Source organism: Pseudomonas faucium, from assembly GCF_021602585.1.
Taxonomy (GTDB): domain Bacteria; phylum Pseudomonadota; class Gammaproteobacteria; order Pseudomonadales; family Pseudomonadaceae; genus Aquipseudomonas; species Aquipseudomonas faucium.
Map to the genome: position 1 here is coordinate 57,672 of NZ_BQIP01000019.1, position 56,648 is coordinate 114,319.

Sequence of the window (56,648 nt, forward strand, 5' to 3'; positions counted from 1 at the left end):
CTCGATTGCCGTGCTGATCCTCGGCTCGATCCAGACCGGCCTGATGAAGCTGTTCGGCGCGGTCGCCCTGCCGGCGTTCAGCGAGGCCACCCGCGATGGCGACAAGGCGCGCCTGCGCACCCTGTACGACCGCTTCAAGCTGCTGGTCGATCTGGTCATGCTGTTCGTCTGCGGCCTGTTCCTGACCGGCAGCCCGCTGCTGATCGGCTGGATGTACGACGCACGGTATGCCGACGCCGGGCCGATGCTGGCGATCCTGTCGCTGTCGTTCTTCACCCTGCGCTACACCTTGACCCACCAGATCTGGATCGCCCTGGGCCACACCAAGTACCAGGCCATGGACAACATCATCCGCCTGGTTTCGCTGTGGCTGCTGTTGCCGCTGCTGCTGGCCATCGGCGGGCCGCGCCTGGCGATCTGGGGGGTGGCGCTGCACGCTTTGCCGACGCTGGTGCTGATCGTCTACGTCAACCGCAAGCTGGACATTCTCAACATCAAACGTGAACTCATCGTGCTGCCAATGGTGCTGGTCGGGGCACTCTGTGGCGAGCTGGCGGTACGCATCTTCAACTGGTTCTGACCGATACGACAACAGCGGTGCCCGAGCGATGGGCAGGGTAGCGCATCGCGGATAAGTGACTAGGATTCTTAAAAAAATGGCACGGGTGGTCTGGGGATCATGGGGAAGCTTAAGTACTGCACTGCGCTGCTCGATCGTAGGGGCTTCCTACGCAATTGCGTGTTGCTGGGGGTGGGGGGCGCGGTCCTGGGCGTTGCGCCCGGCCTGGCGCGCGCTGCTGCAGGCAAACCCGCCGAGCCGAACGGGTTCGTCGTTATCAACGGTTGGGTGTTGCCGTCCCAGTACTTGCGGAACGACTGAACATGATCAACGACTACCAGACGCAGAAGACCCTGCGTGATCATTATGACGTGTGCATCATCGGCGCCGGCCCTGCCGGCATCACCCTGGCCCTGCGCCTGGCGCAGGCCGGCTGGCGGGTGGTGCTGCTCGAGGGCGGCGGCCACGAGTACGCGCCCCGTTCGCAGGCGTTGTACAAATGCACCTCCTCGGGGTTGGAGCTGTACGCCGAGGAAACCCGCCTGCGCTTTCTTGGCGGCACCTCCAACCACTGGGCAGGGCGTTGCCGGCCGTTCACCGCGTCCGACTTTGCCGTGCAGCCACCGGGCGACCTGCCGGGCTGGCCGATCCCCTATGCGGAAATCGAGCGCTACCTGCCCGCCGCCATGGACATCGTCGACCTGCCCCAGGGCAAGGCCTTCCAGCCACTCAATGTGGCGCTGAAGGGTGACGACTTCGACGCCGACCGTTTCCTGCTCAGCCCGCCCACACGCTTTGCGCAGAAGTACGCGGCCGCGCTCAACGACACCCCTGGGCTGGACGTGTTCATCAACTGCAACTGCGTCGACCTGGAATTCGACAAGGCCAGCGGCCGCCTGGCCTCGATACAGGTGTCGGACTACGAGCGCAATCGCCAGCGCCTGGTGGCGAAGAAGTTCATCCTCGCCACCGGCGCCATCGAAAACGCCCGCCAGCTGCTCAACAGCCAGTCGCTGCAGGCCGCCGGCGTGGTGAGCCCCGACGGCCTGGCGGGGCGCTGCTTCATGGAACACCTGAACATCGACATGGGCACTTTCATCCTCAGCAACGGGCAGGACGGCAGCCAGCACCAGTACTACACCACCGATGCCTTCGTCGCCGAGTACCACGCTGGCAAGGGCAATGTCACCACCGCCGTGCTGGAAGAGGTCAGGACCTACGGCAGGACCGCAGAGGTCAAGCACTTTCTGGAAAACCTGGCCTGTGACATGGGCGTGGCCAGCAAGATCGCCTTCATCGCCAACTTCAGCTGCCCCGGAGACGGGGTCATCAGCACCATGATCGAGCAGTTCCCCAATGTGCAGAGCCACCTCTCGCTGCTGGATGAAAAGGACGCCCTGGGGATGGGCAAGGTCAACGTCAACTGGTCGCTGAGCGAGCATGACCGGCACACCATCAAGTGCATCGGCAGCGAGCTGGCCAAGCAGTTCGCCGACACCGGCCTTGGCTTCGTCAAGTTGAACGATTTCGTCTACGACACCAGCCTTGCCCTGAAGCTGCAGCCGCATGCCCACCACATGGGCACCACGCGCATGGCGGCGTCGCCCGAGTTCGGCGTGGTCGACAGCGATTGCAAGGTGTTCGGCACCCACAACCTCTATGTGGCCGGCAGCAGCATCTTCGCCACCAGCGGCGCCTCCAACCCGACCATGCCGCTGCTGCAGTTCGCCGTGCGCCTGGCCGAGCACCTGGACGACAAACTGAAAACCAGCAACAAGGCGGTTTGAGCCGCAAAGGAGTGTGCCAAGGCGACAAGCAACGGTTACAGCGCGGTTGACAAGGGTTGAGTGCGATGCGGTCAGCACCAAGAAGAACGAGACCGGTTCGCCTCAGAGGCAGTCCAGGAAGGGTTTACTAACGAGGCAGACAGCATGTTCGGATGGCTACGGAGCGCCGTGAAACATTACGCCAACTCAACCGGGCGGGGAGGCTCGCTGTACAGGAAACTGTGCAATCCCACACCGTTGCAATGGGGCACCTACCTGGCGCGGTGGGGCAAGTTCCACTCGATCGGCAACAACGTGCACATCAACTGCGGCTGTTGCGTCACCGACCCGACCCTGGTGCGCATCGGCAGCAACGTGGGCCTGTCGGACTGCACCCTGATCGGGCATGACGGCGTGGTGGCACTGATCGAGGTGTGCTACGGCAAGCAGCTCGATTCGGTGGGCTACATTGATATACGAGACAACTGTTTCGTCGGCCACGGCGCCATCATCATGCCGCGCGTGACCATCGGGCCCGACTCGGTGGTTGCCGCCGGTGCCGTGGTCACCAAGGATGTGCCACCGGGCATGGTGGTGGGCGGCAACCCGGCCAAGGTCATCTGCACGACTGCGGCGTTGATCGAGCGGGTGGAGGAGCGGTGCAATTCGTATCCCTGGATAGACCTCGTCAAGCAGCGCAAGGGCGCCTTCGACCCCGCGCTGGAACCGACCTTGGCGGCAGTGAGGCGGCAGTACTTCTTTGGGGACGGCAACAATGGATAGCAAGCCCGTCGATGTGATGGTGGTCAACTTCAACACGGCCTCCTTGCTGCAGCCGATGTTCGACGCGCTGCGCGAGGCGGGCAGCGAGCGCCTGGCCAGTTACCTGGTGGTGGACAACGCCTCGGCCGACGATTCGTTGGCGCGCATGGCCCAGGTCTGCCCCGAGGCGCTGCTGCTGAGCAACCAGAAGAACGTCGGTTTCGGCCGCGCCAACAACCAGCTGCTGGCCCACCTGCAGGGCAAGTACGCGCTGCTGCTCAATACCGATGCCTTCGTTGCCAGCGACTCGCTGGAAAAGACCATCGCCTACATGGACGAGCACCCCGATTGCGGCGTGCTGGGCGTGCGCCTGGAAGGCCGCGAGGGTGACCTGCAGCCGTGCTGCCGCTATTTCCCCACCCCCTTGAACGTGTTCGTTTCGCGCACAGGCCTGGGGCGTTTGTTCCCTGGGCTGAAGATGGTCGACGAGATGAGCTGGGACCATGGCTCGGTGCGCGAATGCGACTGGCTGCCGGGGTGCTTCTACCTGGTGCGCCGCGAGGTGCTGGACAAGGTGGGGCTGTTCGACCCGCGCTACTTCCTCTACTACGAGGAAGTCGACCACTGCAAGCGGGTCAAGGAGGCCGGCTGGAAGGTGGTGTTCTACCCGCATACCACGGTGGTGCACATCGGCGGCGAAAGCTCCAAGTCGGTGGCTGAGCTGGAGGCCGCCAGCCGGCAGATCTCGGCCTACCAGATCGAAAGCGAGCTTTTGTACTTTCGCAAGCATCACGGCGCGGCAGGGCTTGCCCTGCACATGGGCCTGGTCAGCCTGGGCGATCTGCTGCTGGCCCTCAAGGCGCTGCTCAAAGGGCGCGGCTGGCCGGCCATCCGGGCCTGCTGGCTGCACACCCGCGCCACCTGGTCGTTGCTGTTCAAGACTCGCTACGCCACACAGCCAACACGCTAGGAGGGGGCCATGTTCGACAACATCCGCGCGGACTTGCGGGCATACAAGGGCGACTGGGGCGCCCAGGGCTTCTGGGTGATGCTGGTGTACCGCTTCGGCCGCTGGCGCTATGGGGTGCGTCCGGCACTGCTGCGCAAGCTGCTGTCGTTCATCTACAAGGTGTTGTTCAAGTTCGTGCAGATCATCACCGGGGTGGAGTTGCCGTGCGAGGTAGAGGTGGGCCGCAACTTCGTCATCGACCATTTCGGCGGCATCGTCATCAGCGGCTACGCGCGCTTTGGCGACGACTGCAGGATCCGCAACGGCGTGGTGGTGGGGCTGAAGAATGTCAGCGAGCCGACTGCGCCTGTGATCGGCAACAACGTCGATATCGGCGCCGGGGCCAAGCTGCTGGGCAATATCCGCATCGGCGACAACGTGGTGATCGGCTCCAACGCGGTGGTGCTGATCGATGTGCCGGACAACTCGCTGGCGGTGGGGGTGCCGGCCACGGTCAAGGCGCGCAAGCACGAGGCAGTGCAGTACACATGAGCCGGCCCCAGGGGCGGCGGTGATCGGCAAGTGGCGTTCAGGGGTGGCGAGAGGCGCATGGAGACAGGCATCGGAGTGGTGGTGATTGGTCGCAATGAGGGGATGCGCCTGGAGCGCTGCCTGGCCTCGCTGGCCAGCGGCGCGGACCAGGTCGTGTATGTCGACTCCGGTTCCACCGATGGCTCGGTGCAGCGGGCACGCAGCCATGGGGTAGAAGTGCTGGCGCTGGACCTGAGCATCCCGTTCACGGCTGCCCGGGCGCGTAACGAAGGCTTTGCCTGCCTGCTGCAGTTGCGCCCGGAGCTGCGCTACGTGCAGTTCGTCGACGGCGACTGCGAGGTGGTGGCGGGCTGGCTGGGCAGCGCCCAGGCGTTTCTCGACACCCACCCGGACGTGGCGGTGGTGTGCGGGCGGCGGCGCGAGCGCTTTCCCGAGCGCTCGGTGTACAACCTGCTGTGCGACCTGGAGTGGGACACCCCGGTCGGCGACGCCAAGGCCTGTGGTGGCGATGCGCTGATGCGCGTCGATGCCTTCAGGGCGGTGTCCGGCTACCGCCCGGAGCTGATCGCCGGGGAAGAACCGGAGCTGTGCGTGCGCTTGCGCGCCCGTGGCTGGAAAATCTGGCGCCTGGACGCCGAAATGACCTTGCACGATGCCGCCATGACCCGTTTCAGCCAATGGTGGCGGCGCTGCGTGCGCGGCGGCTATGCCTTCGCCGAGGGCACCTACCTGCATGGCTACCCACCCGAGCGCCACTGGCGGCGTGAGTCGCTGCGCGCCTGGCTGTGGGGGCTGGGCATCCCGCTGGTGACGCTGCTGCTCTGGGCGCTGCTGGGGGGCTGGGGCTTGCTGCTGCTGGCGATCTACCCGCTGCAGGCCCTGCGCCTGACCCGCCGCGGTGGCCGCACGCTGCGCGAGAACGGCTTGCAGGCGGTGTTCCTGGTGCTCGCCAAGTTCCCTGAAATGGTCGGGCAGGTGAAGTTCCTGTTCGACAGGTTGACCGCCAGCAAATCGGCTTTGATCGAGTACAAGTGAGATGACCATGAACCTCGTTTCACTCGCCAGGACCCTGCCAGCGGTACACCCCGGCCTGTCGCCGCGGGCGCTGAAGAACCGCCTCGCACTGAGCCTGCTGATGGTCCGCCAATGGCCCCAGCTCGGCACCTTCGTGCAGCGCATGAACACGGCGCTGGGCGCCGAAGGCTGGGCGGCGCTGGGTGACGACAGCATCGGCATCCTGCAATGGCCCTATATCAGCAAGGGCTGGGATGCACCGCAGCGGCTGGCGGTGGTGGCCTCGCACTACGAGCTGGTGGCCAAGCAATTTCCCTCCTTGTTGCTGCTCGGGCGTGACGCGCAGCGAACCCTCGCCGACCTGTCGAGCTACTCCCCCGGCTGCACCCTGGTGCTGGACCGGCCGATCTGGTTCAAGCGCGAAGGCGAGCTGGTGCTCAACCTGTTCCAGGGCGACTTGCGCGTGGCATCGCTGGCTTTCAGCCTGTGCCAGGCCGATGGCCAGCTGTGCCTGTTGATCGGCGCGGTGCAGGGCATCCACAAGGGCATCGACAGCGAGACGTCGCTGAACATCTACCGCGACCTGACCAAGGATTTCGAAGGCCTGCGCCCACGCAGCCTGCTGATCGAAGCCATCAAGTGCCTTGCCCGGCTGCTGGGCGCCACGCAGATCCACGCCGTCAGCGATGCCTACCGGCATCACCGGCACCCTTATTTCGGCGCCGACACCGGCCGCGAACTGGCCGCCAACTACGACGCCATCTGGCTGGAGCATGGCGGCGAAACCCTCGAGCGCGAAGGCTTCTTCAGCCTGCCCCTGGCTGCGGCCGAGCGCTCGGCAGAAGACATCGCGCCGAAGAAACGCGCCATGTACCGGCGCCGCTATGCGCTGCTGGACGACCTGTTCGGCCAGCTCGAAGCCGCGGTGCCCGACCACGAAGTGGCGCAGCAGCTCAACCTGCACCGCCAACGCCTGGGCAGCGCCCTGGCGGCGCAGCAGGCCAGCGTTGGCAGCACGCCACCTGGCATGCGTGCCCGCCTGGCAGGCCTGCTGCGGCAGATCACCACCGAGCCGCGGGCCGACCAGCGCTTCATTGCCTACCTGCGCAAGGCCGGTTTGTACCCGACGTTGAAAAAGGCCGTGCGCGAACTGCTCAGGCAGGGGCCGTCGCTGCTGTGGAAACCCGCCGACAGCAAGCGCAAGAGCCTGCCGCTGGGCGACCCCAGCGTGCCGGCCAGCGAACTCTTCCCGCGTGAGCTGCTGCTGGTCTGCGAAGGCGAACTGGCCCAGCCGCCCAGCGGCCGCCCGGCGTGGCTGCAGCAGGCACTGCAAAGCCTTGGCTACCGCTGCCAGGTGCTCGACTGGCGCGACGCCGCAGCCTGCAACAATGCCCTGCAGACCGCCTCGGTGGTGATCTTCCATCGCCTGCCGGCCACGGCCGAGATGCTGCAGCTGGTGGAGGAGGCCAGGCGGCTGAAGGTGAGCACGCTCTGGGATGTCGATGCGCTGATCTTCGACCCCCAAGCCTATCGGCAGCACAACGACTTGAGCGTCTTCAACGAGGAAACGGTCAACCAGCTGCTGGCGGCGGTCAGCCTGTTCCAGCAGGCGCTGCTGGCCTGCGACCACGCCATCGCGGCAACGCCGGCACTGGCCAAGGCCATGCTGGACCTGGGCGCGGGGCACGTCACGCTGGTGGAGTGGGACAACAGCGCCCATGCCCTCAACAGCGAACAGCTCGGCCACCTGTTCCCCCAGTTGCCGCGCGACCGCAACCGGCGGGTACTGTCGGCCAACATCTTCTTCGCCCCGCGCAGCTTCGGCGGCGCCACGGTGGTGGCCGAACAGATGGCGCGCCTGATGGTGGCGACCACCACCTTCCAGCAGTTCATCTTCACCTCGCTGCCCGAAACCGACGCCGAGCCCTACAGCCTGTACCGCTACGAGGCGCATGGCGCCGCGGTGATCGGCATGGGCCTGCCCGACGAGCGCAGCGCCCGCGAAGACTTCGAAAACCCCGACACTTTACCCATGTTCGACACCGTGCTCGAACGGGTGGCCCCGGACCTGGTGCACATGCACTCGATCCAGGGGCTGGGCGCGCTCTTGGCCGACAGCTGCCGGCGCGCGGGCCTGCCGTTCGTGGTGACCCTGCACGATTGCTGGTGGATCTGCGGGCGCCAGTTCATGATCGACAAACACGGCAAGTACTGCGGGCAAACCACCATCCGCGCCGAGGTCTGCGCCCGCTGTGTGGACGACCCGGCGCTGAATGTGTATCGCCAGCAGTTCCTGGCCAGCACGCTGAACCAGGCCGACCTGCTGCTGGCGCCCAGCCACTTTGCCCGCAACCTGTACATCGCCAACGGCTTCGATGCGGCGAAGATCCGCGTCAACCGCAACGGCATCCTGCCGCCGGCCGCCGACTACCAGCGCCACCCGGGCAAGGCCATCCGCTTCGGCTTCGTCGGCGGCAACGCGACCATCAAGGGGATCGACGTGATCACCCGCGCCTTCGCCGCCCTGCAGCGTTCGGACTACGAGCTCAAGGTGGTCGACAACCTCCTGCACCTGGGCTTTCGCTCGTTGAACCGGCACAGCATCAAGATCCCGGGCACGGTCAGCATCGTGCCGGGCTACACCCAGGCCAACATGGACGAGTTCTTCGCCGGTATCGATGTGCTGCTGTTCCCCACCCAGTCGAAGGAAACCTTTGGCCTGGCCGTGCGCGAGGCGCTGGTGCGCGACGTGTGGGTGATCAGCACCCATGCCGGCGGCACCGTGGAAGACATCGTCGACGGGGTGAACGGCACGCTGATCCCGCTCAGCGCGGACGAAAAGTACCTGCGCCAGGCGCTGACCGAGATCCTCGAGCAGCCCGAGCGCTATCGCCAGCACCGCAACGCCTTCAAGCAAGGCATCACCTTGTGCAGCGACCAGGCCCTGGAGCTGCAGGCCATGTACGACGATGTGCTCAAGGCGAGTACCCCGGCTGCCGGGTTGTGCCCGCAGCAGTGAGCGCCCTGGTCATCACACACGCAGGTAGAGATCTGGATTTCTATGCGCATTGCCTATTTCATCAATCAGTACCCGAAAGTCAGCCATAGCTTCATACGCCGCGAGATCCTGGCGCTGGAGCGCCAGGGCGTGGTGATCCAGCGCATTGCCCTGCGCGGCTGGGACGGCGAGTTGCAGGACGCCGAGGACCTGGCCGAGCGCGACAAGACCCAGTACGTGCTGCAGGCAGGCCTCAAGGGCTTGCTCAAGCCGCTGTGGCAGGTGCTGCGCGCCGAACCTCGGCGCTTTGCCGCAGCCTTGCGGCTGAGCCTGCGCCTGGGCCTGCGGGGGGACCGGCCGCTGCCGTATCACCTGGTCTACCTGGCCGAGGCGTGCTGCGTGGTGCAGTGGCTGCAGGCCTTTGGCGCCGAGCATGTGCACGCGCACTTCGGCACCAACTCCGCCGAAGTGGTGATGCTGGCCAATGCCCTGGGCGGGCCACCCTACAGCTTCACCGTGCACGGGCCGGAAGAGTTCGACAAACCGCAGTTTCTGCACATGGGCGAGAAGGTCAGGCGCTCGGCCTTCGTCGCTGCGGTCAGCTCCTATGGGCGCAGCCAACTGTATCGCTGGGTGGCGCATGAGCACTGGGCCAAGGTCAAGGTGGTGCATTGTGGCCTGGAGCCTGCTTTTCACCAGGTGGCGCCGGTGCCGGCGCCGGCTGCACCGCGCCTGGTGTGCGTGGGCCGGCTGTGCGAGCAGAAGGGCCAGCTGTTGCTGCTGCAGGCAGCGCAGCAATTGGCCGGGCAGGGCATCGACTTCGAACTGGTGCTGGCCGGCGACGGCGAAATGCGTGCGCAGATCGAAACCTTGATCGCCCGCTACGGGCTACAGGCCCAGGTGCGTATCACTGGCTGGATCAGCAGCGCCCAGGTGCGCGATGAAATCCTCGCTGCCCGCGCCCTGGTGCTGCCGAGCTTCGCCGAAGGCTTGCCGGTGGTGATCATGGAGGCCATGGCCTTGCGCCGGCCGGTGTTGACCACCTTTGTCGCAGGCATCCCCGAGCTGGTGCGCCCGGGCGAGAACGGCTGGCTGTTCCCGGCGGGCGCTGTGGACGAGCTGGCTGGCGCCATGGCTGATTGCCTGGCGCAACCGGCCGAGGTGTTGCAGCGCATGGGCGAGGCGGCGCGCCAGCGGGTGCTGGAGCGCCATGACATCGATCGCGAAGCGGCCAAGCTGGCCCATCACTTCAAGGCATTGGCATGATCACGCTTATCAGCTGGCTGTTGGGCGCGGTGGCGCTGTTGATCCTGTTGCCGGTGACGGTGCTGTTCGCCCAGGTGCTGCTGGCCTGCCTGCCGCCACGGGCGCAGGCGCAGGCCTCGGCGGCCGGGCCACGGCCTCGGGTGGCGGTGCTGGTGCCAGCGCACAACGAGGCATCGGGCATCGTGGCGACGGTGCAGGGCATCCACCGCCAGTTGCTGGAAGGTGACCGCCTGCTGGTGGTGGCCGACAACTGCGACGACCAGACTGCCGCCCTGGCCCGCGGTGCCGGCGCAGAGGTGGTCGAGCGCCAGCATGGGCAACTGCGCGGCAAAGGCTACGCCCTGGATTGCGGCGTGCGCCACCTGGCCGCAGCGCCGCCGGACGTGGTGGTGGTCATCGATGCCGACTGCCAGGTGAGCCCAGGCTCGATCGAGCACTTGGCGCAGCGTTGCATCGCGGCCGCAGGCCCGGTCCAGGGCCTGGACCTGATGTGCGCGCCGCCGGGGGCCGGGTTGAAGATCCTCATTGCCGAGTTCGCCTGGCGCGTGAAGAACCTGGTGCGCCCGCTGGGCTGGGCGCGTGCGGGTTTGCCTTGCCAGTTGATGGGCACGGGTATGGCCATTGGCTGGCAGGACATCGCCGCTGCCAACCTGGCCACCGGGCACCTGGTCGAAGACCTGAAGCTGGGCCTGGACTTCTGCCGGGCCGGCAAACCGCCGCTGTTCTGCCCGCAGGCGCGCGTCACCAGCCTGTTCCCGACCAGCCAGGAAGGCCTCAGCGGCCAGCGCACCCGCTGGGAGCACGGGCACCTGGGCGTGCTGCTGGCCGATGGGCCGAAACTGGTTGCCAGCGCCCTGGCCAAGGGCAACTGGCCGTTGCTGGCCATGAGCCTGGACCTGATGGTGCCGCCGCTGGCGCTGCTGACCTTGGCCCTGGTGGGCCTGTTCGTGGTGTCCTGGCTGGTGTTCCTGCTGCTGGGCGTACTGCTGCCGGCGGTGCTGGCGACGCTCGCCCTGTTGATGCTGGGCAGCGCGGTGTTGCTGGCCTGGAGCCGCTTCTCCCGCGAGGTGATTCCGTTTTCGGTGCTGATCTACGCGCCGCTCTACGCCTTAAAGAAGATCCCGCTGTACCTGGGCTTCCTGATCAAGCGCCAGGTCGAGTGGGTGCGTTCGAAACGGGATGACGGCTGATGAGCACTTCGAACTGGCAAGGCCGCTGGCAAGCGCTGACCGAGCGCATGCAGCGCGTGGCCGACCGGGCGGACCAACAGCGTGTGCTGCACGCCCTGGCCACGCCCGAGCGGGCGACGGTGCTGGGCTTCGTCAATGCCCATGCGCTGAACCTGGTGACCCGCGATGCTGGCTTCCACCAGGCGCTGATGGCCGCTGACGTGCTGCTGCGCGATGGCTCCGGTGTGGCCATCCTGTATCGCCGCCTGGGCCTTGAGCCTGGCTTGAACATGAACGGCACCGACTTCATCCCCCAGCTGTTGATGGCCTACCAGGGCCGCCGGGTGGCCTTGTGGGGCACTCGGGAGCCGGCGTTGAGCGCCGCGGCCGCGCGATGCCAGGCGGCGTTCGGCGTCACGCCGGTCTCCTTGCACGATGGTTTTGCCGACACCGATACCTACCTTGAGCTGACGCGCAGCGTGCAGCCGGAGCTGATCATCCTGGGCATGGGCATGCCCAAGCAGGAAGCGCTCGCTGCCCGCCTGTCGGACACTGCCGGGCCGTGCCTGATCGTCTGCGGCGGGGCGATCCTGGATTTCCTGGGTGGCAAGGTCGAGCGCGCGCCGCATTGGCTGCGCCGGCTGGGCGGGGAGTGGATATTCCGACTAATGAAAGAGCCGAAGCGCCTGTTCATGCGCTATGTTGTCGGTAACCCGATGTTTATTTGGCGCACATTGAAGTTTGCTGCGTGGCGCGCAAAATGCGTCAATGTTTCGTCACCGCAGCCGCGGCAGAAAACGGATCCTAAATGATTTGTCACGGCATGATGGCCGGATACTGCTACAGTGATATCAAAGACACATTGCCTGAATAATCATGTACATATTAAGGAAGATGTAAAAGTTTAATGGATGAAATGTACTGATGGCGTGAAAAGTACCTGCTGCGCCTAATAAGATGAGGCCTGAGAATGGTTTTCGAACCCAGAAGCAGTCGTTCCTTGCTCCAGCGCAGAAGCAGCGTGAGCAACGCCATCCAGGCGGGCCTCGACGGCATCGCCGTGACCGGCGTGGCGTGGTACTTGATCTACGACCAGATCGGCTACATCACCTCCGACTACGTGATCATGCTGTTGCTGCTGATTGGCGCATTGGCGGTGATCTACGACCATTACGCCATCTACCGCACCAATGTCGGCTTGTCGATCAAGGCCTTCCGGCTGTTCAAGGCGTGGTCGGCGACCTTCTGCTTCCTGGTGGTGCTGGCGTTTCTGACCAAGCAGAGCGAGACCTACTCGCGGCTGCTGGTGGGGCAGCTGTTTGTGATCGGCTACGTGGTGCAGTTGTTTCTGCACTATGCGGTGCGCGAGGTGCAAAAGCGCTTTACCGCCCATGCGCGGCTGGACAACGCGCTGATCATCGGCAATGGCGACCTGGCCAACTTTCTTTATCAGAAAATCAGCAACAACCCGTGGTTTGGCGAACGGGTAATGGGCTGCGTGTTGCTTGACGGTACTATCGAGCCGGTCAGGGAAAGTGTCGATGGCAAACAGCGCCTGCCGGTACTTGGGCATATCGACAAGTTGGATGAACTGGTCGCGCAACATGCAATAAGAACGGTGTATCTGGTGACCCCGTTGGGCGGTTCGGAAGTTATCAACGAAGTGTATTTGAAGTTGCTCGACAAGTGCATTGCGGTGAACTGGGTGCCCGACATCTTCTCCCTTCGCTTGATCAACCACAGCGTGCGGGAAATTGCCGGTATTCCCGTACTGACCCTGTCGGAGACGCCGCTGACCGGCATGAGCCTGTTCCTCAAGAACCTCGAAGACCGGGTGCTGGCAGCGCTGATCCTGTTGTGTGCCTCACCGGTACTGCTGGCCGTGGCCCTGGCGATCAAACTGGACAGCCCGGGGCCGGTGTTCTTCCGCCAGGAACGCACAGGCTGGACCGGCGAATCGTTCCGTATCTGGAAGTTTCGCAGCATGCATGTTCACCAACCCGAGCAGGGGGTGGTGAAACAGGCGCAGAAGAATGACCCGCGGCTGACCCGGATTGGCGCCTTCATCCGCCGCACCAGCCTGGATGAACTGCCGCAACTGTTCAATGTGCTGACCGGCGAGATGTCCCTGGTCGGGCCACGCCCACATGCCTTGCAACATGACTCGTTGTATTCCCAGGACATCGTCGACTACTTCGCCCGCCACAACATCAAGCCGGGCATGACCGGCCTTGCCCAAGTGCGCGGGTTCCGCGGGGAAACCCGCGATATCGAGCAGATGATCCAGCGGGTCGACTCGGACATCGAGTACATCAACAACTGGTCGCTGTGGTTGGACTTCGTGATCCTGGTGCGCACGCTCAACGCGTTCACCGGCAAGCAGGCGTACTGACGGGCAGGCGCGGGTTTTCAGCCGAGGTGTCAGCTTAACGGGTGCAACGCCCGGAACCCGCGCGCTTCCTCCACCAGCCAGTCATGCACCGCCCGCGCCCCCGGCTGGTTCAGGCCGCCTGGCGGGTAATGCACCACATAGCGCTTGAAGTTGGCGATCGGCACGCCGAACGGCACGATCAACGCCCCGCGCTCCAGTTCGTCATTGAGCAGGGTGCGCCGGGCAATGGCCACGCCAATGCCGGCGATCGCCGCCTCGATGGTCAGGTGGTTGCGGTTGAAGGTGTGGCCGCGGCGCACATCCAGCCCGCCAGCGCCGATGCCCTCCAGGTAGAACTCCCATTCCGCGTATTCCGAGCTGCCGCGCCAGGCGGTGATGTCGTGCAGCAGCGGGTAATGCACCAGGTCTGCCGGGCCGTGCAGCGGCGGGCGGCCGCGCAGCAGGGCAGGCGAGCACACCGGGAAGATCTGCTCGTCCAGCAGCGGCGTCGAGAGCATGCCCGGGTAGCTGCCGTCGTTGAGGTCGATGGCCAGGTCGAAGTCGCCCGGGTGCAGGGCCTGGGCGCTGTCCTCGGCCACCAGGCGCAGTTCGATGTCCGGGTAGCGCTGCTGAAAGCGCGGCAGGCGCGGCGTCAGCCATTTGGCCAGGAACGAGGGGATCGAGCGCAGGCGCAAGGTGCCACGAATCTCCCCGGCATCCAGGCGTAGCAGTTCGGCCTCGATGCTGCCATAGGCTTCGGCCACGGTCTGCGCCAGGCGCTGCCCTTCGGCGCTCAGCTCCACCCCGCGCGCCCGGCGCAGGAACAGCCGATAGCCCAGGCGTTCTTCGAGCTGGCGCATCTGCTGGCTGACTGCGCCGGGGGTGATGTGCAGTTCTTCGGCGCAGCGGGTGAACGACAGGTGCCGCGCCGCGCAGCTGAAAACATGCAGCCAGACGAACATCTGGCCATTAAATTGCCGCCGCATCGTTTAGTACCGCTAAAGGCTTGCTTAGGAAGTTTCGTTGGTCATCCGTGGATGAGCCCGGCAGTATCGCGCAAATCTGCAGCACCGTTCAATTTTCCCAACGAGCCGTGTCGCGGTGCACATGCACCGGCGCGGTCAGGCATTAGCATGGCTATCAGTGTTTTCGACCTTTTCAAGATTGGCATCGGCCCTTCCAGTTCCCACACCGTCGGCCCGATGCGCGCCGCCGCCACCTTTGCCCAGGCGCTGCGCGAGCAGGGCCTGCTGGCCCAGGTAACGCGCATCGAGGTGCGCCTGTATGGCTCGCTGTCGGCCACCGGCATCGGTCACGCCACCGACCGCGCCTGCCTGCTCGGGCTGATGGGCCAGTGGCCCGACCGCATCGACCCGGCGACCATCGACTCGCGCATCGGCCAGGTGCTGCAGGAGCAGTGCCTGATGCTCGACGCCAGCCAGCCGCTGGCGTTCGACTACGCCCGCGACATGCTGCTGCTGGACGAAAGCCTGCCTTATCACCCCAATGCCATGACCCTGGTCGCCGAAGGCGGGCAGGGCGTGCTGCTGCGCCAGACCTACTACTCGGTGGGCGGGGGCTTTATCGTCGAACAGCAGCAAATCGATGCGCCAGTAAGCGACCAGGGTGCGGTCAGCCTGCCTTATGAATTCTCCAGCGCCGCCGAACTGCTGGCCTTGTGCAAGGCCCATGGCCTGAGCGTCAGCCAGTTGATGCTGGCCAACGAATGCGCCTGGCGCCCTGAAAGCGACGTGCGCGAAGGCTTGCTGCGCATCTGGGCGGCGATGCGCGAGTGCGTCGACAACGGCCTGCGCCACGACGGCGTGCTGCCGGGCGGGCTCAACGTCAAGCGCCGCGCCGCGCGCCTGCACCGCAGTCTGCAGGAAGTGGTGAAGCCAAACGTGATTGGCTCGACCTTCAGCGCCATGGAGTGGGTCAACCTGTTCGCCCTGGCCGTCAACGAAGAGAACGCCGCAGGCGGGCGCATGGTCACCGCGCCGACCAATGGCGCCGCCGGCATCATCCCGGCGGTGTTGCACTACTACATGAAGTTCAACCCCGGCGCCTGTGACGACGACGTGGTGGCCTTTTTGCTCGCGGCCGCCTCGGTGGGCATCCTGTGCAAGAAGAACGCCTCGATTTCCGGTGCCGAAGTGGGCTGCCAGGGCGAAGTCGGCTCGGCCTGCTCGATGGCCGCCGCGGGCCTGGCCGAAGTGCTGGGCGCCACGCCGCCGCAGTTGGAGAATGCCGCCGAAATTGCCCTGGAGCACAACCTGGGGCTGACCTGCGACCCGGTCGGTGGCTTGGTCCAGGTGCCGTGCATCGAGCGCAATGCGATTGCTGCGGTCAAGGCGATCAATGCGGTGCAGATGGCCCTGCGCGGCGATGGCGAGCATTTCATCTCGCTGGACCGGGTGATCCGCACCATGCGTGATACGGGGGCGGATATGCATGCCAACTACAAGGAGACCTCGCGGGGTGGGTTGGCTGTGGCGTTTGTCGAGTGCTGAGGTTAGGCGCCTACAACACTTGAAGTTGTTTCGAGGATAATTCTATTAATGAATGTGAATCAGGTAGTTAGCGTTTAAATTTAAAGCTGATTATGCTTGGGTGTGAGGGTGGGTTTGAGATCGCGCGCCGCCCGCGCGGCGCATCGCGAATGAATCCGCTCCTACATTTGTTGCAACGTGCCACGGTCTGCCAGGCCATGGTTGTCCGCTTTTGGCGCCCGCCGAGATATTGCGTCCTACCCGAAAGGCTGACAACTATGGCCTATCAGGCATAGGTACGTTGCAACAAATGTAGGAGCGGATTCATCCGCGATGCGCCGCGCGGGCGGCGCGCGATCTCACCTACACCACCGCCCCCAACCCGAGCACCCCAGAACAACCTTCACCCCAACGCCTCGCGCAACCGATACCACAACATCCCCAACGCCAGCAGCGGCGAGCGCAACGCCTTGCCGCCCGGGAAGGTCAGGTGCGGCACGGCGCTGAACACGTCCAGCCCGTGGCTGTGGCCCAACGCGATGCCTTCTGCCAGCAACTTCGCCGTCCAGTGCGTCACGTTCAGCCCGTGCCCGGAATAGCCCTGGGCATAGTAGACGTTCGGGTGCTGGCTCAGCCTGCCCACCTGCGGGAAGCGGTTGGCGGTGATGCCGATCATGCCGCCCCACTGGTAGTCGATGCGCACCTCGGCCAGCTGCGGGAACACCTTCAGCACCTTGGGCCGCATGTACGCCGCGATGTCCTTGGGGTCGCGCCCTGAATAGTGGCAGGCGCCACCGAACAGCAAGCGGCGGTCGGCGGTCAGGCGGTAGTAGTCCAGGCCGACCTTCTGGTCGCACAGGGCCATGTTCTGCGGGATCAGCGTGCTGGCCAGGGCCTCGGGCAGCGGCTCGGTCGCCACCACGTAGCTGCCGGCTGGCAGCACCTTGCCGCTCAGCCGCGGCTCCAGTTCATCCAGGTGGGCGTTGCAGCCCAGTACCAGGCTGCGCGCACGCACTTTGCCGCGGGCGGTGTGCAGGGTCACCGTCGGGCCGTGCTCGATGCGCAGCACCGGGCTCTGCTCGAAGATGCGCACCCCCAGGCCATGGGCGGCACGTGCTTCGCCCTGGACCAGGTCGAGCGGGTGCAGGTGGCCCGAGCCCATGTCGATCAGGCCGCCGGCATACTGGTCGCTGGCGACCACCTCGTGCATGCGCGCCGCCGGCACCAGGTTTGTCTGGTGCTGGTAGCCGAGGGCGGCGAGGTCCTCCTGCTCCTCCTTGAAGGCGGCGAACTGGGCAGGCGTGTTGGCCAGTTCGCAAAAGCCCCAGCGCAGGTCGCAGTCGATGCCATAACGCGCGATGCGGCTGGCCACCAGGGCCACCGAATCGATGCCGGCGTGCTTGAGGTAGCGCACGCCGTCCTGGCCGACGTAGCGGGCAAAGCCGCTGACGTCGTGGCCGATGCCGCGAATCAGCTGGCCGCCGTTGCGCCCGCTGGCGCCCCAGCCGATGCGCCGGCCTTCGAGCAGGACCACCGAGAGGCCCTGCTCAGCCAGCTCCAGGGCGGTGTTGACCCCCGTCAGGCCGCCGCCGACCACGCACACGTCGGCCGTCAGTTCGCCGTCGAGGCTGGGGTAGGGCGCCGTGTTGCGCGCCGTGGCGGCGTAGTACGACGCAGTGTGTTGGGTATCGAAAGGCATGGCGCGTTCTCGGCTCAGCGGTTGGACTTGATCTTGCTCCAGGAGCGGGTCATCACCCGCATGATCTGCGGGCTCGGCGTGCTGGAGATGTACAGCTTGTCGAGTACCGCCTGGGTCGGGTAGATCTCGGGGTTGTCGACCAGCGCCGGGTCCATGAAGGCTTTGGCGTCGGGGTTGGCGTTGGCATAGCCGACGGTGGCGCTGACCTTGGCGATCACCTCTGGTTGAAGCAGGTAGTTGATGAAGGCCAGGGCTTGTTCAGGGTTTTGCGCATCCTTGGGGATGGCCAGCAGGTCGAACCACAGGTTGCTGCCTTCCTTGGGGATGCTGTAGGCGATTTTCACGCCGTTCTTGGCTTCGATCGCCCGGTTGGCGGCCTGGAACACGTCGCCGGAGTAGCCGAAGGCCACGCAGATATCCCCGTTGGCCAGGTCGGACACGTACTTGGAGGAGTGGAAGTAGGTGATGTAGGGGCGCAGTTCGAGCAGGCGCGCCTCGGCCTTGGCGTAGTCGGCGGTCTTCTCGCTGCGCGGGTCCATGCCCAGGTAGTTGAGCATCGCCGGGAACAGCTCGTCCGGCGAGTCCATGAAGGCCACGCCGCATTGCTTGAGCTTCTTCAGGTTCTCGGGTTCGAACAGCACCGCCCAGGAGTCGATATGGTCGATACCCAGCGCGGCCTTGACCTTGTCGACGTTGTAGCCGATGCCGTTGGTGCCCCACAGGTAAGGCACGGCGTACTGGTTGCCGGGGTCATTCTGCTCGAGCTGCTGCAGCAGTTTGGGGTCCAGGTGCTTCCAGTTCGGCAGCTTGCTGCGGTCCAGCGGCAGGAAGGCGCCGGCCTGGGCCTGGCGGGCGAGGAAGTGGTTGGAAGGCACCACCACGTCATAGCCGGTGCGGCCGGCGAGCAATTTGCCTTCCAGGGTTTCGTTGGAGTCGAACACGTCATAGACCACCTTGATCCCGCTGCTGGCCTGGAAGTCGGCCAGCGTCGTGTCGCCGATGTAGTCGGTCCAGTTGTACACGCTGACGCTGGGCTGGGCCTGGGCGGCGGCCGCGCCGAAGAGCAGGGTGAATGCGGCGGGAATCAGGGTTTGCAGATGACGCATGTGTACACCTCGTTGGTCTTGTTCTTTTGAATGCGGTGTGTTGGGGCTGCCTTGCAGCCCATCGCTGGCAAGCCAGCTCCCACAGGTACAGCGCAGGGCCCTGTGGGAGCCGGCTTGCCGGCGATGCGTTACACGCTGAGCAGCAGGAATTCACGCTCCCAGGAACTGATCACGCGCTTGAAGTTTTCATGCTCGGCGCGCTTGACCGCCACGTAGCCCTGGACGAACTGCTTGCCCAGGTACTGCTGCACGGTTTCGCAGTCTTCCATGTGCTGCAGGGCGTCCTCGATGGTGATCGGCAGGCGCAGGTTGCGCCGCTCGTAGGCGCGGCCCTGCACCGGTGCGCTCGGGTCGATCTTCTCGACCATGCCCAGGTAGCCGCACAGCAGGCTCGCGGCGATCGCCAGGTAAGGGTTGGCATCGGCGCCCGGCAGGCGGTTTTCCACGCGCATCGCATCGGGGCTGGAGGTCGGCACGCGCAGGCCGGCGGTGCGGTTTTCCTCGCCCCACTCGACGTTGACCGGGGCCGAGGTGTCCGGCAGGAAGCGGCGGAACGAGTTGACGTTCGGCGCGAACATCGGCAGCAGCTTGGGGATGTACTTCTGCAGGCCGCCGATGTGGTGCAGGAACAGCTCGCTCATGCTGCCATCTTCATTGGCGAACACCGGCTTGCCGGTGGCGATGTCGACCACGCTCTGGTGCAGGTGCATGGCACTGCCCGGCTCGTCGGTGATCGGCTTGGCCATGAAGGTGGCGGCCACGTTGTGCTTGAGCGCCGCCTCGCGCATGGTGCGCTTGAACACGGTGATCTGGTCGGCAAGGTCCAGTGCGTCGCCGTGGCGGAAGTTGATCTCCATCTGCGCCGGGCCGTCTTCGTGGATCAGCGTGTCCAGGTCCAGGCCTTGCAGTTCGCACCAGTCGTAGACGTCCTCGAACAGCGGGTCGAATTCGTTGGCGGCATCGATGGAGAACGACTGGCGCCCGCTTTCGGCGCGGCCGGAGCGGCCCATGGGCACCTGCAGGGGCAGGTCCGGGTCTTCGCAGCGCTGGGTCAGGTAGAACTCCATCTCCGGCGCGACGATCGGCTGCCAGCCTTTGTCGGCGTAGAGCTTGAGCACTTTCTTCAAGACGTTGCGCGGCGACAGCTCGATCGGGTTGCCCTGCTTGTCGAAGGTGTCGTGGATGACGATGGCGGTCGGCTCGATCGCCCACGGGATCTGGTACACCGCAGTTGGGTCGGGGCGGCAGACCATGTCGATGTCGGCAGCGTCGAGCAGGCTGTAGTAGATGTCATCGTCGACATAGTCGCCGGTGACGGTCTGCAGCAGCACGCTTTCAGGCAGGCGCATGCCACGCTCGTGGAGGAATTTGGCGGTCGGTGCGATCTTGCCGCGGGCGATGCCGGTCAGGTCGCTGATCACGCATTCGACTTCGGTGATCCGGTGCTCTTTCAGCCAGGTGGACAGCTGATCGAAGGGGGCGTTCATACAGACCTCTTGGTTGGGTTTTTGTGGCACTTGCGTGAAGGAACCTTCCCACACGGCGTGCTGGCGACTATCTTGGTCGCAGCCCCCACGGGCCATCTATCCACTTTATTCGGCAATGAATGCACCAAAAGAGTGCAAATAGGACCAAGCGTGAACACGCCCAATGCCTTGCAAGTCCAAGCGTTCAACACCACCGATGTCACCGAGCTGGTGCGCGCCACCCCCGGCTGGCAGCAGCAGTACCGGCAGATGTCGCCGGGCCACTTCAGCGGCCAGCTGCGCTGCCTGGGGCTCGATGGCGTGGAGGTGTACGAAGAGCGCCTGAACACCCGCGTCGAGCAGTTCTTCCGGGCGCCCAGCGGCGCCTTGGCGTTCTGCTTCGACCGCAGCGAAAACAGCCTGTACCTGCTCAATGAGCAGAGCCGCAATATCTGGATCACGCCGGAGAACTACCAGGAAGTGGCGGTGGTGTTCGACCAGGCCTTCCTGGCCCGCCATGGCCTCGACCCGCAGCGCCTCGAAGGCTTGTTCATGGTGCCGCTGGGCAGCGGCCAGAATGCGCTGTTCGGCAGCTGGCTCAGTGCCACCCTGACGCGCCTGGGCGAAGCCGATTGCCCGCTCGAAGGCCAGGCGCTGGCCGAGCAGCTGCTGGAAGACTGCCTGTTCATTCTCGACAATGCCTGCCAGCGCCTGCAGGGCGGCGCCCTGGGGCGGCGCGGGGTGGAGCGGGGGATCATGCAGCGGGTCAGCGAATGGGCGGCGGACTGCCCGGAAGAAACCCTCAACCTGGTGGAGCTGGCGGCGGTGGCCGGGGTTTCCCTGCGCCAGCTGCAGGAAGCCTTCAAGGCCTTTACCGGCATGCCGCCGGCGCAATGGCTGCGCTTGCGCCGCCTGAACGGTGCGCGGCGTGACCTGCTGCGCGGCGGCGAGATGACCGTGGCAGAGGTCGCCATGCGTTGGTCGTTCTGGCATTTGGGAAGGTTTTCAGAGAGTTACAGGCAGTTGTTCAAGGAGTTGCCGAGCGAGACCCTCAAGCGCAGCCGGGCCTGAAACCTGCTATCGTGCCCGGCAGTTATTACCCGAGGTTTCGATGTTCTACCTGCCTTTGCCCAGCGACCAGGCCGACCGCCTCGCCAGCGAACCTACCGACTTCTTCCACACCGCCAGCCTCTTCGAGGCTGCTGCGGTGCTGTTCGTGCAGAACCTGCCACGCCAACCCGCCAGCCTTTCGGCCGACGTCCAGGAGCGGCGTTTTGCAGAAATCGTGCGGATCGCCAACGAAGTCGAGGCGGCAGCGCCGGGCCGCTTCCAGGGCCAGGTGGCGCAGCATTTCGACCGCGAAGCCTTTGCCATGGGCCTGGGGATGCTGGGCGAGAATGGCGTCGGGCTGGTGTCGCCAGAAGTCGACTACCCAGCTGACGAGTGGCAGGACGGCGAAGGCCAGTGGAACTTCCAGTTCGCCGACAGCTACCGCCAGCGGGTGACGCCGCTGCACCCGGTGCATTTGCCAGGCCTGGGCAGTGACCTGCGCCTGAGCGACCAGCAGAACCGCCTGCTGCGCGAGTTCCTCTCCGGCGTGGACGAATCGGTGGCGGTGCAGGGCTTCGCCGGCACCGGCAAGACGTTCCTGATTCAGCAATTCACTCGCCTGCTCGACCCGCAGCGCACCTTGCTGCTGGCCCTGACCGAGGGCCAGTTGCGCGCGTTGCAGGCGCGGGTGAAGGATGCCGCAGCGTACACGGCGATGACCTTCGGCCAACTGGCCGACGAAATCCTCAACCGCGACCTGACCAGCAACGGCTGGCGCCTGCGCGATCCATACCGCACCAAGCTTTCCTGGCGCCCTCAGGAAGCGCAGGTGGTGAAATGGCTGGCGATCCCCGACATCGGCCCCCTGGCGGCCCGCGATGTGGTGGCCCTGTGCATCAAGGCCGTGCGCAGTTTCTGCCGCAGCGGCGACAGCCAGTTGCAGCTGCACCACCTGCCCTGGGCCGGCCCCGGCACCACGCCGCTGGACCAGCAAGTGCTGCTGGAAAAGGCCCGGCTGTACTGGCAGGAGCTGACCCGCCCCTCGGCGCGGGAAATCCAGCTGCCGGTGCGCGATTACCACCGGGTCAAGCTGCTGTCGCTGACCGCCGAGGTGATCGACAGCCGCTACACCCACGTCATCGTCGACGAAGCCCACGAGCTGTCTGCGCCGATGCTTGCCGTGCTCGATCGCAGCCCGCAATCGATCATCGCCCTGGGTGACGAGCTGCAGAACCTCAATGGCCTGAGCCCACACCATGGCGGCTTCATTCGCCAACGCTACATCGACCATTCGCTGCGCGCCGGGCCGGCCATGGACGGTGTGCTCAACCCGCTGATCCAGGCACACCCGGCAGCCATCCAGGCGGCCTTCAGCGGCAGCGCCGAGCACTACACCCGGGTCAGCTTCTTCGATGCGGTAGCCGTGCCCGAGCAGCCCACGGCGCTGATCGTCGACGACGAGTGGGGGCTGTTCGGCTGGTTCCAGCGCCTGACGCACCAGGGTGTGCCGTTCGTGCTGCTGCAGAGTGCGCGCAAGGACTTCGAGCTGTTCGTCGAGGATTGCATCGAGCTGTACCGCTACGGCACCCGGCCGCGCCACCCGATGCTGTTCCGCTACCCCAGCTGGCAGGCGCTGGAGCAGGACAAGGGCGATGACAAGGCATTTGTCGCGGTGGCCAACATGCTGCGCAAGGGCTACACGCCCGAGCACTTTGCCAAGGCCAAGAGCCGCTACCGCTGGGACAAGGCGCCGAAGCTGTTCCTGGGCCGCGTGCGCGATGTGAAGAACATGGAATTTGCCCGGGTGATGGTGTCGCCGGAGTTGATGGTTGCGCCGGCCACGGCGGGCAATCGCAATGAACGGGCGCGGCTGCTGGCGGGGTTGTATACCGCGTGTTCGCGGGCGCGGCATGAACTGATCGTGCCGGGGGGGATGCTGGACTGGGTCAAGGACCAGGTTCGCGATTGAGATCTTTGGGGGCCGCTTCGCGGCCCTTTCGCGACACAAGGCCGCTCCTACAGGTATTACGCAATCCTCTGTAGGAGCGGCCTTGTGTCGCGAAAGGGCTGCCTAGCAGCCCCAAAGTACAACTCAGTTACGATCCAGCCACACGGTCTGGGCATTGGTGAACTCACGCACACCAAAGTGCGACAGCTCGCGCCCAAAACCACTCTTCTTCACGCCGCCAAACGCCACGCGGGGGTCGGACGCGCAGTAGCCGTTGATGAACACGCCACCGGTATCCAGCGCTGCCGTCATGCGCTCGGCCAGGGCATAGTCGGCGGTGTAGATGGTCGAGGCCAGGCCGAACTCGCTGTCGTTGGCCAGCTCCACGGCGTGGTCGGCATCACGGGCGCTGATGATCGCCGCCACCGGGCCGAACAGCTCCTGCTTGAACGCGGTCATCTGCGGGGTCACGTTGGCGAACACGGTCGGTGCGTAGAAGTTGCCCACGCCCTCGAGCTTGTTGCCGCCCAGCAGCAGGGTAGCGCCTTCGGCAAGGGTCGCCTGGACCTGGCCGTCGAGCTCGTCACGCAGGTCGTAGCGGGCCATCGGGCCGATGTAGGTGTCGTCTTCCAGCGGGTTGCCGATTTTCAGCTGGCGGGTGGCTTCGACGAACTTGTGCGTGAACGCCTCGACGATGCTTTCTTCGACGATCAGGCGCTTGGCGGCGGCGCAGACCTGGCCGGTGTTCTGGTAACGGCCGATCACGGCGGCCTTGACCGCAGCGTCCAGGTCGGCGTCAGCCAGCACGATGAACGGGTCGGAGCCGCCCAGCTCGAGCACGCACTTCTTCAACGCGGCGCCAGCCTGGGCACCGATGGCCATGCCGGCGCGCACGCTGCCGGTCAGGGTCACGGCGGCGATGCGCGGGTCGTTGATGGCGCGGGTGACGCCTTCGGGGGTCACGTTGAGCACTTCGAACACGCCTTCCGGCACGCCGGCATCCTTGAACAGCTCACCCAAAAGGTAAGCACTGCCCATCACGTTCGGGGCGTGCTTGAGCACGTAGGTGTTGCCGGCCAGGATCGCCGGTACCGCGCCGCGCAGCACCTGCCAGACCGGGAAGTTCCACGGCATCACGGCCAGGATCGGGCCCAGCGGGCGGTATTCGATGCGGGCCTTTTCCACCTGGGTCGGTTCGGCGGCGAGCATCGCCGGGCCGTGCTCGGCGTACCAGCGGCACAGGCCCACGCACTTGCTCACTTCACCGCGCGCCTGGCTGACCGGCTTGCCGATTTCGTGGCTGATCATCTGCGCGAAGGCCTCGGCCTTGGCTTCCAGGGTGCTGGCCAGGGCGAGCAGGTATTCGCTGCGCTGACCCAGCGACACCTGGCGCCACTGGCGGTAGCCGAGCTTGGCACGTTGCAATGCCGCTTCCAGTGCGGCATCGGTGTCGAAGGGGTAGCTGCCGATCTGTTCGCCGGTGAAGGGGTCGACGGAGATGGCGTGGGTCAGGCTGCTGATGGCGCTCATGGCGGGGCACTCGTTGTTGTTGATCAGTGGGGCCAGACTAGTGGGCTATGGCTTTAATGAAAACTGAATAATAATGAGCGAAACATTCACGTTTGGAGAATGACTGTGGACCTGGTGCAACTCGAGATCTTCAAGGCCGTGGCCGAGCAGGGCAGCATCAGCGCCGCCGCCCAGCACATCCATCGGGTGCCGTCGAACCTGACCACGCGCATCAAGCAGCTGGAAGAAGACCTCGGCGTCGAGCTGTTCATCCGCGAAAAAAGCCGCCTGCGCCTGTCGCCGGCGGGCTGGAATTTCCTCGAATACACCCGGCGCATTCTCGACCTGGTACACGAGGCGCGGCTGACCGTGGCCGGCGAAGACCCGCAGGGCACCTTCGCCCTGGGCTCGCTGGAGAGCACCGCGGCGGTGCGCATCCCGGCCTTGCTGGCGGCGTACAACCAGCGTTACCCCAAGGTCGACCTCGACCTCTCCACCGGGCCGTCGGGGACCATGCTCGAAGGCGTGCTGTCCGGGCGCCTGGTGGCGGCGTTCGTCGATGGCCCGGTGCTGCACCCCACCCTCGAAGGCATGCCGGTGTTCGAAGAGGAGATGGTCATCATCTCGCCTCTCAACCACGCCCCGGTGCGCGGCGCCCAGGACGTCAATGGCGCGAGCATCTACGCCTTTCGCGCCAACTGCTCCTACCGCCACCACTTCGAGAACTGGTTCGTCCAGGACCAGGCCGTGCCGGGCAAGATCCATGAAATGGAGTCGTACCACGGCATGCTCGCCTGCGTCAGCGCAGGCGCGGGCCTGGCCATGCTGCCGCGCAGCATGCTCGACAACATGCCCGGCTGCAGCACGGTCAGCGCCTGGCCGATGTCGGAAGATTTCCGCTACCTCAAGACCTGGCTGGTGTGGCGCCGAGGCACCGTCTCGCGCAGCCTGAGCATGTTCGTGAAATTGCTCGAGGAGCGCCGCGCCGCGTGAACCTGGCCACAGGCCAGGCATCCAATATCAGGTAAGCCATCTCCACAAGGAGGAGCTGACCATGCGTAACCATCCCCATGCCCTGGGCGCTGCACTGCTGCTGGCTTTGGCAATGCCCTGGACCCTCGCCGCCGCCGCGGACCTCAATGCCCCCATCAACATGCAAGCCGTGCAACTGCAGCCGCAGGAGCAGAACGGCATTCGCTACCTGGAAGGCGGTATTGGCCAGGATGAAGCCAACGCCCTGCGCAAGACGCCGGGCTATGACCTGCACGTGGAACTGTCGGCTGGGCCCAGCGGTCAGTTCGAAAGTGGCGCTGCAGTGGATATCCAGAACGCCCAAGGCAAGTCGCTGCTGAGCGTGCAGGACGCCGGCCCCTTGCTCTACGTACAGTTGCCGCCGGGCCAGTACAAAGTGGTAGGGCAGGCGGGCGGCACCACGGTGCAGCAGCATGTGACCGTGAGCGGCAAGGCGCCGGCCACGGTAAGCCTGAACTGGCGTTAATGGAGGAAAGTTGCCGTGGAGTACGTCTGTACTCCACGGCTGCGAACGGACGCTTGAATACGCTCAAGACAAGGCGCTGCAAGAGAAATTAGCCATTAGTGGCAATTCACTTTCAACTTTCTGATTATCTGGACAATAATCAGAAAAGTATTACCTCTTGTGACCGATTGGATGCATCGGTCACAAAAAAGTCGAGGGGCCCAAGCCCCCACAAGCCCGTGTTGACCATCAGGAGAAGTCATCGATGAAAACCCGTCTAGCCGCTTCGCTGGCTGTAGCCGTATTGGCCCTCGCCGGGGCCAACCTGGCCCAGGCTGCGCAGATCTCCGGAGCCGTAGGCGCCACCAGCCAGGGCGACATGACCTACCGTATCGGCATGTCGTTCGACTGGGACAAGAAATGGATGCAAAGCAGCACCGGTTTCGTCTCCGGCTACTGGGATGCGGCCTACACCTATTGGGAAGGCGGCGACGCCAGCGGCGCCCACTCGCTGTCGTTCAGCCCGGTATTCACCTACGAGTTCAGCGGCTTCACCTACACCCCCTACATCGAAGCGGGCATTGGCCTGGCGGCCTTCTCCAAGACCGACGTCGGCGACCAGCGCCTGGGTTCGTCGGTCAACTTCGAAGACCGTATCGGTTTCGGCCTGAAGCTGCCGGGCGAGCAGAAGGTCGGCATCCGTGCCATGCACTATTCCAACGCTGGCATCAAGCAGCCGAACGACGGCATCGAGTCGTACTCGCTGTTCTACAGCAAGGGCTTCTGACCCGCACGGGGCCGCCTCGCGGCCCCAGCCTTGCGCGGCTCAGCGCGTCGCTTTCAACGCCAGCACATTGCACAACGGATGTTCCAGCACGTGGGCGGTGGTGCCCCCGAGGAACGTCTGCATGGCGTCGTGCCGGTGGCTGCCCATCACGATCACATCCATGCGGCTGTGGCTGACGAACTGGGCGATCGCCCGTATCGCCGTACCCTCCAGAAAATGCCGGCGCTCCAGCGGGACCTGGTGATGGTCGCCCAGGCGGTTGAACGCCGCGCGCTGGGCCGTGCGCACGCTGCCCTCGAAGCCCGGCATGGTGACCGTGCCGGCGCCAAAGTCGGCAATGTGGGTCTTGGCCGCATCGCACACGTGCAGCAGGTGCAGTTCGCCATTGCACTGCAAGGCCAGGGCATGGGCGCAGTGGATCACCTGTTCGTCCAGGTGCTCGCCGCTGCCATGGCTATTGAGGTCGACCGCCGCGGCGATCTGCCGGGGGAGGGGTAGGCGGATGTCGCTGACCAGGTGCACGGCCACCGGGCTGTCCTTGAGCAGCTGCCAGTCCAGTGGCGTCACCAATAGGCGCTTGAGCACCGGCTCGTGCTGCACATCCTTGACCAGCAGATCGCAGCCCAGCTGTTCCATGCGTTCGAGCGCGCTGCCCAGCGGGTCGCGGGTGAGCAGCAATTCGGTGGACACATCGAGCCCGGCATTGCCCAGCTGCTCGGCCTGGTCGGCCAGCCACTGGCGGTTGTCGGCCAGCAGCCGCTCGCGCTCACGGCCGTCGCTCATCAGGCCAAAGGTGTCGACATCGTCGACGAACACGTTGATATCCAGCAGTGCGCCGTTGGATTCGGCCAACGCCGCGGCGCGTTGCAGCGCCGGCGTGTGGCGCATCTGCGGGCCGAGCATGACCAACAAACGCTTGAACTGGCTCATCGCACACCTCCTCGTGTGGGCAGCCCCCCGGTTCATGCCATGTCATCTGGTCTGTACAGTCTAGCCCCGGTTGCGCCCGGCAAAACCTTTCGCGCTTTTTCCCCCGGGCGCTGGTATCATCGCGCCACTCTTTGGGGAGTAGCCTGCCTTCGCGCCCTGCGAAAGCGCTCTGGTCAACATATTTGGCAACCTGCCATGGCCAGCGCATCCACCCGGATTGGCGAGACCAACGACCTTCCTGCAGCCAAGCCGGGCCTGCAGGTCGTCTGTCGTTGACTCGTTGCCTGGCTGGAGTCTGATCGTTGAATCCCATTTCCCTCATATTCCTTGCCTTCGCCATGTCCACGGATGCCTTCGCGGCCGCCATCGGCAAGGGTTCCAGCCTGCACAAGCCACGCTTGGCCGAAGCCCTGCGCACCGGCCTGATCTTTGGCGTGATCGAGGCCATCACCCCGGTCATCGGCTGGCTGCTGGGCCAGGCGGCCAGCCAGTATGTCGAACAGTGGGACCACTGGATCGCCTTTACCCTGTTGCTGCTGCTGGGCGCGCACATGGTGCATGCAGGCCTCAAGCCCGATGACGAAGAAGAAGAGAAACAGAGCCAGCACTCGTTCTGGATCCTGGCGGTAACGGCCGTTGCCACCAGCATCGATGCCTTGGCCGTGGGTGTGGGCCTTGCCTTCGTCGACGTGAACATCTGGGTGGCGGCTGCCGCGATCGGCCTGGCGACCATGACCATGGTGACCATTGGCACCATGCTTGGGCGAGCGCTGGGGTCCGTGGTGGGCAAGCGCGCCGAGATCGTCGGTGGCATCGTGCTGATGCTGGTCGGTGCGACCATCCTCTACGAGCACCTGACGGCGGTGTAATACGCGGCTCGTCGGGTATGATGCAGCCCCGACATTTCCCACGAGGCCTGCCCCATGTCCCTGAGCGCTGAACAGATCGGCGAATTCCAAGCCTTCGCCGAACAGCTGGCCGATGCCGCTGCGCTGGCGATCAAGCCGTATTTTCGTGCCAGCCTTGACGTCGAGGACAAGGGCGGGCGCTTGTACGACCCGGTGACCGTGGCCGACAAGGCGGCCGAGGATGCCATGCGCGCACTGATCCAGGCGCGCTACCCAGAGCACGGCATTCTCGGCGAAGAGGCTGGCGTGGCGGTGGGCAGCAGCCCGCTGACCTGGGTACTCGACCCGATCGACGGCACCCGCGCCTTCATCACCGGCCTGCCGCTGTGGGGCACGCTGATTGCGCTCAATGACGGCAGCCGCCCGGTGCTGGGGGTGATGAACCAGCCGTTCACCGGCGAACGCTTCGTCGGTACCCCGGCAGGCGCCTGGCGCAGCGGCACGGCGCTGAAAACCCGCGCTTGCGCCGACCTGGCGGCGGCCACGCTGATGTGCACCACGCCAGACATGTTCGACACCGCCGAGCGCAAGGCCGCCTTCGAAGCCGTGGCCGGCCAGGCGCGGCTGATGCGCTATGGCGGTGATTGCTATGCCTACTGCATGTTGGCATCGGGCTTTGTCGACGTGATCGTCGAGGCGAGCCTGCAGCCCTATGACGTGCAGGCGCTGATGCCGATCATCGAAGGGGCGGGCGGGGTGATCACCGCCTGGGACGGCAGCAGTGCGCAGGATGGCGGGTGCGTGGTGGCCTGTGGTGACCCGGCGCTGCATGCGCAGGTGGTGCAGATGTTGCGCCACGCCATGTGACCTGCATTGGCCGCATCGCCGGCAAGCCGGCTCCCACAGGTATCTTGCGGCCAGCCCGTACTTTGTGGGAGCCGGCTTGCCGGCGATGAGGCCATCACAGGCACCCCCATCGCACTTTTTCCCATTTCCGGGCTCTATGCTTGGCCAGGCCACGCCGATCCCCAGCGCGGCCGCCGACCCTGTCCCGGTGCCGATGGTTGCAAGCAAACCCCTGAAAATCCCCCGCCTGCTGCTGGCAGGCGCCCTGGCCTGCCTGGGCGCCTGTACCCAGCAACAAGGCCATGACATCGTCAGCCAGTTCGGCAACGGCAAGCCCAGCGAGCTGTTCCAGACCAGCGTCGATCGCCTGGCCACGCTGTCCATGCGCGACAACCTGCAGAGCCTGTACCTGCTGATGAACAAGCTGTACCTGCGCAACCCCAACCAGCTGACGCTCTCCGGCTACCTCGACACCGCCACGGCCGAACGGCAGATACGCCTGGCCATCGAGCAGCGCCAACCCTTGCCGCAGCTGGGCAACCGCCGCGACCTGGCTGCCTTGAGCTATGCCCTGAGCCCGGAGTTTCGCGGTGACCGGGTCGGTGCCTTCATCTACGCCATCGGCAGCATGCTGGTGACCGCCCATGGCGGGCGCACCGAGTTCTACATGACCGATACCCTCGACCCGCTGTTCATCAACAACGCTGCGCGCAATATCGAGAAGGCGACCTGGATGCTGAGCCAGCGCCAGGATGCCAATGGCGTGCTGCTGCTGTTCTCCAACGAGATTTCCGAGGCGGGCAGCAACCTGAGTTTCGCCGTGGAATTCGGCAAGGTGGTCGCGCGCCTGGACCTGTTGGCCGAGCTGCTCGACGAGCGCTACCGGCGTATCGGCCTCAACTATGCGCAGAGCCTTTTGTTGATGAACTTCCTGCCGGTGCAGTAAGCGGCCGATAATCGCCCCAACGCCTGGTACCGCCGGGCGCTATCCGCCCAGCCAATCCACAGATCGCATTGCCCAACCCCGGCCTTTTGCTTAGTGTATCGCCAGGACCGTGACCGACCGCGACCACCGGCCCCCGGCCAGTAGGCAGCGGCGAACAGAACAATAACGATACCGAGTGCCTTGCCTATGGAAAGCCGCCTGCTGAGCGAGCGCAGTAGCGTGTTCCATCACGCCGACCCGTATGCCGTGTCCGACTACGTCAACCGGCACGTGGGCCAGCATTGCATCGGCCTGTCGCGCACCACCCACCCCCAGGCCAGCCTCAGCCACCGCAAGTTCGCCGACCTCGACCTGTGCCGCATCAGCTACGGCGGCAGCGTGCGGGTCACCTCGCCAGCCCTGGAAACCATCTACCACCTGCAGGTGCTGCTCAGCGGCAACTGCCTGTGGCGCGGCCACCAGCGCGAGCACCACCTGGTGCCGGGCGAGCTGCTGCTGATCAACCCGGACGACCCGGTCGACCTGACGTATTCGCACGACTGCGAAAAATTCATTCTCAAGCTGCCGACCCGGCTGCTCGACTCGATCTGCGAGGAGCAACGCTGGCAGCGGCCAGACGGCGGCGTGCGGTTTTTGCGCAACCATTACCGGCTCGATGAGCTGGACGGTTTCGTCAACCTGCTGGCGATGGTCTGCCACGAGGCCGAGGTCAGCGATTCGCTGCCGCGGGTGCAGGGGCATTACAGCGAAATCGTGGCCAGCAAGCTGCTGACCTTGATGAGCACCAACATCCGCCGCGAGCGCCTGGCCAGCCCGGGTGCGAGCCTGGAGCGGATTCTCGACTACATCGAGCGCAACCTGAAACTGGAGCTGGCGGCCGAGACCCTGGCCGAGCAGGCGTGCATGAGCGTGCGTTCTTTATATGCGCTGTTCGACCGGCAACTGGGCACCACGCCCAAGCAGTACGTGCGCCAGCGCAAGCTGGAGCGGGTGCATGCGTGCCTGGGCGATGGCAGCTGCACGGTGCGCAGCGTGACTGAGCTGGCGATGGATTATGGCTTTTTGCACCTGGGGCGGTTTGCCGAAATCTACCGCCAGCGCTTTGGCGAGCTGCCGTCGGAAACCTTCAAACAACGCCGCTGACTGTGCGGGCCTCATCGCCGGCAAGCCGGCTCCCACAGTATTGTCAGCAGCGCTGCTGTATTGGATGGGTGTCCAACTTCTTGGCGGCAGTCCATACCTGTGGGAGCCGGCTTGCCGGCGATGAGGCCGGTAGCATCACAGCGGATAGTGCTTCAACTCCCGCGCAATCAGCATCCGCTGAATCTCGCTGGACCCTTCATAGATCTGCGTGATCCGCGCATCCCGGTAATGCCGCTCCACCGGATAATCCTCCAGGTACCCATACCCGCCATGCACCTGGATCGCCATCGAGCACACCCGTTCGGCCATCTCCGAGGCGAACAGCTTCGCCTGCGAGGCCTCCGACAGGCACGGCTTGCCAGCACTGCGCAGGCGCGCGGCATGCAGGATCAGCAGGCGCGCGGCATTGACCTGCACCTGCATGTCGGCCAGCAGGTTGGCGATGCTCTGGTGTTCGTTGATCGGCTTGCCGAACTGCACCCGCTCACGCGAGTACACCAGCGCCGCCTCGAACGCCGCGCGGGCGATCCCCAGCGCCTGGGCGGCAATGCCGATACGCCCGCCTTCGAGGTTCGACAGCGCAATCGCCAGGCCCTTGCCACGTTCGCCCAGCAGGTTGGCCGCGGGGATGCGGCAGTTGTCGAAGGTCACCGCGCAGGTGTCGGAGGCGCGGATGCCCATCTTGTGCTCGCTGCGGTCAACCTTGAAGCCTGGGTTGTCGGTCGGCACCAGGAATGCCGACAGGCCTTTCTTGCCCAGCTGCGGGTCAGTCACCGCGAAGACGATGGCCAGCCCCGCACGGCGGGCATTGCTGACGAACTGCTTGGCGCCATTGATCACCCACTCACCGTCCACCAGCTCGGCGCGGGTGCGCAGGTTGTGCGCCTCGGAGCCGGCCTGCGGTTCGGTCAGGCAGAAGCAGCCGATCACCTCGCCATTGGCCAGGCGCGGCAGCCACGCCTGCTGCTGTTCGGCACTGCCATAGGCCAGCAGCGGGCCACAGCCCACCGAGTTGTGGATGCTCATCATCGCCCCGGTGGCGCCGCAACCGGCGGCGATTTCCTCGACCGCCAGGGCGTAGGCGACGTAGTCGGTGAAGCTGCCGCCGAAGTCTTCCGGCACCACCATGCCGAGCAGGCCCAGCTCGCCCATCTTGCGCACCACGCCGTCATCGATCCAGCCGGCCTTTTCCCATGCCTGGGCGTGCGGCGCGATCTCGCCGCGGGCAAAATCCCGGGCCATGTCGCGGATCATGATCTGCTCTTCGCTCAGTTCCAGGTCTTGCATCTGTGTACTCCCAGGCTCACAGGCCTTCGAAGAATTGGTCGACCCGCTGGCGCTGCAGGCCGGCCAGGGTCGGCGGGTTCCAGCGCGGCTGCTTGTCCTTGTCGATGATCAGCGCGCGCACGCCTTCGATGATGTCGCCGTACTGGAACCACTGGCGGTCCAGGTGCAGCTCCATGGCAAAGCAGTCGTCCAGCGAGAGGTGGCGGCCACGGCGCAGCATCTCCAGGGTAACCGCCATCGCCAGCGGCGAGCGGCTTTCCAGCTGGTCGGCGGTGGCCAGCGCCCACTGGTGGCTGTCGCCGATGCTCACCGCGCGCAGCTGCTCGATGATCGCGCTCAGGTCGGGGAGGGCGAAGAAGTGGTCGATGACCGGGCGCAGCTTTTCCAGTGGCGCGTCGTCCAGCGTCTGGCTGCCGAGCTTGGCCAGCAGGTTTTGCAGGTCCTTGAGCGGGTTGCCGGTGAAGTTCAGGCGGTCCAGCCCTTCATCCAGGGCCGCGAGCTTGTCGCTGGGCACGTACCAGTCGGCCAGCCCGCAGTACAGCGCGTCGGCGGCCTGCACCTGGGCGCCGCTGACCCCCAGGTAGATGCCTAGCTCGCCCGGGATGCGCGGCAGGAAGTAGCTGCCGCCCACATCCGGGAAGTAGCCGATGCCGACCTCGGGCATGCCCAGCCGGCTGCGCTCGGTGACGACGCGCAGGTCGCAGCCCTGGGCCAGGCCCATGCCGCCGCCGAGGGTGAAGCCGTCCATCAGCACCAGCACCGGCTTGCGGTAGCGGTGGATCAGCAGGTCGAGGGCGTATTCCTCGGCGAAGAAGTCTTCGTGCAGGGTGTCGCCGGCCTTGTAGCTGTCGTGCAGCGAGCGGATATCGCCGCCGGCGCAGAAGCCCTTGGGGCCTTCGCCGCGCAGCACCACGGCCAGCACCTGCGGGTCGTCGGCCCAGCGGTCGAACTGCTGGCGCAGGCTGCGCACCATGTCCAGGGTCAGGGCATTGAGGCCGGCGGGGCGGTTGAGGGTGAGGTGGCCAATCTGGTTGCGGACCTCGGCCAGTACATGAGCCGTTGCCGAGGTGTGAGCGTGCGCGGTCATCGCGTTCTCCCTGCTTTGTTATTGATTTTCCAAGTGAAGTCTGGAGGCCGCTGGAGTATCGCGAGATCCTGGCATGCGAATTTGTCGTACACAATCGGCAAATATGCAGGGGGAGTCTGCGTTTTTGCCTGGGTCGAGTTTTTCAGCGTGGTCAAGATCGAGCGCCGCCCGCGCGGCGCATCGCGGATGAATCCGCTCCTACATTTGTTGCAACGTACCACGGTCTGTCAGGCCATGGTTGCCCGCTCTTGGCGCCCGCCGAGAAATTGCGTCGTACCAACAAGGCTGTCAACCATGGCCTATCAGGCATAGGTACGTTGCAACAAATGTGGGAGCGGATTCATCCGCGATGCGCCGCGCGGGCGGCGCTCGATCTCAACCGCGCCGCCTACCTCAAGCGGCCGCCAACCCTACGGTAACGTGCTCGCGGCGAATGCTCGCCAAGGGGATGGATACCAGCAGCAAGGTCAGCACCACGGTCACGCCAATGCCCCAGGCCGCCAGGCTGAACCCGCCCAGCGAAATCAACCCGCCGGAAATCGCCGGCCCTACCGCCAGCCCCAGGCTCAGGAAGCTGCTCGCCGCAGCCACCACACGCCCTTCGCGGTCCAGCGCGGCGGCCAGCCCGGTCAGGTAGCTCAAGGCATAGAAGTAGGTAATGCAGATGGTCATCACACCCATGGTGTACATGGGCTTGGAATGCTCGCCCAGCACATAGCACAGGCTGGTTGCGCCGGTCAGCAGGATGGCCAGGATCACCGGCGTGCTCAGCCCGAAGCGCTTGCCGATCATCGCCGCCAGCAATGGCCCGATCAGGCCGATGAAGGACTGGAACGACAGCAGCATGCCCAGCTCGTCTCCGCTGTAGCCCACCAGCGTGCCGATGCGCTCGACGAACGCCCAGCCCATGGTGTCGCGGGCCTGGAACACGAACATCGCCAGCATCATGCAGATCGCCGGCAGGCTCAGCAGCACATTGCTCGAGCCCTGGGGCGTGGTGTGCGTGGCGTCGGCCCGCGGCGCACGCTGCTCCATCACCGGGATCGCCAGCAGCATCAGCGCCATGGTCGCGGCCATCGCGTAGTACAGGCCGGCCAGCCCGAACAGCGCCATGACCTTGGCATAGCCGAGCATCACCACGATCATCAGCAGCACCGAGAGGATGTTCATGTGCCCGGCGATGCGGTCGGGCTGTGTCGCGCTGGCCACGCAGGCATTGCCGCAGGCCAGCGCCAGGCCGGCACCGACCCCGGCCACGCAGCGCACGGCGCCCAGGGCATAGAGGTCGGTCATGTGCGCACTTGCAAGGTTTGCGGCAATTGCCAGCAGGGTGCCCGCCAGCGCCAGGCTGCGGCGCGGGGCGCGGCCCATGAACGGCGCCACCAGCAACGAGGCGAGCATGGTGAAGATGAACTCGGCCGACATCAGTAGCCCGGCCTGGGCTTCGTTGAGCTTGAGGTCATTGATGATGGCGCTGATCAGAAACGGCAGCGCCCACAGGCCGAGCAGCCCCACGCCATAGGCGGAGGCGGCGGCGGAGAACACCAGGCTCCAGCTTTCGGGCAAGGCATTGCGTATTGTTTTTTTCATCGGGGGTGATCCCTGGTTGGCATGCATGGCATTACGAAAAAGCGCGCCAGTATGGCGCGCTCGTGGGCTAAAGGTTTACTGCTGCAGACTTTCGTCGACAGGCGTGCCGTCGTCGTACTGCGACAGCCACGCCACCATGGCATCGCGGTAGCGGGTGAAGCCCTTGTAGTCGACCAGCTCCTGGTCCAGGTCGCGGATCACCCGGTGCATGCGCTTAGCCCACTGCGGTGCGGCCTCGGCCAGCTCCTTGAGGCTGACCAGGTAGGTGCGTACCGGGAACAGCACCGCGTTGCTGCGCGGCAGGCGGTGCAGCGGTTGCAGTTCGATGCGCAGGTTGACCAGCTCGCCGGCGTTCTCCGGCGTCACCGTGGTGCGGTCCGGGGCCCAGTCCGGCAGGGTTTCGGCCGAGGTTTCCAGGCGCGGGTTGACGGTGATCGACCAGTTGGTGCGGCGCACCGGGTGGCCTGGGCGCAGGCGCAGCAGGAACTTCAGGGCGCGCTGCAGGATGCCCATTTCGTGCAGCTTGGGCACCGGGCCGTGGAACTCCATGAAGCTCATGCCCAAGTTGAAGCGCAGCGAGTAGTCGGCGCGCTGGGTGGCCATGCCGGCGCCCATCACCAGGGTTTCGTCACGCTCTTCGAGAAGGATGAACTCGCCCTGGGCCTGGCGGGTGATGTACTCCATCGGCTCCATCGGCAGGGTGCTGGCGTCGCCGAAGGTGAAGGTCTGGTCGATCTGCAGCGGGCGGTTGATCCAGTGCCACTGGCTGCCGTTCTTCTCCAGGGTGAAGTGCTCGGGGAAGTCCCGCGAGTAGCACTCCATCAGCAGCTCCAGCAGGTCCCACTGCGCTTCCATCATGTGCGGCAGGGCGGCGTAGTGCACGCCCGGCTGGCTGTCGAGGGTGTGCGCGCGGTGGTGGCACTCGGAGATGTAGTGCTCGTCGATGTCGAACTGCGCGCGCAGGGCGCCGACGCCGAACGGTACATGGGGCTCGACGTTCATCGAGTACATGTACTGGTCTTCCGGGTAGGGGAAGGGCAGGCGCAGGATCGCCTCGCGGCTGTTGCTGTAGGTGTAGTCGTCGCAGTAGGTTTCGATCGGCTTGAATACGGTCATGATGGTTTGTTCTCGTCTCAGAGGTCTACGACCAGGCGGCTGCAGGTGGCGCGGGATACGCAGGGCATGAATTTGCGGCGCTCGAGCTTGTCTTGCTCGCTCAGCCAGTCGTCGCGGTGGTCCAGCTCGCCGTCCAGTTCCAGCACTTCGGTTTCGCAGTAGCCGCAGGCGCCGCCGCGGCACAGGTAGGGCACCTTGTAGCCGGCCTGTTCGGCGGCTTCGAGCAGCGACTGGTCGGGCGGCACTTCGAGGGTCACGCCCTGGCGGGCGAGGGTGACGCTGAACGGCTGACCGCTGGAGCCCTGCTCGACGAAGCGCTCGTAGTGGATGTGGCTGTCGGTCCAGCCGAGGGCACGGGCGCTGTCGAGGGTGTCGTCGATCATGCTGTCCGGGCCGCACACGTACACGTGGCTGCCCAGCGGGCGTTCGGCGAGGATCTGGCGGATGTCCATGCGCGCATCGACGCCTTGCACATACAGCTGCACGCGCTCGCCATAGCGGGCCTTGAGCTCCTCGCCCAGGGCGATGTGCTCGGGGCCGCGCACGGCCAGGTGCAGCTCGAAGTCGGCCTGCTTGATGTGCAGCTCTTCCATCTGCGAGTACACCGGGGTAATGCCCACGCCCCCGGCGATGAACACGTGCTGGCGGGCGTGCTTGGCCAGCGGGAACAGGTTGGCCGGCTGCAGGATCTGCAGCAGCGCACCTTCCTCGACCTGCTCGTGCAGGTGGCGCGAACCACCACGGCCGCCTTCGACCCGGCGCACGGCAATCTGGTAGGCGCTGGAGTCGTAGGGCGAGCCCATCAGCGAGTAGGCGTTGCGGTGGGTCTTGTCACCGTCCTGCATCACCACCACCACATGGCTGCCGCCGGAGAACGCCGGCAGGTGCTTGCCGTGCGGGTCGACGAAGGTGAAGCGCTTGATTTCCGGGGTCAGCGTCTCGATGCGGGTGACCCGCACGCTGAGGGTTCCGTTATGGGTGTTCACGTGTCGAGCTCCTCGGCAGCTGGCATTTCGCCCGGGACTTCACCGTCGGCCTTGATGCCCTGGAAGGCGGCCAGGCGGCGCGAATAGTGGTCGCGTACCACCAGGTCCAGTTGGCAGCCGGGGCAGGTGAACACGCGGTGGGTGACGTTTTCGGTGTAGGTGTCGCAGTGCGCGCACCACACGCGCCGCACCAGGGTGCCGCTGTGTTCGCGCAGCACCTCGTCACGGTTCAGGTCCACCGCGTTGGCCGCCTGCATGGTGGTGCCGATGAAGCTTTCCGAGCCGCTCAGGTACAGCCGGGTGCCCATGTGCGCGCTGCCGAGCAGCTGGCGCAGGCCGTCGATCAGCGCCTGGTTGCTGTCGAACACCTGCAGCTCGCCGACGTCGGCCTTGCGCAGTTCGGCCAGGTGGTTGTGCCCGGAAAAGGTCTCGGTGGAGTAGAGCAGGGTGCTGGCCTGGCGCTGGGCCGCGGTCATGTCGCCGATCAGGCGCAGCATGGCCGTGCCGCCGCTGCCCTGGCCGGCGACCAGGTGGCGCAGGCCACTGGCCATCGGCTGCAGGCGGTCATAGACCGGGCGGCTCTTGATGCCGGTGATGAGCATGGTGTTTCACCTCGTGCAGGTGCTGGCAGGGCGCGCGGTCGGCGCGCAAAGCCATATTACCTATTGTGTTATATGTTTTGTGGCGAACGCGAAAACGGTTTTAGTGCTTGAACATCACGTGCCGCACGCAGGTGTAGTCTTCCAGCCCGTACATGGACATGTCCTTGCCGTAGCCAGACTGCTTCATGCCGCCGTGGGGCATCTCGCTGACCAGCATGAAGTGGGTGTTGACCCAGGTGCAGCCATACTGCAGGCGCGCCGCCAGGCGGTTGGCGCGCCCGACATCGGCGGTCCACACCGAGGAGGCGAGGCCGTAGTCGGAGTCGTTGGCGTAGGCCAGGGCCTGGGCTTCGTCGCTGAACGGGGTGACGCTGACCACCGGGCCGAACACTTCGCGCTGGACGATCTCATCGTCCTGGCGGGCGTCGGCCAGCACCGTCGGCTCGAAGAAGTAGCCCGGGCCCGGCACGCGGTTGCCACCGGTGACCACGCGGATGTGCGGCTGCGCCTTGGCGCGCTCGACGAAGCCTGCCACGCGCTCCAGGTGGTCGCGGGTGATCAGCGGGCCCAGCTCGGTCTGCGGGTCGTCCTGCAGGCCATGGCGAATGCTGCCCACCGCCTGGCCGAGTTTTTCCACGAAGGCCTCGTAGACGCCTTGCTGCACATACAAACGGCAGGCGGCGGTGCAGTCCTGGCCGGCATTGTAGAAGCCGAAAGCGCGGATGCCCTCGACGGCGGCGTCGATGTCGGCGTCGTCGAAGATCAGCACCGGGGCCTTGCCGCCCAGCTCCATGTGCGTGCGCTTCACGCTGCTGGCGGTAGTGGCGACGATGCGCGCCCCGGTGGCCACGGAGCCGGTCAGCGACACCAGGCGCACTTTCGGGTGGGTCACCAGCGGCTCGCCCACGCTCGGGCCCTTGCCGAACAGGATGTTGACCACGCCGGCCGGGAACAGCGCGTTGATCAGCTCGGCCAGTTTCAGCGCGGTCAGCGGGGTCTGCTCGGACGGCTTGAGCACCACGCAGTTGCCGGCGGCCAGGGCCGGGGCGAGCTTCCAGGCCACCATCATCAGCGGGTAGTTCCACGGCGCGATGGAGGCGACCACGCCCAGCGGGTCGCGGCGAATCATCGAGGTGTGGCCGGGCAGGTACTCGCCGCCGGCCGAGCCGTTCATGCAGCGGCTGGCGCCGGCGAAGTAGCGGAACACGTCGGCAACGGCGGGGATCTCGTCGTTGAGCGCTGCCTGGTAGGGCTTGCCGCAGTTCTGCGATTCCAGCGAGGCGAACACCTCGGCCTGCGCCTCGATGCGGTCGGCAAGCTTGAGCAGCAGGGCGGCGCGGTCCTTGGGTGGGGTTTGCGACCAGGCATCGAACGCCTGGTCGGCGGCCTGCACGGCGGCATCCACCTGGGCGCTGCTGGCCTCGTTGAGGGTAACCATCACCTCGCCCAGGGAGGGGTTGTAGACAGGCTGGCTGGCGCCCTCACCGGCAATCAGCTGGCCGTTGATGAGTAGGTTTGTTTGCATGGCGGTTCCCTTGAGGGGTTTTATCGTTGTGGTACAAGCCGTAAACATATGAAAACATATCTTAATGTTTGAAGTTTGCCAACTGCCAAGGCGATAATTGGTCGCAGGCCGCAAGCAAGCGGCCGCGCAGGGGTGGCGGCAACCGTATCAGCCGCCGCCCAATCGCTATAAGATACGGAACTGAACGTTTAGCCCCATGCCTCAGGGCCAGGTCGAACACACTGAAAAGGGAGAGTCAATTGAGTGCCCTGAATACTGCCCGCAGCACCGCGTTCATTCGCCTGCGCCAGGAAGGCCGTACCGACGAAGTGGCGCGCAGGCTGGTGGAGGCCATCGAACTGGGGCTGTTCACCGAAGGCCAGCAACTGCCCAGCGAAAGCGAGCTGGCGCTGCAACTGGGAGTGGCCACCGTGACCTTGCGCGAAGCGCTGGTGGTGCTGCGCCAGCGCGGGCTGATCGAAACCCGCCGCGGGCGCAACGGCGGCAGCTTCGTCTGCGCGCCGGTCGAGCTGCCCGAGCCGCTGCTCTTGGCCCGCCTGCGCGAAATGAGCGGCCCCGACCTGCGCGACCTGGGTGACGAGCAGATGGCGATCTCCGGCACCGCCGCACGCCTGGCCGCGCAGCGCAGCTCGCGCGAGCAGCAGGCGCGCATTGCCCAGCACATCGAGTCGCTGGCCCAGGCCAGCACGCGCCTGGCGCGCCACCGCGCCGATGCGCGGTTCCATATCGAGGTGGCGGCCGCGGCCCAGTCGCTGCGCCTGACCCACGCCGAAATGCGCCTGCAGTCGGAAGTCGGCGAGCTTCTATGGATGGAGGCGGCAGGCGGTGGCGAGGTCAGCGTGATCGAACACGAACACCGGGCGATTCTCGATGCCCTGGTCAACGGCGACGCGGTACTGGCCGGTGCGCTGGCCGAAGCGCATGTCAGCCGCGGCATCAAGCGCCTGATGGCACTGCGCCTGGAACTGCTGGCCGCAGGCGAAAGCCCGGCCTGACCCCTTGAGCACAACAACGTACAAAAATACCTGCGTGAGGAAATGCCATGTCTACCGCGATCGATAGCGACCCTCTGCTGCTCTGCGCCCGGCAGCTCAACAGCACGGTGGGCACCATCTTCGGCCAGGTGCGGCAGCTGGTGGATGTGGCGGCCGAGCAGTGGCGCCGGGTGCTGGCCGAAGGCCGCGAGCCGGCCTCCAAGGACCTGGCCCTGCTGCGCCCGGCCATCGATGAGCAACTGCTGGCCACCGGCGCCTTCGGCTGCGGCGGCGGGGTGATCGTCGAACCCGGCTGCCTGGCCGACCGCGAGATGCACCTGGAGTGGTGGTACCTGGCCGACGGTGGCAAGACCCTGCCGCTGCGCCCGAACTTCGACCGCCGCCGCGAGAACTTCTACGACTACACCAACATGCCCTGGTACGCCCGCCCGCGCGACTCGCGCAGCAGCAGCGTGGAAGGCCCCTACGTGGACCTCTACGGCACCAACATGTATGTGCTGACCTTCACCATGCCGATCCTCGTCGAGGGCCGCTTCATCGGCGTGGCAGGGCTCGACCTGTCGCTGCACAACCTGGAGAAGATGCTGGTGTGCAGCCTGATGCGCCTGGACAACGAAGCGGTGCTGATCAGTGCCGATGGCCGCATCATCGCCGCCAACACCGCCAACTGGTTGGTCGGCGACCTGGCGCCGAAGCTGCTCGACCCCACCCCGCTGGGCGGCGTGCGCCTGGTGCTGGAAGAACCCGAGGCTGGCTGGTCGCTGGTGCGCTTGCCATCGCCTCGGCGCTGATCGGCCTGCAATCGTTAACCTGAGCGTAACGATTGCGCCCCCGGCTTGATTGATCGGCCTGGGTAGCCCGTCCTACTGTGCCTCCACGACAGCGAACCCGTGGAGTCACCCAATGACCATAACCAACAATCCACCGCCGCAATGGTCGCGGCGGCGCGCCGAGAAGCAGCGCCGCCTCGAACGTGTGCGCCACCTGGCCGACGGTGTGGTGCTGCCTACCGAGCGTATCGTCGAGGCGCTGGAGCTGTTGATCGCCCCCGGCGACCGGGTGGTGCTCGAAGGCAACAACCAGAAGCAGGCCGACTTCCTCTCGCGGTCATTGGCCAAGGCCGACCCCGAGCGCCTGCACGACTTGCACATGATCATGCCCAGCGTCAGCCGCGCCGAGCACCTGGACCTGTTCGAGCGCGGCATCGCGCGCAAGCTCGACTTCTCCTTCGCCGGCCCGCAGAGCCTGCGCATTGGCCAACTGCTCGAAGACGGCCTGCTCGAAGTGGGCGCCATCCACACCTACATCGAGCTGTACTCGCGGCTGCTGGTCGACCTGATCCCCAACGTCACCCTGGTCGCCGGCTTCATGGCCGACCGCGAAGGCAACCTGTACACCGGCCCCAGCACCGAAGACACCCCGGCCCTGGTCGAGCCTGCCGCCTTCAGCGACGGCCTGGTGATCGCCCAGGTCAACCAGCTGGTGGACCGCGTCGACGACTTGCCACGGGTCGACATCCCGGCCTCGTGGGTGGATTTCGTGGTGGTCGCCGACCAGCCGTTCTACATCGAGCCGCTGTTCACCCGCGACCCGCGCCACATCAAGCCGGTGCATGTGCTGATGGCGATGATGGCGATCCGCGGCATCTACGAAAAACACCAGGTGCAGTCGCTGAACCACGGCATCGGCTTCAACACCGCCGCCATCGAGCTGATCCTCCCTACCTATGGCCAATCGCTGGGCCTGAAGGGCAAGATCTGCCGCAACTGGACCCTCAACCCGCACCCGACCCTGATCCCGGCGATCGAGACCGGCTGGGTCGAAAGCGTGCATTGCTTTGGCACCGAACTGGGCATGGAAGACTACATCGCCCAGCGCCCGGACGTGTTCTTCACCGGCCGCGACGGCTCGCTGCGCTCCAACCGCATGATGTGCCAGCTGGCCGGCCAGTACGCGGTCGACCTGTTCATCGGCGCCACCTTGCAGGTCGATGGCGATGGCCATTCCTCCACCGTCACCCGTGGCCGCCTGGCCGGCTTCGGCGGTGCGCCGAACATGGGCCACGACCCCCGTGGCCGGCGCCACGCGACCCCGGCCTGGCTGGACATGACCGTGCCCGAGACGATGCTCGAACGCGGCCGCAAGCTGGTGGTGCAGATGGTCGAGACCTACCAGGAAGGCGGCAAGCCCACCTTCGTCGAAACCCTCGATGCGGTCGAAGTGGCGAAGAAGGCCGGCATGCCCCTGGCGCCGGTGATGATCTACGGCGACGACGTCACCCACCTGCTCACCGAAGAGGGCATCGCCTACCTGTACAAGGCGCGCAGCCTGCAAGAGCGCCAGCAGATGATCGCCGCCGTGGCCGGGGTCACCGCCATCGGCCTGCGCCACGACCCAAAAGACACCCTGCGCCTGCGCCAGCAAGGCCTGGTGGCGCTGCCCGAAGACCTCGGCATCCGCCGCACCGACGCCAGCCGCGAACTGCTCGCCGCGCGCAGCATCGCCGACCTGGTGGACTGGTCCGGCGGCCTCTACAACCCGCCCGCACGGTTCAGGAGCTGGTGATGCAGACACTCGAAACCGTGGCGCCGCTGCGCCCCCCTGTGGGCGCCGGCTTGCCGGCGATAGGGCCAGCAAAAGCCAGCACAATCCCGCTGCACGATCACCTGGCCGACCTTGCCGTCGAGTCCCTGATCGACGAAGCCGAACTTTCGCCCAAACCCGGCCTGGTCGACCGCCGCAGCAGTGGCGCCCACCGCGACATGAGCCTGCCCCTGATGCACGCCTCGGCCCTGGCCCTGTGGCCATGCCTGCGGCAAATGGCCGAAGCCGCCGAGCAGCATGGCGCGGTCGGCCTACCGCTGCGTACCGCCCTGGGCCGCATCGGCCGCGAAGGCGAAGCCCAGATGCTGGCCGCTACCGGCGGCGTCAACACCCACCGCGGCGCCATCTGGGCCCTGGGCCTGCTGGTAGCGGCGCGCGCCCTGGACACCCGTGCCGACGCCGCAGCCGTAGCCGCACGCGCCGGCCGTATTGCCCTGATCGACGACCCGGCCGCCATAACCCCCGACAGCCACGGCAACCAGGTACGCCGCCGCTACGGCGCCAGCGGTGCCCGCGAGCAGGCCCAGCAAGGCTTCCCGGCGGTGATCGAACATGGCCTGCCGCAACTGCGCCGCAGCCGCGCCGCCGGCGCCAGCGAAACCCAGGCCCGCCTCGACGCCTTGCTGGCGATCATGGCCGCCCTGAGCGACACCTGCGTGCTCTGGCGCGCCGGCCCGCAAGGCCTGCAAGCCTTGCAGCAGGGCGCCCGCGCCGTGCTCGACGCCGGCGGTTGCGCCAGCCTCGACGGCCGCCGCCAGCTGCGCCTGCTCGACGCCCAACTGCTGCACATGAATGCCTCGCCAGGCGGCGCCGCCGACCTGCTGGCCGCCTGCCTGTTCCTCGACAAGACCGGGAGCCTGTGACATGGAAACCCTGAACTTTCAATTCCCCGCTGCCGAGCCCGGCCGCGGCCGCACCCTGGTCGGCTGCGTCAGCTCCGGCGACCTGGAAGTGCTGATCGAACCCGGCACCCCTGGCCAGCTGGACATCCAGGTGGTGACCTCGGTCAACGGCAGCAGCGCCCGCTGGGGCCAGCTGTTCCAGCGCCTGTTCGAAGGCCGCAGCGTACCGGCGGTGAAGATCGACATCCATGATTTCGGCGCCACGCCCGGGGTGGTGCGCCTGCGCCTGGAGCAAGGCTTCGAGGAGATCGCCCATGACTGACATCGCCCGCCTGCTGCAAAGCCGCAGCTTCGTCGAACTCGGTGCGCGCCAGCGTGCCCGCGCCTTGCTCGACCCCGGCAGTTTTCGCGAACTGCTCGGCCCCTTCGAACGGTTGATGTCGCCCTGGCTGCCGCGCCAGGGCATCGTGCCCCAGGCCGACGACGGCGTGGTCATCGCCAAGGGCCAGTTGCAGGGGCGCAACACCGTCATCGCCGCCATCGAAGGTGCCTTCCAGGGCGGCAGCATGGGCGAGGTGGGCGGGGCCAAGATTGCCGGCGCCCTGGAGCTGGCCATCGAAGACAACCGCAACGGCATCCCCACCTGCGCCGTGCTGCTGCTGGAAACCGGCGGCGTGCGCCTGCAGGAGGCCAACCTGGGCCTGGCGGCGATTGCCGAGATCCAGGCGGCGATCGTCGAGCTGCGCGCCTATCAGCCGGTGGTCGGGCTGGTCGCAGGTTCGGTCGGTTGCTTTGGTGGCATGTCCATCGCCGCCGGCCTGTGCAGCCACCTGCTGGTCACCCGCGAAGCGCGCCTGGGCCTGAACGGCCCGCAGGTGATCGAGCAGGAAGCCGGCATCGGCGAATACGACGCCAAGGACCGCCCGTTCATCTGGAGCCTGACCGGTGGCGAGCAGCGCCACGCCAGCGGTCTGGTGGACGGCTACGTGGCCGACGACGTCGAAAGCATTCGCCAGCAACTGCTGCAGTTGCTGGCCGCCACGCCCGCCGACCGCGCCGGCCAGCACGCCTGGTACCTGGAGCGGCTGGCCAGCCTGGGCGCCGACTGCCCGCAACTGGATGCCGCCGCCGTGCGCGCCCTCTACCAAGGAGATGCCCCATGAACCGTGCCCTCAACTGGCTGCCGGGCCTGGCCGGTGGCGAAGCCCTGGCGGGCTACCCCGCCTCGGTGAAGGTCATCGATGGCGAACTGGACCAGCGCCTGGCGCGCTTCATCGCCGTGGTGCCGGATGCCCAAAACCCATTCCCCCGCGCCCGCTCGGGCGAGGTCGGCCTGCTCGAAGGCTGGGGCCTGGCCAAGGCGGTGAGCGAGGCCATGGCGCTCGACCGCGATGGCGAAAAACGCGCCATCGTCGCGGTCATCGATGTGCCAAGCCAGGCCTATGGCCGCCGCGAAGAAGCCCTGGGCATCCACCAGGCCCTGGCGGGCGCGGTGCAGGCGTATGCCCAGGCACGCCTGGCCGGGCATCCGGTCATCGGCCTGCTGGTGGGCAAGGCCATGTCCGGGGCGTTTCTTGCCCACGGCTACCAGGCACAACGGCTGATCGCCCTGGATGACAGCGGGGTGATGGTGCATGCCATGGGCAAGGCGGCGGCGGCGCGCATCACCCTGCGCAGCGTCGAACAGCTCGAAGCCCTGGCCGCCGAAGTGCCGCCCATGGCCTACGACCTGGCCAGCTATGCCTCGCTGGGCCTGTTGTGGCGGCGCCTGAGCGTGGACAACGCCGATGCGCCGACGGCGGCCGACCTGGCGCAGGTACGTGCCTGCCTGGCCGAAGCCGTGCGCGATATCGGCCGCTGCACCGACCTGTCGTCGCGCCTGGCCGGCGAGCATCGCAGCGCCTCCCGCGAGGTGCGGGCACGCCTGCGCAGCCAATGGCAGGAGGCCTGAGATGAACGCCCCGCAGCCCCATGACCTGCTTTGGGGGATGCCCCCGGCAGCGTTGCCCGCCGACGCCCCGGCCTGGGCCCGCCAGGTACTCGCGGCCGGCCAGCCGGTGGTGGTACGCCGGGCCGTGTGCGCCGAGGGCTGGGTGGCCGTGGGCCTGCGCGGGGCAGGGCGGGAACAGCGCCTGGGCGTGCAGATGCCGCTGGCCGACATTGCCCGCCAGCTCAGCCCCGAAGCGCTGCGCTGGCAGGGTGACAGCCCCTGGGCTGCCTTGCAGGCGCTGGCCAGCGTGGCGCCCGTGCTCGATGCCAGCGGGCTGGCCTGGGGGCCCACCGGCAGCGTCGGTTATCAATTGGCCACGGGCGTTGGCGCAGTACACGCTGCCAGCGACCTCGATGTACTGCTGCGCACGCCGCAACCCCTGGCCCGGGCCAAGGCGCGCGAGCTCCTGGACATCCTCGACTGCGGCCCTTGCCGCATCGATGTGCAGCTGCAAACCCCGGCCGGCGCCGTCGCCCTGCGCGAATGGGCCGGCATGGCGCGGCGCGTGCTGCTCAAGTCGGCCAGCGGCGCGCAGCTGGTGGCCGACCCGTGGGCGTTGCTGGAGTGCGCAGCGTGAGCAGCCTGTTCGCCTTCCCAGGCCAGGGCGCCCAGCAGGCGGGGATGCTGCACCGCCTGCCCGAGGGCAGCGCGGCGCTGCTGGAGGAGGCCAGCGATGCGTTGCATCAGCAGGTGCTGGCGCTGGACACCGCGCAAGCGCTGCAGACGACCCGGGCCGTGCAGCTCTGCCTGCTGCTGGCCGGGGTCGCCTGGGCGCACTGGCTGATGCAGCGCAGCCCGGCGCCGGACTATGTGGCCGGGTTGTCGATCGGCGCCTACCCAGCCGCCGTCGCCGCCGGTGCCCTGGCCTTTGCCGATGCCGTGCGCCTGGTGGCGCTGCGCGGCGAGCTGATGCACTGCGCCTACCCGCAGGGCTACGGCATGACCGCCCTCAGCGGCCTCGACCAGGCGCGTGTCGAACACCTGCTGGCCGAGGTGGGCGGCGAGGTGTACCTGGCCAACCTCAACAGCGACAACCAGTTCGTCATCGCCGGCAGCGACAGCGCCATGGCCGCGGTCGCCGCCCGCGCCCGCCGCCTTGGCCAGGGCGTGGCCCGGCGCCTGGCGGTCAGCGTGCCGTCCCACTGCGCGTTGCTCGACGGCCCGGCCGCCGAGCTGGCCGCAGCCTTCGCCCAGGTGCAGCTGCGCCGCCCGCGCATCACCTACCTGAGCGGCAGCAGCGCGCGGCCGATCCACGACCCGCAACGCCTGCGCGATGACCTCGCCGGCAACATGGCGCGGCAGGTGGATTGGCGTGCCACGCTGCGCAACGCCTATGAACGCGGGGTGCGCCTGCACCTGGAGATGCCGCCTGGCAGCGTGCTCAGCGGCCTGGCCCGGCCGGTGTTCGAACAGGGTAGGGTGGTGGCCGTCGAGGGCACCCGGGCCGACACCGTCGATGCGCTGTTGCGCCAGGAGGTGGCCAACAACCGATGACGGCGCTGCAACTCGAAGAACAACAACAACCAACTTCGATACAAGCTGAGGACAACAACAATGATCATCTATGGTGTGGCTCTGCTGGCGGTGTGCACCCTCGCCGGCGTCATCGTCGGCGACTTCCTGGGCGTGCTGCTGGGCGTCAAATCCAATGTGGGCGGGGTCGGCATCGCCATGATCCTGCTGATCTGCGCAAGGCTGTACATGCAGCGCAAGGGCGGCATGAGCAAGGAGTGCGAGTTCGGCGTCGGTTTCTGGGGCGCCATGTACATCCCGGTGGTGGTGGCCATGGCTGCCCAGCAGAACGTGGTCACCGCCCTGCACGGCGGGCCGGTGGCGCTGCTGGCGGCCATTGGCGCGGTGCTGGTGTGTGGCCTGACCATCGCCCTGATCAGCCGCAGCCACCGCGGCGAGCCGTTGCCCGCGCTGGAGGCACCCACCCCTGAGACTGCGCAGGTAGCCCCTGCAGGAGGTCGCTGAGATGTGGCCGATCATTGACAATGCCCTGGAACACAATGGCCTGATCACGGCGTTCGCGGTGGTGGGCGGGATCATGTGGCTGTCGGTGCTGTTGTCCAAGTACCTGACTTTCGGCCGCGTGCATGGCTCGGCCATCGCCATCGTCATCGGCCTGGTGCTGGCCTGGGTCGGCGGTACCGTGACGGGCGGGCAGAAGGGCCTGGCCGACATGGCGCTGTTCTCTGGCATCGGCCTGATGGGCGGGGCGATGCTGCGCGATTTCGCCATCGTCGCCACGGCCTTCGAGGTGCAGGCCACCGAAGCGCGCAAGGCCGGCATGATCGGTGCCATCGCGCTGCTGCTGGGCACGGTGCTGCCGTTCATCGTGGGCGCTGGGGTGGCGTATGCCTTCGGCTATCGCGATGCGGTGAGCATGACCACCATCGGCGCGGGCGCGGTGACCTACATCGTCGGGCCGGTGACCGGTGCGGCGCTGGGCGCCAGTTCGGATGTGGTGGCGCTGTCGATTGCCACCGGGTTGATCAAGGCGATCCTGGTGATGGTGTTCACACCGGTGTCGGCGCGGTTGCTGGCGTTGGACAACCCGCGTTCGGCGATGGTGTTTGGTGGCTTGGCCGGGACGGTGTCGGGGGTGACGGCAGGGCTCGCGGCGACGGATCGGCGGTTGGTGCCGTATGGCGCGCTGACGGCGACCTTCCATACCGGGTTGGGGTGCCTGATGGGGCCTTCGATCCTGTATTTCTGTGTGCGCGGGTTGGTGGGCTGAAGGGGCCTGGGGCTGCTTTGCAGCCCTTTCGCGACACAAGGCCGCTCCTACAGGGTTACGCGGTAGTTTGTAGGAGCGGCCTTGTGTCGCGAAAGGGGCGCAAAGCGCCCCCAATCTCAATTCTCCCGGCTATACATCCGGCATTCAGCCAGCAACGCCAACAGGTTCGGCTCGCGCTCCCGCGCCTTCAGAAACACCACCCCAATATGCTGCTGCAACCGATACCTCTGCTGCAGCGCTATCAACTTCACTCGGTTCTCGTACACCGCCGCAATCCGCCCGGGCAACAGCGCAAACCCCACCCCCGAACTGACCATGCTGAGCAAGGTGAAGATGTCGTTCACCTGCATCGCCACCTTCGGCTCGAACCCCGCCTGCTGGAACACCTGCGCACCATCGCGGTGGGTGGCAAAACCCTGGGTCAGGGTGATGAAGGTGGAGTCGGCCAGGTCCGCCAGGTCCACCTCCTGCTGCCCGGCAAACGGCGAATCGGTGGGCACGGCGAGGAAGATGTCGTCGCAAAACAGCGCCAGCTGCTCGCAAGCAGGGTCGGCCACGCTCTCGTCCAGCGACACCAGGATCGCTTCCAGCTCGTGGTTCTTCAGGCGCTGCAGCAGCTCGACGTTCGAGCCCAGGGTCAGGTCGATGTTCAGCTCGCTGCGCCGCAGCTTCAGGCCCATCACCAGTTTCGGCACGGTCTTCACGGTCAGCGAATACAGCGCGCCCAGGCGGAAACGCTCGGCGTAGAAGCCTGCGGCCTCGCGGGTCTGGCGCACCATCTGCTCGGCGTCCTGGATCAGCTGGCGGGCCTTTTTCTCCAGCACGTAGGCGCTTTCCAGCGGGATCAGCTGGCGGCCTTCGTGCTTGAACAGTGGGCAGCGCAGGGCGCTTTCCAGGGAGTGGATGGCCCGGTGCACGCTGACCGCGCTGGTGGACAGCTCGGCGGCGGCGCGGCCGAGGTTGCCGCTGCGCATGAAGGCGAGGAAGGTCTCGAGCTTTTTCAGGGTCAGTTCTTCGTCGATCAGCATGGCGGGGCCCTGAAATGGAGGTGGCGCAGATCATGCCATAACCGGGGCCCTCAAGGGCCCTGCGGGAGCCGGCTTGCCGGCGATAGGGCCACCCCGATGTCCGGCTCACCCCGAAGGGTGATGGCCGCCCCCGCCAACCCATGCAAGAATTCCCCCATAACAACCCCGGCATGGGACCACGACAATGAGCAAAGACCGGCTGAAATCGCCCGACTGGTACGCGCAGATGGCGCGTGTCATCGACGCCCAGGGCGCGCCGGGCTTCGTCGAGGCGCTGTTCGCCGCGCTCAAGCTGCTTGCCCCGTGCCAGGCCATCACCGTGTTCCTCTACCCGCGCAAGGGCCTGCCCTCGGCGCTGTTCGTCAAGGACGAGGAAGGCCCATGGCTGCCGGAAGGCAACGTGCAGCGCTACCTCGAAGGCTACTACCTGCTGTGCCCGTTCTACCGCGCCTGCATGGACGGCGTGCCCGCCGGTTGCTACCGGCTGAGCGACGTGGCCCCCGACCACTTCAAGCGCAGCGAGTACTACCTGGCCTTCTACCAGCACGCGCACATGGAAGATGAGCCGAACTTCATCGTGCCATTGGACGAAGACCTGACCATCGCCGTGTCGCTGGCCAGCACCCAGCGCCTGAGCCGCCAGCAGGTCAACGACCTCAAGTGCGTGGCGCCCTGGGTCGCGGCCGTGGTGCGCCGGCAATGGGGCCACCTGGACATCGACGCGCTCGGCGGGCGCTTCGAGAGCGCCCTGGGCCGGCAGATCAACGCGGCGCTGAACAATTTCGGCTCCTCGCTGCTGACCGAGCGCGAATGCCGCATCGCCCAGTACCTGCTGCGCGGCCACTCGACCCGCTCGCTGGCCGAGCGCCTGGGCATCAGCGAAGACACGGTCAAGACCCACCGCAAGAACCTCTACACCAAGCTGGACATCGCCAAGCAGTCCGAACTGTTCTCGCTGTTCATCGACTCCCTGGCCCAGGCCCAGGAAGGCTTGAGCAAGGACCCGCTGGAAAGCTACCTGCGAAGGCGCTGACGCCCCCGCGACACCTCATACGAACGACAAAACCGGCCGCCCGTGCGGCCGCAAGGGAGACCTGCGTGCATACGAAAAGCGATTGGCAGCAGCGCGCTGCTGGGCAAAGCTTCATCACCTCGGCGCTGATCGACGGCCGCCCGCTGTCGGCGCGCTCCGGGCAAACCTTTGCCGCCATCAACCCGGCCACCCAGCAGCTGCTGGCCCAGGTGGCCGCCTGCGGCGAGGCGGAAATCGACCAGGCCGTGCGCTCGGCGCGTCGCGCCTTCGAACAAGGCCCCTGGGCGCGCATGGCGCCCTCGGCACGCAAGCAGGTGCTGCTGCGCCTGGCCGAGCTGATGATGGCCCACCGCGAGGAGCTGGCCCTGCTCGACTCGCTGAACATGGGCAAGCCGGTGATGGACGCCTACAACATCGATGTGCCGGGCGCCGCCAACGTGTTCACCTGGTACGGCGAGGCGCTGGACAAGGTCTACGACCAGGTCGCCCCCACCGCAGCCAACGCCCTGGCCACCATCACCCGTGAAGCGCTGGGCGTGATCGGCGCCGTGGTGCCCTGGAACTTCCCGCTGGACATGGCCGCCTGGAAAGTCGCCCCGGCCCTGGCCGCCGGCAACAGCGTGGTGCTCAAGCCCGCCGAGCAGTCGCCGTTCTCGGCCTTGCGCCTGGCCCAACTGGCCCTCGAAGCCGGCTTGCCGGAAGGCGTGCTGAACGTGGTGCCGGGCCTTGGCGAAAGCGCCGGCCGCGCCCTGGGCCTGCACCCGGATGTGGACTGCCTGGTGTTTACCGGCTCCACCCAGGTGGGCAAGTACTTCATGCAGTACTCGGCCCAGTCCAACCTCAAGCAGGTGTGGCTGGAATGCGGCGGCAAGAGCCCGAACCTGGTGTTCGACGACTGCCAGGACCTGGACCTGGCCGCCGAGAAGGCCGCCTTCGGCATCTTCTTCAACCAGGGCGAAGTGTGCTCGGCCAACTCGCGGCTGTATGTGCAGCGTTCGATCCACGACGAGTTCGTCGAGCGCCTGCTGGCCAAGGCCCGCAACTGGCTGCCGGGCGACCCGCTGGACCCGGCCAGCCGCGCCGGCGCCATCGTCGACAGCGCCCAGAGCGCCCGCATCATGGCCGCCATCGAGCAGGGCCAGGGCGAGGGCGCGCGCCTGCTGTGCGGCGGCCAGCGCCTGAGCTTCAACGGCTCGGACAACTTCATCGCCCCGACCGTGTTCAGCGACGTGCGCCCGGACTCGGCCCTGGCCCGCGAGGAAATCTTCGGCCCGGTGCTGGCGATCACCGCCTTCGACGACGAAGCCCAGGCCGTGCGCCTGGCCAACGACAGCGTCTATGGCCTGGCCGCCTCGGTGTGGAGCGATGACCTCAACCGCGCCCACCGCGTGGCCCGCCAGCTCAAGGCCGGCACCGTGTCGGTGAACACGGTCGATGCCCTGGACGTGGCCGTGCCCTTCGGCGGCGGCCGCCAGTCCGGCTTTGGCCGCGACCTGTCGCTGCATGCTTTCGACAAGTACACCCAACTCAAGACCACCTGGTTCCAGCTGCGCTGACCGACATCACGGAGAACGACCATGAACGCACCTTTCCAGCCGCAACGCGACACCCGCGATTACCAGGCCAGCGATGCCGCCCACCACATCCACGCCTTCCTCGACCAGAAGGCGCTCAACGCCGAAGGCCCGCGCGTCATCACCCGCGGTGAAGGCCTGTACCTGTGGGACAACGACGGGCGCCGCTACCTGGACGGCATGTCTGGCCTTTGGTGCACCCAGCTCGGTTACGGGCGCAAGGACCTGACCGCCGCCGCTGCCGCGCAGATGGACCAGCTGGCCTACTACAACATGTTCTTCCACACCACCCACCCGGCGGTGATCGAGCTGTCCGAGCTGCTGTTCAGCCTGCTGCCGGGCCACTACAGCCACGCCATCTACACCAACTCCGGTTCCGAGGCCAACGAGGTGCTGATCCGCACCGTGCGCCGCTATTGGCAGGTGGTCGGGCAGCCGAGCAAGAAGATCATGATCGGCCGCTGGAACGGCTACCACGGCTCGACCCTGGCCGCCACGGCCCTGGGCGGCATGAAGTTCATGCACGAAATGGGCGGGATGATCCCCGACGTTGCCCACATCGACGAGCCGTACTGGTACGCCGAGGGCGGTGAGCTGAGCCCGGCCGAATTCGGCCGCCGCTGCGCACTACAGCTGGAAGAGAAGATCCTCGAGCTGGGGGCCGAGAACGTCGCAGGCTTCGTTGCCGAGCCGTTCCAGGGCGCGGGCGGCATGATCTTCCCGCCAGAGAGCTACTGGCCGGAAATCCAGCGCATCTGCCGCCAGTACGACGTGCTGCTGTGCGCCGACGAAGTGATCGGTGGCTTTGGCCGCACCGGCGAATGGTTCGCCCACGAGTACTTCGGCTTCGAGCCCGACACCCTGTCGATCGCCAAGGGCCTGACCTCGGGCTACGTGCCGATGGGCGGCCTGGTGCTGAGCAAGCGCATCGCCGAGGCGCTGGTGGAGCGCGGTGGCGTGTTCGCCCACGGCCTGACCTATTCCGGCCACCCGGTGGCGGCGGCGGTGGCCATTGCCAACCTCAAGGCGCTGCGTGACGAGGGCATCGTGCGCCAGGTCAAGGACGACACCGGGCCGTACCTGCAGCGCATCCTGCGCGAGACGTTCGCCAATCACCCGTTGATCGGCCAGGTGCAGGGCGCGGGGCTGGTGGCGGCGCTGCAGTTCGCCGAAGACAAGGGCAGCCGCAAGCGGTATGCCAACGAGAACGACCTGGCGTGGCAGTGCCGCACCTATGGCTTCGAGGAGGGGGTGATCATTCGTTCGACCCTGGGGCGGATGATCATGGCGCCGGCGCTGGTGGCCACGCGCAGCGAGCTGGATGAGCTGGTGGAGAAGACCCGCATCGCTGTGGACCGCACTGCGCGCGGGCTGGGGATTCTCTGAGGCCGTAAAAGGGGCCGCGTTGCGGCCCTATCGCTGTAGGAGCGGCCTTGTGTCGCGAAAGGGCTGCAAAGCAGCCCCCGGATTTGTGCAGCACTGCTTCATCCAGGGGGCCGCGCTGCGGCCCTTTCGCGACACAAGGCCGCTCCTACAAGCCTACCCTCAATGCGGCGCGCGCGGGATGGTCTTGAGCAGGTCTTCCGGGCTGATGTGCCCCACCACCTGCGCCACCGCGCTGCCCGGCGTCGGCAGGTCGATGATGTGGCCCTTCATCTTGCCGATCACATGCATCTCGCACGGCTTGCAGTCGAACTTCAGGGTCAGCACCTCATCGCCCTGGATCAGCTGCATCGGCGCCACCTTGGTGCGCACGCCGGTCACGCCCTTGGCCTGTTTCGGGCACAGGTTGAAGGAAAAACGCAGGCAGTGCTTGGTGATCATCACCGGCACTTCGCCGTGTTCCTCGTGGGCCTCGTAGGCCGCATCGATCAACTGCACGCCATGGCGGTGGTAGAAGTCGCGGGCCTTATGGTTGTAGACGTTGGCCAGGAACGACAGGTGCGACTCGGGGTACACCGGCGCCGGCGTGGTCTCGGCCTTGCGCGCACCGCGCGGGTGGGCCTTGATGCGCGCTTCGGTCAGCGCCTCGATGGCTTCGCGGCGCAGGGCCTTGAGCTGCGAGTTGGGGATGAAGTACGCCTGCGGCGCGTCCAGCACGATGGCGTTGGCGTGGTACATCGTGGTACCCAGCTGGCCGAGCAGGTCATGCAACTGGTCCAGCGCCTGCTGCGGCTTGTTGGCGGCGCCGAACGGGCCGTCCAGTGCCACCTGCACGCTCACCCCTTCCTCGCTGCACACGCTGAGCATCAGCCGTTGTTCGGTCAGCACCGCATGCCACTCCACGCCCACCCGGCGCTCGGCCGAGGTGCGCTGCAGCGCTTGCTGCCAGTTGTGGTCGAGGTTGCGCGACAGCGGATGGTTGGGGCGCAGCTTGTGCAGGCCTTCGGGCATCTCGTTGGGCTCGACCCGGTAGCGGTAGCGCTTCTGGCCGTCTTCCTCGAACTCGCCACGCGGCTCGGCGATGTTGGCCCGGAAGCCCACCACTTCGCGCTTGACCAGCACGTTGAGGCCATCGCCGTTGGTCAGTGGCACCTCGGTGACCACCTGCATGTCACGCTTGCCGACCTTTTCCACCACACCCACCGGCAGCCCGGTGAAGGTTGGCGAGTCGAAGGCGCCGATGTCGACCTTGCGGTCGGTGACGAAGTAGTCGGTGCTGCCGCGGTGGAAGGTCTTGTCCGGGTCGGGCAGGAAGAAGTGCTCGGTACGGCCGCTGGAGGCGCGGGCCAGGTCCGGGCGGCCTTCGAGGATGGCGTCGAGCTCTTTGCGGTAGTGGGCGGTGATGTTCTTCACATAGCCCATGTCCTTGTAGCGGCCCTCGATCTTGAACGAGCGCACGCCGGCGTCGACCAGGTCGCTGAGGTTGGCGGTCTGGTTGTTGTCCTTCATCGACAGCAGGTGCTTCTCGAACGCCACCACGCGGCCCTGGTCGTCCTTGAGGGTGTACGGCAGGCGGCAGGCCTGGGAGCAGTCGCCACGGTTGGCGCTGCGCCCGGTCTGGGCGTGGGAGATGTTGCACTGGCCGGAGAAGGCCACGCACAGCGCACCGTGGATGAAGAACTCGATGGCCGCGTCGGTTTCGGCGGCGATGGCGCGAATCTGCTGCAGGTTCAGCTCGCGCGCCAGCACCAGCTGGGAGAAGCCGGCCTGGTCGAGGAACTTGGCCCGCTCCAGGGTGCGGATGTCGGTCTGGGTGCTGGCGTGCAGCTCGATGGGCGGGATATCCAGCTCCATCACCCCCAGGTCCTGCACGATCAGCGCATCGACGCCTGCGTCGTAGAGCTGGTGGATCAGCTTGCGCGCCGGCTCCAGCTCGTTGTCGTGGAGGATGGTGTTGATGGTGGTGAACACCCGCGCATGGTAGCGCCGGGCGAACTCGACCAGTTCGGCGATTTCGCCCACCTCGTTGCAGGCGTTGTGGCGCGCGCCGAAGCTCGGGCCACCGATGTAGATGGCGTCGGCGCCGTGCAGGATCGCTTCGCGGGCGATGGCCACGTCACGGGCAGGGCTGAGCAGTTCCAGGTGATTCTTTGGAAGGGACATGTCGTTATAGGTTCGGGCTGTCACGGTTTAGGGCGGCATTGTAGCGGTGAAATGCCTGGCTGGCACCTTTAGCTGCCGGGAGGCGGGGCCATGGCCGCTGGCGTGGGCCTGTCATCAAATGTGCTGGCGTTGTCGCGCGATGCGACGCAGCCGCCGCGCCCTGGGCATACATTGGCTTGAGCGCCATGCCACCCGCTGGCAGGCAACGCCAATCAAGGAGATGCCCATGCAGTTTTTCGACGATTCCCTGCACCCGGACACCATGGAGAAAGTGGTGATCACGGTCGCCCCCTATGCGCCCCAGTGGATGCCCGACGACTTCCCCGAAGACATCCCGCTGACCATGGACCAGCACGTGCAGGCCGCCGTGGACTGCTATGAAGCCGGCGCCACGGTGCTTCACCTGCACGTGCGCGAGCTCGATGGCAAGGGCTCCAAGCGCCTGTCCAA

The 56,648-nt window shown here is 66.2% G+C and carries 51 protein-coding genes and 1 pseudogene (2 of these 52 cut by a window edge); 37 read left to right on the forward strand and 15 right to left on the reverse strand.

The genetic code is table 11. The features are described from left to right. The 12 genes and pseudogenes from L6D75_RS20170 to L6D75_RS20220 all read left to right on the forward strand — a co-directional run. A protein-coding gene (locus L6D75_RS20170) for an oligosaccharide flippase family protein (protein ID WP_176510856.1) crosses the window boundary here: on the forward strand, positions 1-580 show its 3' end. It extends 797 nt beyond the left edge of the window; the window shows 580 of its 1,377 coding nt (coding positions 798-1,377); its start codon lies beyond the left edge, outside the window; its stop codon occupies positions 578-580. Positions 581-882: 302 nt separating this feature from the next. Continuing rightward, complete coding sequence (locus L6D75_RS20175; protein ID WP_176510855.1) at positions 883-2,346, forward strand: FAD-dependent oxidoreductase; 1,464 nt, start codon at positions 883-885, stop codon at positions 2,344-2,346. 144 nt (positions 2,347-2,490) lie between these two features. After that, positions 2,491-3,108, forward strand: a complete 618-nt coding sequence (locus L6D75_RS20180) for an acyltransferase (RefSeq protein ID WP_176510854.1) — start codon at positions 2,491-2,493, stop codon at positions 3,106-3,108. Further along, the gene (locus tag L6D75_RS20185) at positions 3,101-4,057 is read left to right on the forward strand and encodes a glycosyltransferase family 2 protein (RefSeq protein WP_176510853.1); all 957 of its coding nucleotides are present in this window, start codon (positions 3,101-3,103) and stop codon (positions 4,055-4,057) included. Before L6D75_RS20180 ends, L6D75_RS20185 begins: the two co-directional genes overlap by 8 nt. Positions 4,058-4,066: 9 nt before the next feature. Continuing rightward, positions 4,067-4,588 (forward strand): serine O-acetyltransferase, encoded by a 522-nt coding sequence (locus L6D75_RS20190; protein WP_176510852.1) that lies wholly within the window; start codon positions 4,067-4,069, stop codon positions 4,586-4,588. 57 nt (positions 4,589-4,645) lie between these two features. Continuing rightward, the gene (locus L6D75_RS20195) at positions 4,646-5,623 is read left to right on the forward strand and encodes a glycosyltransferase family 2 protein (RefSeq protein WP_176510851.1); all 978 of its coding nucleotides are present in this window, start codon (positions 4,646-4,648) and stop codon (positions 5,621-5,623) included. 7 nt (positions 5,624-5,630) lie between these two features. Beyond that, positions 5,631-6,623 (forward strand): annotated as a pseudogene (locus L6D75_RS27350) (VirK/YbjX family protein); the annotation flags it as partial. A gap of 642 nt (positions 6,624-7,265) precedes the next feature. Beyond that, positions 7,266-8,621, forward strand: coding sequence for a glycosyltransferase family 4 protein (locus tag L6D75_RS27355; RefSeq protein ID WP_309296064.1), 1,356 nt, complete (start codon positions 7,266-7,268; stop codon positions 8,619-8,621). A gap of 42 nt (positions 8,622-8,663) precedes the next feature. Continuing rightward, positions 8,664-9,866, forward strand: coding sequence for a glycosyltransferase family 4 protein (locus L6D75_RS20205; protein WP_176510849.1), 1,203 nt, complete (start codon positions 8,664-8,666; stop codon positions 9,864-9,866). Next, a complete protein-coding gene (locus L6D75_RS20210) occupies positions 9,863-11,056 on the forward strand; it encodes a glycosyltransferase family 2 protein (protein WP_176510848.1) in 1,194 nt (397 codons plus the stop codon). Before L6D75_RS20205 ends, L6D75_RS20210 begins: the two co-directional genes overlap by 4 nt. Beyond that, positions 11,056-11,847: a WecB/TagA/CpsF family glycosyltransferase gene (locus tag L6D75_RS20215; RefSeq protein ID WP_176510847.1), complete on the forward strand. Its 792-nt coding sequence runs from the start codon at positions 11,056-11,058 to the stop codon at positions 11,845-11,847. Before L6D75_RS20210 ends, L6D75_RS20215 begins: the two co-directional genes overlap by 1 nt. Before the next feature lie 158 nt (positions 11,848-12,005). After that, positions 12,006-13,427 carry an undecaprenyl-phosphate glucose phosphotransferase gene (locus L6D75_RS20220; RefSeq protein ID WP_176510846.1) on the forward strand — a complete coding sequence of 474 codons (1,422 nt, stop codon included), beginning with the start codon at positions 12,006-12,008 and terminating at the stop codon, positions 13,425-13,427. Between the two features lie 29 nt (positions 13,428-13,456). On the opposite strand, the gene L6D75_RS20225 is transcribed toward L6D75_RS20220, so the two are convergent. Next, on the reverse strand, positions 13,457-14,392 hold the full coding sequence (locus tag L6D75_RS20225; protein WP_176510845.1) for a LysR substrate-binding domain-containing protein: 936 nt from the start codon (positions 14,390-14,392) through the stop codon (positions 13,457-13,459). 147 nt (positions 14,393-14,539) lie between these two features. Between L6D75_RS20225 and L6D75_RS20230 the strand changes: the two genes are divergently transcribed. Continuing rightward, positions 14,540-15,916 (forward strand): L-serine ammonia-lyase, encoded by a 1,377-nt coding sequence (locus tag L6D75_RS20230; RefSeq protein WP_176510844.1) that lies wholly within the window; start codon positions 14,540-14,542, stop codon positions 15,914-15,916. Positions 15,917-16,298: 382 nt separating this feature from the next. Here the strand turns inward: L6D75_RS20230 and L6D75_RS20235 are convergent, their stop codons facing one another. From L6D75_RS20235 to L6D75_RS20245, 3 genes are all read right to left on the reverse strand, one after another. Next, positions 16,299-17,594: an NAD(P)/FAD-dependent oxidoreductase gene (locus L6D75_RS20235; RefSeq protein WP_176510843.1), complete on the reverse strand. Its 1,296-nt coding sequence runs from the start codon at positions 17,592-17,594 to the stop codon at positions 16,299-16,301. A gap of 14 nt (positions 17,595-17,608) precedes the next feature. Further along, complete coding sequence (locus L6D75_RS20240; protein ID WP_176510842.1) at positions 17,609-18,700, reverse strand: polyamine ABC transporter substrate-binding protein; 1,092 nt, start codon at positions 18,698-18,700, stop codon at positions 17,609-17,611. Positions 18,701-18,828: 128 nt separating this feature from the next. After that, complete coding sequence (locus tag L6D75_RS20245; protein WP_176510841.1) at positions 18,829-20,187, reverse strand: glutamine synthetase family protein; 1,359 nt, start codon at positions 20,185-20,187, stop codon at positions 18,829-18,831. 150 nt (positions 20,188-20,337) lie between these two features. On the opposite strand from L6D75_RS20245, the gene L6D75_RS20250 reads away from it, so the two are divergent. Further along, the gene (locus L6D75_RS20250) at positions 20,338-21,237 is read left to right on the forward strand and encodes a helix-turn-helix domain-containing protein (protein ID WP_176510840.1); all 900 of its coding nucleotides are present in this window, start codon (positions 20,338-20,340) and stop codon (positions 21,235-21,237) included. A gap of 40 nt (positions 21,238-21,277) precedes the next feature. Beyond that, complete coding sequence (locus L6D75_RS20255) at positions 21,278-23,185, forward strand: AAA family ATPase (protein ID WP_176510839.1); 1,908 nt, start codon at positions 21,278-21,280, stop codon at positions 23,183-23,185. A 123-nt stretch (positions 23,186-23,308) separates the two neighbouring features. On the opposite strand, the gene L6D75_RS20260 is transcribed toward L6D75_RS20255, so the two are convergent. Then, positions 23,309-24,694 (reverse strand): aldehyde dehydrogenase family protein, encoded by a 1,386-nt coding sequence (locus L6D75_RS20260; protein ID WP_176510838.1) that lies wholly within the window; start codon positions 24,692-24,694, stop codon positions 23,309-23,311. A gap of 105 nt (positions 24,695-24,799) precedes the next feature. Here L6D75_RS20260 and ptrR point away from each other — a divergent pair, with 105 nt between their 5' ends. The 3 genes from ptrR to L6D75_RS20275 all read left to right on the forward strand — a co-directional run bounded on the left by ptrR (position 24,800) and on the right by L6D75_RS20275 (position 26,937). Further along, positions 24,800-25,666 (forward strand): putrescine utilization regulator PtrR, encoded by an 867-nt coding sequence (gene ptrR, locus L6D75_RS20265; protein ID WP_176510860.1) that lies wholly within the window; start codon positions 24,800-24,802, stop codon positions 25,664-25,666. 61 nt (positions 25,667-25,727) lie between these two features. After that, complete coding sequence (locus L6D75_RS20270; protein WP_176510837.1) at positions 25,728-26,171, forward strand: carboxypeptidase regulatory-like domain-containing protein; 444 nt, start codon at positions 25,728-25,730, stop codon at positions 26,169-26,171. Between the two features lie 244 nt (positions 26,172-26,415). Beyond that, the gene (locus tag L6D75_RS20275; RefSeq protein ID WP_176510836.1) at positions 26,416-26,937 is read left to right on the forward strand and encodes an acyloxyacyl hydrolase; all 522 of its coding nucleotides are present in this window, start codon (positions 26,416-26,418) and stop codon (positions 26,935-26,937) included. Positions 26,938-26,976: 39 nt separating this feature from the next. Here L6D75_RS20275 and L6D75_RS20280 read toward each other — a convergent pair whose 3' ends face one another. Further along, positions 26,977-27,867, reverse strand: coding sequence for a universal stress protein (locus L6D75_RS20280; RefSeq protein ID WP_176510835.1), 891 nt, complete (start codon positions 27,865-27,867; stop codon positions 26,977-26,979). Positions 27,868-28,169: 302 nt separating this feature from the next. Between L6D75_RS20280 and mntP the strand changes: the two genes are divergently transcribed. The 4 genes from mntP (at position 28,170) to L6D75_RS20300 (ending at position 31,650) form a co-directional block, all read left to right on the forward strand. Then, positions 28,170-28,736, forward strand: a complete 567-nt coding sequence (mntP, locus tag L6D75_RS20285; RefSeq protein WP_176510834.1) for a manganese efflux pump MntP — start codon at positions 28,170-28,172, stop codon at positions 28,734-28,736. Positions 28,737-28,790: 54 nt separating this feature from the next. After that, on the forward strand, positions 28,791-29,582 hold the full coding sequence (gene hisN, locus L6D75_RS20290) for a histidinol-phosphatase (RefSeq protein ID WP_176510833.1): 792 nt from the start codon (positions 28,791-28,793) through the stop codon (positions 29,580-29,582). A gap of 193 nt (positions 29,583-29,775) precedes the next feature. Next, positions 29,776-30,507, forward strand: a complete 732-nt coding sequence (locus L6D75_RS20295; protein ID WP_176510832.1) for a hypothetical protein — start codon at positions 29,776-29,778, stop codon at positions 30,505-30,507. Between the two features lie 186 nt (positions 30,508-30,693). Next, a complete protein-coding gene (locus L6D75_RS20300; protein ID WP_176510831.1) occupies positions 30,694-31,650 on the forward strand; it encodes a helix-turn-helix transcriptional regulator in 957 nt (318 codons plus the stop codon). 135 nt (positions 31,651-31,785) lie between these two features. On the opposite strand, the gene L6D75_RS20305 is transcribed toward L6D75_RS20300, so the two are convergent. The 7 genes from L6D75_RS20305 to L6D75_RS20335 form a co-directional block, all read right to left on the reverse strand. After that, positions 31,786-32,937: an acyl-CoA dehydrogenase family protein gene (locus tag L6D75_RS20305; protein ID WP_176510830.1), complete on the reverse strand. Its 1,152-nt coding sequence runs from the start codon at positions 32,935-32,937 to the stop codon at positions 31,786-31,788. A 16-nt stretch (positions 32,938-32,953) separates the two neighbouring features. Continuing rightward, positions 32,954-34,024, reverse strand: a complete 1,071-nt coding sequence (locus L6D75_RS20310; RefSeq protein WP_176510829.1) for an enoyl-CoA hydratase/isomerase family protein — start codon at positions 34,022-34,024, stop codon at positions 32,954-32,956. 393 nt (positions 34,025-34,417) lie between these two features. After that, positions 34,418-35,614: an MFS transporter gene (locus L6D75_RS20315; RefSeq protein ID WP_176510989.1), complete on the reverse strand. Its 1,197-nt coding sequence runs from the start codon at positions 35,612-35,614 to the stop codon at positions 34,418-34,420. A gap of 75 nt (positions 35,615-35,689) precedes the next feature. Continuing rightward, positions 35,690-36,730 (reverse strand): heme-dependent oxidative N-demethylase family protein, encoded by a 1,041-nt coding sequence (locus L6D75_RS20320; RefSeq protein WP_176510988.1) that lies wholly within the window; start codon positions 36,728-36,730, stop codon positions 35,690-35,692. Positions 36,731-36,747: 17 nt separating this feature from the next. Beyond that, positions 36,748-37,716 (reverse strand): PDR/VanB family oxidoreductase, encoded by a 969-nt coding sequence (locus L6D75_RS20325; protein WP_176510987.1) that lies wholly within the window; start codon positions 37,714-37,716, stop codon positions 36,748-36,750. Beyond that, on the reverse strand, positions 37,713-38,318 hold the full coding sequence (locus L6D75_RS20330; protein WP_176510986.1) for a dimethylamine monooxygenase subunit DmmA family protein: 606 nt from the start codon (positions 38,316-38,318) through the stop codon (positions 37,713-37,715). The genes L6D75_RS20325 and L6D75_RS20330 overlap by 4 nt, the downstream gene beginning before the upstream one ends. 100 nt (positions 38,319-38,418) lie before the next feature. Further along, on the reverse strand, positions 38,419-39,843 hold the full coding sequence (locus L6D75_RS20335) for a gamma-aminobutyraldehyde dehydrogenase (protein ID WP_176510985.1): 1,425 nt from the start codon (positions 39,841-39,843) through the stop codon (positions 38,419-38,421). Between the two features lie 239 nt (positions 39,844-40,082). On the opposite strand from L6D75_RS20335, the gene L6D75_RS20340 reads away from it, so the two are divergent. From L6D75_RS20340 to madM, 11 genes are all read left to right on the forward strand, one after another. Then, entirely contained in the window at positions 40,083-40,838 is a 756-nt protein-coding gene (locus tag L6D75_RS20340) for a FadR/GntR family transcriptional regulator (protein WP_176510984.1), read from the forward strand. Between the two features lie 47 nt (positions 40,839-40,885). Next, entirely contained in the window at positions 40,886-41,629 is a 744-nt protein-coding gene (locus L6D75_RS20345; protein ID WP_176510983.1) for a cache domain-containing protein, read from the forward strand. Between the two features lie 112 nt (positions 41,630-41,741). Then, positions 41,742-43,403 carry a malonate decarboxylase subunit alpha gene (mdcA, locus tag L6D75_RS20350; RefSeq protein ID WP_176510982.1) on the forward strand — a complete coding sequence of 554 codons (1,662 nt, stop codon included), beginning with the start codon at positions 41,742-41,744 and terminating at the stop codon, positions 43,401-43,403. Further along, entirely contained in the window at positions 43,403-44,305 is a 903-nt protein-coding gene (locus tag L6D75_RS20355) for a triphosphoribosyl-dephospho-CoA synthase (protein ID WP_176510981.1), read from the forward strand. Before mdcA ends, L6D75_RS20355 begins: the two co-directional genes overlap by 1 nt. Before the next feature lies 1 nt (position 44,306). Further along, positions 44,307-44,606: a malonate decarboxylase subunit delta gene (locus L6D75_RS20360; RefSeq protein ID WP_176510980.1), complete on the forward strand. Its 300-nt coding sequence runs from the start codon at positions 44,307-44,309 to the stop codon at positions 44,604-44,606. After that, positions 44,599-45,447, forward strand: coding sequence for a biotin-independent malonate decarboxylase subunit beta (locus L6D75_RS20365; protein WP_176510979.1), 849 nt, complete (start codon positions 44,599-44,601; stop codon positions 45,445-45,447). The genes L6D75_RS20360 and L6D75_RS20365 overlap by 8 nt, the downstream gene beginning before the upstream one ends. Continuing rightward, on the forward strand, positions 45,444-46,235 hold the full coding sequence (mdcE, locus tag L6D75_RS20370) for a biotin-independent malonate decarboxylase subunit gamma (RefSeq protein ID WP_176510978.1): 792 nt from the start codon (positions 45,444-45,446) through the stop codon (positions 46,233-46,235). Before L6D75_RS20365 ends, mdcE begins: the two co-directional genes overlap by 4 nt. A gap of 1 nt (position 46,236) precedes the next feature. After that, positions 46,237-46,851, forward strand: a complete 615-nt coding sequence (locus L6D75_RS20375) for a malonate decarboxylase holo-ACP synthase (RefSeq protein WP_176510977.1) — start codon at positions 46,237-46,239, stop codon at positions 46,849-46,851. Then, positions 46,848-47,768 carry a malonate decarboxylase subunit epsilon gene (gene mdcH, locus L6D75_RS20380; RefSeq protein ID WP_176510976.1) on the forward strand — a complete coding sequence of 307 codons (921 nt, stop codon included), beginning with the start codon at positions 46,848-46,850 and terminating at the stop codon, positions 47,766-47,768. The genes L6D75_RS20375 and mdcH overlap by 4 nt, the downstream gene beginning before the upstream one ends. 60 nt (positions 47,769-47,828) lie before the next feature. Beyond that, a complete protein-coding gene (madL, locus tag L6D75_RS20385; protein ID WP_176510975.1) occupies positions 47,829-48,251 on the forward strand; it encodes a malonate transporter subunit MadL in 423 nt (140 codons plus the stop codon). Position 48,252: 1 nt separating this feature from the next. Continuing rightward, positions 48,253-49,017: a malonate transporter subunit MadM gene (madM, locus tag L6D75_RS20390; protein ID WP_176510974.1), complete on the forward strand. Its 765-nt coding sequence runs from the start codon at positions 48,253-48,255 to the stop codon at positions 49,015-49,017. A 116-nt stretch (positions 49,018-49,133) separates the two neighbouring features. Here madM and L6D75_RS20395 read toward each other — a convergent pair whose 3' ends face one another. Continuing rightward, complete coding sequence (locus L6D75_RS20395) at positions 49,134-50,045, reverse strand: LysR family transcriptional regulator (RefSeq protein WP_176510973.1); 912 nt, start codon at positions 50,043-50,045, stop codon at positions 49,134-49,136. 184 nt (positions 50,046-50,229) lie between these two features. Between L6D75_RS20395 and L6D75_RS20400 the strand changes: the two genes are divergently transcribed. From L6D75_RS20400 to L6D75_RS20410, 3 genes are all read left to right on the forward strand, one after another. Beyond that, a complete protein-coding gene (locus L6D75_RS20400; protein ID WP_176510972.1) occupies positions 50,230-51,078 on the forward strand; it encodes a helix-turn-helix transcriptional regulator in 849 nt (282 codons plus the stop codon). 65 nt (positions 51,079-51,143) lie between these two features. Further along, complete coding sequence (locus L6D75_RS20405; protein ID WP_176510971.1) at positions 51,144-52,634, forward strand: aldehyde dehydrogenase; 1,491 nt, start codon at positions 51,144-51,146, stop codon at positions 52,632-52,634. A 21-nt stretch (positions 52,635-52,655) separates the two neighbouring features. Next, a complete protein-coding gene (locus L6D75_RS20410) occupies positions 52,656-54,038 on the forward strand; it encodes an aspartate aminotransferase family protein (RefSeq protein ID WP_176510970.1) in 1,383 nt (460 codons plus the stop codon). Positions 54,039-54,197: 159 nt separating this feature from the next. Here L6D75_RS20410 and L6D75_RS20415 read toward each other — a convergent pair whose 3' ends face one another. Further along, positions 54,198-56,198, reverse strand: a complete 2,001-nt coding sequence (locus tag L6D75_RS20415) for a peptidase U32 family protein (RefSeq protein ID WP_176510969.1) — start codon at positions 56,196-56,198, stop codon at positions 54,198-54,200. A gap of 226 nt (positions 56,199-56,424) precedes the next feature. On the opposite strand from L6D75_RS20415, the gene L6D75_RS20420 reads away from it, so the two are divergent. Then, positions 56,425-56,648: the start of a beta-keto acid cleavage family enzyme gene (locus L6D75_RS20420; protein ID WP_176510968.1), read on the forward strand. The gene runs 829 nt beyond the window's last position; 224 of the gene's 1,053 nt are visible here — the first part of the coding sequence; it begins with the start codon at positions 56,425-56,427; its stop codon lies off the right edge, out of view.

Bases quoted from the DNA above. Each gene is read 5' to 3' on its own strand.
- L6D75_RS20305 (WP_176510830.1), bottom strand. From the start codon at position 32,937: ATGCAAGACCTGGAACTGAGCGAAGAGCAGATCATGATCCGCGACATG.
- L6D75_RS20415 (WP_176510969.1), bottom strand. From the start codon at position 56,198: ATGTCCCTTCCAAAGAATCACCTGGAACTGCTCAGCCCTGCCCGTGAC.
- madM (WP_176510974.1), top strand. From the start codon at position 48,253: ATGTGGCCGATCATTGACAATGCCCTGGAACACAATGGCCTGATCACG.
- L6D75_RS20360 (WP_176510980.1), top strand. From the start codon at position 44,307: ATGGAAACCCTGAACTTTCAATTCCCCGCTGCCGAGCCCGGCCGCGGC.
- L6D75_RS20315 (WP_176510989.1), bottom strand. From the start codon at position 35,614: ATGAAAAAAACAATACGCAATGCCTTGCCCGAAAGCTGGAGCCTGGTG.
- L6D75_RS20295 (WP_176510832.1), top strand. From the start codon at position 29,776: ATGGTTGCAAGCAAACCCCTGAAAATCCCCCGCCTGCTGCTGGCAGGC.
- L6D75_RS20205 (WP_176510849.1), top strand. From the start codon at position 8,664: ATGCGCATTGCCTATTTCATCAATCAGTACCCGAAAGTCAGCCATAGC.
- L6D75_RS20210 (WP_176510848.1), top strand. From the start codon at position 9,863: ATGATCACGCTTATCAGCTGGCTGTTGGGCGCGGTGGCGCTGTTGATC.
- L6D75_RS20225 (WP_176510845.1), bottom strand. From the start codon at position 14,392: ATGCGGCGGCAATTTAATGGCCAGATGTTCGTCTGGCTGCATGTTTTC.
- hisN (WP_176510833.1), top strand. From the start codon at position 28,791: ATGTCCCTGAGCGCTGAACAGATCGGCGAATTCCAAGCCTTCGCCGAA.
- L6D75_RS27355 (WP_309296064.1), top strand. From the start codon at position 7,266: ATGCTGGACCTGGGCGCGGGGCACGTCACGCTGGTGGAGTGGGACAAC.
- L6D75_RS20270 (WP_176510837.1), top strand. From the start codon at position 25,728: ATGCGTAACCATCCCCATGCCCTGGGCGCTGCACTGCTGCTGGCTTTG.
- L6D75_RS20230 (WP_176510844.1), top strand. From the start codon at position 14,540: ATGGCTATCAGTGTTTTCGACCTTTTCAAGATTGGCATCGGCCCTTCC.
- L6D75_RS20260 (WP_176510838.1), bottom strand. From the start codon at position 24,694: ATGAGCGCCATCAGCAGCCTGACCCACGCCATCTCCGTCGACCCCTTC.
- L6D75_RS20175 (WP_176510855.1), top strand. From the start codon at position 883: ATGATCAACGACTACCAGACGCAGAAGACCCTGCGTGATCATTATGAC.
- L6D75_RS20185 (WP_176510853.1), top strand. From the start codon at position 3,101: ATGGATAGCAAGCCCGTCGATGTGATGGTGGTCAACTTCAACACGGCC.
- L6D75_RS20375 (WP_176510977.1), top strand. From the start codon at position 46,237: ATGAACGCCCCGCAGCCCCATGACCTGCTTTGGGGGATGCCCCCGGCA.
- L6D75_RS20320 (WP_176510988.1), bottom strand. From the start codon at position 36,730: ATGACCGTATTCAAGCCGATCGAAACCTACTGCGACGACTACACCTAC.
- L6D75_RS20245 (WP_176510841.1), bottom strand. From the start codon at position 20,187: ATGAACGCCCCCTTCGATCAGCTGTCCACCTGGCTGAAAGAGCACCGG.
- madL (WP_176510975.1), top strand. From the start codon at position 47,829: ATGATCATCTATGGTGTGGCTCTGCTGGCGGTGTGCACCCTCGCCGGC.
- L6D75_RS20255 (WP_176510839.1), top strand. From the start codon at position 21,278: ATGTTCTACCTGCCTTTGCCCAGCGACCAGGCCGACCGCCTCGCCAGC.
- L6D75_RS20310 (WP_176510829.1), bottom strand. From the start codon at position 34,024: ATGACCGCGCACGCTCACACCTCGGCAACGGCTCATGTACTGGCCGAG.
- L6D75_RS20275 (WP_176510836.1), top strand. From the start codon at position 26,416: ATGAAAACCCGTCTAGCCGCTTCGCTGGCTGTAGCCGTATTGGCCCTC.
- L6D75_RS20235 (WP_176510843.1), bottom strand. From the start codon at position 17,594: ATGCCTTTCGATACCCAACACACTGCGTCGTACTACGCCGCCACGGCG.
- L6D75_RS20335 (WP_176510985.1), bottom strand. From the start codon at position 39,843: ATGCAAACAAACCTACTCATCAACGGCCAGCTGATTGCCGGTGAGGGC.
- L6D75_RS20280 (WP_176510835.1), bottom strand. From the start codon at position 27,867: ATGAGCCAGTTCAAGCGTTTGTTGGTCATGCTCGGCCCGCAGATGCGC.
- L6D75_RS20195 (WP_176510851.1), top strand. From the start codon at position 4,646: ATGGAGACAGGCATCGGAGTGGTGGTGATTGGTCGCAATGAGGGGATG.
- L6D75_RS20410 (WP_176510970.1), top strand. From the start codon at position 52,656: ATGAACGCACCTTTCCAGCCGCAACGCGACACCCGCGATTACCAGGCC.
- L6D75_RS20400 (WP_176510972.1), top strand. From the start codon at position 50,230: ATGAGCAAAGACCGGCTGAAATCGCCCGACTGGTACGCGCAGATGGCG.
- L6D75_RS20330 (WP_176510986.1), bottom strand. From the start codon at position 38,318: ATGCTCATCACCGGCATCAAGAGCCGCCCGGTCTATGACCGCCTGCAG.
- L6D75_RS20365 (WP_176510979.1), top strand. From the start codon at position 44,599: ATGACTGACATCGCCCGCCTGCTGCAAAGCCGCAGCTTCGTCGAACTC.
- L6D75_RS20300 (WP_176510831.1), top strand. From the start codon at position 30,694: ATGGAAAGCCGCCTGCTGAGCGAGCGCAGTAGCGTGTTCCATCACGCC.
- L6D75_RS20180 (WP_176510854.1), top strand. From the start codon at position 2,491: ATGTTCGGATGGCTACGGAGCGCCGTGAAACATTACGCCAACTCAACC.
- L6D75_RS20345 (WP_176510983.1), top strand. From the start codon at position 40,886: ATGTCTACCGCGATCGATAGCGACCCTCTGCTGCTCTGCGCCCGGCAG.
- L6D75_RS20355 (WP_176510981.1), top strand. From the start codon at position 43,403: ATGCAGACACTCGAAACCGTGGCGCCGCTGCGCCCCCCTGTGGGCGCC.
- L6D75_RS20220 (WP_176510846.1), top strand. From the start codon at position 12,006: ATGGTTTTCGAACCCAGAAGCAGTCGTTCCTTGCTCCAGCGCAGAAGC.
- L6D75_RS20190 (WP_176510852.1), top strand. From the start codon at position 4,067: ATGTTCGACAACATCCGCGCGGACTTGCGGGCATACAAGGGCGACTGG.
- L6D75_RS20215 (WP_176510847.1), top strand. From the start codon at position 11,056: ATGAGCACTTCGAACTGGCAAGGCCGCTGGCAAGCGCTGACCGAGCGC.
- mdcE (WP_176510978.1), top strand. From the start codon at position 45,444: ATGAACCGTGCCCTCAACTGGCTGCCGGGCCTGGCCGGTGGCGAAGCC.
- mdcA (WP_176510982.1), top strand. From the start codon at position 41,742: ATGACCATAACCAACAATCCACCGCCGCAATGGTCGCGGCGGCGCGCC.
- L6D75_RS20395 (WP_176510973.1), bottom strand. From the start codon at position 50,045: ATGCTGATCGACGAAGAACTGACCCTGAAAAAGCTCGAGACCTTCCTC.
- L6D75_RS20240 (WP_176510842.1), bottom strand. From the start codon at position 18,700: ATGCGTCATCTGCAAACCCTGATTCCCGCCGCATTCACCCTGCTCTTC.